This window comes from Flavobacterium gilvum (genome assembly GCF_001761465.1).
Taxonomy (GTDB): domain Bacteria; phylum Bacteroidota; class Bacteroidia; order Flavobacteriales; family Flavobacteriaceae; genus Flavobacterium; species Flavobacterium gilvum.
This window is the reverse complement of the sequence record NZ_CP017479.1, coordinates 2,190,354-2,248,024: the sequence shown is the minus strand read 5'-3', so window position 1 is coordinate 2,248,024 and position 57,671 is coordinate 2,190,354. Positions and strand designations below refer to the sequence as shown.

The following is a 57,671-nucleotide window of genomic DNA, read 5'->3' as shown; positions in this document are numbered from 1 at the left end:
CCCAATTTGGCGTTTTATCAACATATTCTTTTGCCAATTCGGTTTCGTTCAAAACTGTCTTTCTAAACAAATCTTTGGCAAACTCCCTATCCTCAACATCCTTGTATAATTTTGGAACTCTAAAATTGTCTTCCGCACCTTTCTTTAATGCTTTCAACTGTTTAATAATATGAGTATTAACCAACGGAATATCATCAATCCAAGTCAATTTATCATCTTCCAAATAGTCGTATAACTTATCATTTGGAACAATTACATCTGTAAAAATATCGACGATGAATTCTCTGTCTTCCTCAAAAGTGTTCACTTTATTACTCATGTATTTGGCATACAAATCACTTTCTTTTATGGCATTTAAAAGAAGAATAATGTAATCATCATTTAAAGTCCAATTGTTAATTTTGCGATTTTCGAGTGCTATACTAAGGGAATTATTTTCGTCAAGAATCTGAAAAATGGAGTTATTGACGAATTTCTTGTTTGGATTGCGTTCTTCTTTGGTTGCTAGATGTTTTTGACTTGCCAACTCCAAATAAACAGTTTCTTTTTTGCAAATTTCAATCAATGAAGAAAGCATGATAAGGTATAAATCCTGGATAGCGTCTATACTATGAAAAAGAAATTTTTCCTCTTTTTCAAGATTATCAGAACCATTTTGATGCATCGCATAAATGGATTGCATGACTTTAACGCGGATATGTCTTCTATTTACCACCTTGTAAGAACTTTTAAAAATTAGTTTGCAAAAGTACATATTTCATCGCGTAAATGAAAATATAAAATTGCTTTATTTTTTCGGTTTTCGGTTGTCCGTTTTCTGTTTTCAGTTTTCTGCTATGTCTTATTTCAACTTCTGGCTGGTTTATCGACAAAACACCTTTCGATATAAAACACAAAGTAAAAGTCTCAGTTTTCAGCTTAAAACTAAGACTGATAACTGAGACTCATAACTGATAACCCATAACTGATAACCGATAACTGAAAACTATTTTTTACTGTTCTCTATTTTCCTTAAATCGATACGGTTTTGAGCAATCGTCAGAGCGGCTTGATGTGTCGTTATTCCCTTTGCAACAGCGTAATCAAAAATTTCTAATGTTGTGTTGTAGATATTTTCAGTTTTACGCATAATCTCTGCTTTGTCATAATGAGCCAACTCGGCATAAACATTGATAATTCCGCCAGCATTGATTAAGAAATCGGGAGCATAAAGAATTCCTCTTTCCTGCAAAATCAATCCGTGTGTATTTTCATTTGCCAATTGATTATTGGCAGCACCAGCAATCACTTTGGCTTTGATTTTATTCACAGTAGCATCATTAACTGTCGCTCCCATTGCACATGGCGCATAAATATCAACATCGGCAGTATACAAATCGTCTCCAGTAAATATTTGGGCATTATATTTTGCAGCTACCTGATATAATTTTTCTTCATTAATATCGGTAATAAAAACCTGAGCTCCTTCTTTGGTCAAATACTCCACCAAAGTTTCGCCCACATGCCCAATTCCCTGAACCAACACCTTTTTTCCTTCTAATTTTTCTGAACCAAACTGTTGTTTTGCAGCAGCTTTCATTCCCATATAAACTCCAAAAGCTGTAACTGGCGAAGGATTTCCTGACCCACCTCTTTCTTCCGAAATTCCGGTAACATAAGGAGTAACATCTCTTACTAAATCCATATCAGAAGTTTCCATCCCAACATCTTCGGCGGTAATATATCTTCCGCTAAGTGAATGAACAAATTCTCCAAATTTGCGCATCAATTCGGGTGTTTTCTGTGTCTTGGCATCACCAATGATAACCGCTTTTCCACCACCGATATTCAATCCCGTAATAGCAGCTTTGTAAGTCATCCCTCTGGACAAGCGCAAAACATCGTTCAAAGCTTCCCATTCATTAGCATAATTAAACATCCTTGTTCCACCCAATGCTGGCCCCATAACCGAATTATGAATACCAATTATTGCTTTTAATCCTGTATCTTTGTCATTGCAAAAAACAACTTGTTCGTGGTCATTAAATGACAATTGCCCAAAAACAGGATCCATTTTTTGAAGTTCTTTTGTTGTGGTAACACTAGTACTCATAGGTAGTTTTTTTAGTTATTAATTATTAATTTATCAAAAAGATACTCCAAACGTACATAAAAAATAAATATATCTCAATAAAGTAGTTTAAAATTAAATATTTATTAAAAACACAACGAAAACGTTTTCTTTAATTCAATTGTTAAAATTTTAGCATTAAATAAAAAACAAAATCAATTCTATACCGAATCACTTAAAACATGAAAGAATTACAATATTTAAATAAATATTTCATTAAGTACAAATACAGCTTTTCACTCGGCATAATTATAACCATAATCGCACAAATATTTTCATTATTCACACCAAAACTAATCAGTAAATCATTTAATGAAATTGAAGCTTATGCCAAAAACAAATCTGTAGATCCCAGTGTCATAAGCCAGGAATTGATTAGTAACATCCTGTTAATCATTGCAACAACGATTATTGCCGGCTTTCTAACGTTCCTGATGCGTCAGACTTTGATTGTAATGTCACGCCATATCGAATTTGATTTGAAAAATGAAGTTTTTCGTCAATACGAAAATCTCTCCCTGAATTTCTACAAACAAAATCGTACAGGCGATTTAATGAATCGTATAAGCGAAGATGTTTCCAAAGTAAGAATGTATGTGGGCCCCGCAGTTATGTATTCTATAAATACCTTTATCCGCTTCGCTATCGTGATAGGTTATATGTACAACGTATCTCCAAAACTGACATTATATACTATATTACCTTTGCCGATATTATCCTATTGCATCTTCAAATTGAGTTCTGAAATCAACAAAAGATCAACAACATTCCAACAATATTTATCCAAAGTTTCTAGTTACACCCAAGAAGTTTTTTCGGGAATACGTGTTATAAAAGCTTATTCGCTGGAAGACCAGCACCAATCCAATATTAATAATTTGGCCAATGAAAGCAAAAGCAAAAGTTTGAGTTTAGCCAAAGTTCAAGCGCTTTTTGGCCCTTTGATGATTGCCCTTATCGGTGTGAGTAACTTGGTGGTAATTTATTTTGGTGGTTTAATGTACATTCATGGCTCGATAAAAAGTATAGGAACCATTGCCGAATTTATACTGTATGTCAATATGCTGACCTGGCCGGTAGCTTCTTTAGGATGGGTTTCATCAATGGTTCAGGAAGCTGAAGCTTCGCAAAAAAGGCTGAATGAATTTTTGAAAATACAACCAGAAATACAAAACAAAAACACTCAAAAAACCAAAATAGAAGGCAGCATCACATTTGAAAATGTAAGCTTTACTTACGAAGATACCCAGATAAAAGCTTTGCAAAATATTTCCTTTACTGTAAACAAAGGGGAAACATTGGCTATTTTGGGAAAAACAGGTTCGGGAAAATCAACGGTTTTAGCCTTATTATCCCGACTGTATGATGTTACTGGTGGTAAAATTTTGATAGACAACAAAGAAATCGATCAACTCAACTTATTTGATTTGCGTAACAGCATCGGGGTCGTTCCCCAAGACGCTTTTTTGTTTTCGGATACTATCAAGAATAACATCAAATTTGGAAAAGAAAATGCCACCGATCAGGAAGTTGAGGCTGTCGCCAAAAGTGCAGTTGTGCATGATAATATCATCGGTTTCAACAAGGGATATGATACGATTTTGGGCGAAAGAGGAATCACACTTTCGGGAGGACAAAAGCAGCGGGTTTCCATTGCGAGAGCCATTATAAAAAATCCTGAAATTTTACTTTTTGACGATTGTCTCTCAGCTGTTGATACTGAAACAGAAGAGGCAATTTTGAACAATCTCTTTCAAATCTGTAGAAATAAAACTACAATCATAGTCAGTCACAGAGTATCATCGGCAAAGAATGCAGACAAGATTATCATACTCGACGATGGAAAGATAATTGAACAAGGTTCTCATAATCAATTAATAAACCAAAACGGATATTATTCGGCACTGTATTTGAAACAACTTTCGGAAAAAGAATTGCTTTAATTGTTGTATAATACATATATTTTTAAGATTTTTGATTGCTATTAAATAAAAAATGACGTTACGATTATGAGAGAAAATGATATATTAGAAAAAGACGAAATCTTTTCAAAAGTTTTAAGAGCTGGTAGAAGAACGTATTTCTTTGACGTAAGAGCTACCAAAGCTGACGATTATTATATTACGATTACCGAAAGCAAAAAATTCACAGAAGAAGACGGATCTTTTCACTTTAAAAAACATAAAATTTATTTATACAAAGAAGATTTCACCGCATTTTCAGAAATTTTAGAAGACATGACTTCTTATGTTTTGAACCACAAAGGGGAAGAAGTGATCTCTGAAAGACACCAAAAAGATTTCAAAAAAGAATATTCTTCAGACAAAACAAGCGAAGATAATATTCCAAATACTTCCAGTTTTACAGATATCGAATTTGACGATATTTAATAGAAACTTAAAAAAATAAAAAGTCCAAAGACCTATGGTTTTTTGGACTTTTTTAGTTTAGAAATAAGAATAAATACCTTTAAAAATAATTATACAAATTAGAAATATAAAATAGTCTTTTTTGTTTAACCTCACCTCAACCCTCTCCAAAGGAGAGGGGGTAAAGATTGGATTATTTTATATTTCTAAATGTTATTATGTGACACTAGGGTAAGAATCTCTAGAAAAAACCAACTCTTATTAATACGCCATAAAACGATATTACTTTCTTCGACTTCACTTCATTTCACTTCAATTAAGATAGCCCGTTTCTCATTTTTAACTTTAAAAAAGTAGTAAAAATCCTTGTCGTCTACATTTTTTTTATTTACTTTAGTATCTGATATCCAACTACATTAAATTATAAAGCCTCACCAAATTGAAAATCCACAGGTTTAATAAAAAGACTTAATCCCTGTAAAACAACAGTACTTATTAAAAGTAACCTATTTGCTATTTTTTAATTAAAAAGAAGGCTATAGAAAATTAATTAGTCGATTCTTATTAAATGGATTCTCATGAAAAAGAAACTACTTTTAATTCTCCTTTGTGTCTCTTTATATTCATTTGGACAAACAATTGGCGATTATCGATCTGTAACTTCTGGTAATTGGGATACGCTTAGCAGTTGGGAATATTATAATGGTTTCAAATGGATTGCAGCATCGGCATTGGTAGGATACCCTGGGCAATTTAACAACACTCATGTAACCACAATTCAGCAAGGGCACACCATTACAATCGGGAGCACCGGAATCTCCACTCAACCCTTTGAAGAATTAACAATCAATGGTTCTTTATTATTGACCGGATTAAATAGTGATGCTGTTTTTTTTACAATAAAATCGAATCTCATTATTGTTACCCCAAATTTGAATCCCGCCGCAAATATTGAATTTAACAACAAAGGTATTTTGCAACTACCAGCAGATGGAAGTTTGCAGGTAACAACTGGGGGGTTAATAGGAGATTGCTCCAACAATCAATCAATATACATAGGTGATTACGAATATTCGGTTTGCAAAGGGAGTGGCTCTGGAGCAACTTTTGACGAAGTGATGGAAGCCGGAGGAACCCTCAATACACTTCCCTCAAGCAATTCACCTGTATTTGTTGGAGAAACCATCTACTTGACTGGAGATTATATTGGTCCACCTGGCGAGAGTCTCAGTTTTGAGTGGACGATTACAGACCCGCAAAACAACATCACAACAACAACCGACCAAAACACTTCAATTCCAAATGCAATAGAAGGTGTTTACACGGCAAAACTCGCCTGCTTTACTACTTATAGTGGCATTCCCTATTCTAATTTTGAAACCATCAATGTAGTTGTCAATCGCAGTGAATCCATAAGCGGACCAATCGCTACTCCCGGAACTGGTGCCACTTGTGATGAAATAGTTGCCAATTGGGAAGCCTCCCAAGGGGCATTAAAATACTATTTGGATGTTGCCACTGATATTGATTTCACTCACTTTGTTTCTGACTATGAGAATCTGGATGTTGGAAATGTATTGTCAAAAAAAGTAACAGGACTCACAAACGCCACGACCTATTACTACCGTGTTTATGCTTCCAATGGAACTATTTTAAGTCCAAGGTCAAACACTATAAGCTATGCCACATTAACAACTCCCAATGGGTTAACCGCAACAGTCACAGCACAACCAAATTGTACCACCTCCACTGGCGAGGTTACTTTAGACTCTCCTTACTTAGAAGACAATAGATATGAATACAATGTCGACAACGGTCCTTATCAAAGTCGCAATGTATTTATAGGATTACAACCTGGAAATCATAAATTTACTATTCGGTTTTTAAATGAGAATTCGTGCATCTCAGATCCGGCATTTGCCACAATAAATGAATCTCCAAAAACACCAATAGCCAATGCAGGTGTTGATTTTACCAAAACATGTAATTCTAATCCATCTGGAAAACAAATTGGAACTGAACCAGTAGATGGAGTGACTTATAACTGGAATCCAGCATTGGGACTTTCGGATGCAACTATTTCCAACCCAATTGCCAACCCCACCATTACAACCACATACACCCTGACAGCCACCCAAATAGCAGGAGGGTGTACCGCTACAGATACAGTTACCGTCACTGTCGTTATCGACACACCAAACGCTTCTGCCGGAGACGATTTCACAAAGACCTGCACATCATTTCCCCAAGGAAAAACCATTGGATCCCCTTCGGAAACAGGAGTAAGTTACAATTGGAGTCCAAGCAATGGCTTATCAAATAATACTATTTCAAATCCAACTGCTAATCCTGACACAACAACAACATACACTTTAACAGCAATAAACACTGCAACGGGATGTTCTGTAATTGATACTATTCTGGTTACAGTAAATACAACACCCCCTGTCGCAGATGCAGGAATTGGTTTTACCAAAACCTGTATAAAAAACCCAAACGGAAATATCATTGGCGGACTGGAAATACCTAATACTCTTTATTCATGGAGTCCAGAAAGCGGACTTTCAGCTGCTACTATTGCAAACCCAATAGCTAATCCAACAGTTACTACTTTTTACACATTAGTAACTACAAATATCATAAATGGCTGTACCGCTACTGACAACGTTTTGGTAGTTGTTGATTCTACAACCCCCATTGCAAATGCCGGAAATCCATTTACAAAAACCTGTACTCAATTTCCCAGTGGCAAAGAGATTGGTGCCCAGTCAGAAGCTGAAACAACTTATAGCTGGAGTCCATCCACCGGTCTATCCAGTGCAACAATTTCGAACCCAATAGCCAACCCGACGTCCACAACAATTTATACCGTAACAGCAACAAACAATAATACAGGCTGTACTGCTAGTGATTCTGTAGAAATAACCGTTCGTACGAGCTCTCCAGTTGCAGACGCAGGAGCTGATTTCACAAAATCCTGCTTTTTCACCATTTCCGGAAAAACTATAGGAACCGGTTCATTACCCGGGACAGCTTACAGTTGGAATCCATCCATTGGCTTATCAAATGCCACAATTTCAAATCCAATATCCAATCCATCAACCACCACCACTTACACTCTTACCGCAACAAACTTGGTTAGCAATTGTACGACTACAGACCAGGTTACCGTATTTGTTAACACAACAATACCAAAAGCAATTGCTGGATCCGATTTTACAAAAACCTGTATATTAAATCCAACAGGTGCTTCAATAGGAGATTCAGCAATAGCTGGATTAACCTATAAGTGGAATCCAGAAATAGGTTTGTCGGATCCTACAGCTTCCAATCCAATTGCAAATCCAGCTTCATCAACCACATACACACTGACAACAAAAGATACTGCTAATGGTTGTACCAATTCAGATACTGTTGTGGCAACAGTAGATACAACTAGTCCTATTGCAAACGCCGGAGCCGATTTTACCAAAACCTGTACCTTGAATCCGTCTGGAAAAAGCATAGGAATTGCACCTGTGACAGGAAACACTTATCGATGGAGTCCTGCAACAGGATTGTCGAGTGCCGCTGTTTCCAATCCCATAGCCAATCCAACTGCCACAACAACCTATACGCTGACGGTTACCGGAACAAATGGATGCTCGTCAACTGACGAAGTTATCGTAACGGTCAATATAACCACTCCAAAACCTGATGCTGCCGGAGTTGACAAAAACGTAAACTGCAGCACACCTGCAACGAGTATAGGTTCGATTCCCGAAGCTGACACCTCTTATAGCTGGAGTCCAACTACAGGTTTATCCAGTTCAACAATATCCAACCCGATTGCTTCTCCAGCAGCAACAACTACATACACTCTCACCGGAACCAATGGCGTTAGTGGCTGTAAATCGACCGACAATGTTACGGTTACCTCCTTTAAAACACTACCTGCTGCTCCAATACCTTCTGCCCCAACCCAACCCACCTGCGACACACCTACTGGTGGTGTGGTTCTGAGTAGTTTACCTATTGAAAACTGGACAATAAGCATTTACAAAAACAGTGTATTAAATTCAACTGTACCCGGCTTTGGCAGCACTATTTCCATAAATGGTCTCACAGCGGGAACGTACTATTTCACAGTGACCACTACCGCTTCAGGTTGTGTTTCTCCCGCTTCCGCAAATGTAATAATCAATCCTCAGCCACCTATTCCATCGGCACCCGCAATTGGCACTATCACCGACCCAACATGTGCTGACGGTGGATCTGTAGTTTTGAATAATTTGCCTGCAACAGGAACTTGGACATTACATCAAATTGGAACAAATAATAACCAGATTCAGGGATCGGGAACTAGCACAACTGTTTCTGGATTATTTCCCGGAACCTATAAATATTCAGTGGTTTCGGATATGGGCTGTGTTTCTTCCTTTTCTGATAATGTTGCTATGAGCAATATATCCTCTGGTGCAACATTAGAACAAATTATTCATCCTACTTGTACCACATCAACCGGAAGTATTTCTTTTGCTAATTTGCCAACAACAGGCTGGACGATAACCCAGACAGGACCTATCAACAATACAATAACAGAACCTTCTCCAAGTCCAACTACCTATGTGGCAACCGCATTACCATCTGGTCTTTACAATTTTATGCTCGATAGCGGCTCGATATGCCTTGCTGTTGGAGGAAACGTAACTATTAATCCGCAACCACCAACTCCCTCGGCGCCAACTGTCACTATTACAGCCAATCCTTCTTGTGGAGTTAGTGAAACATCGATAACAGTCAGTGATTTACCTTCAGGAAACTGGACAATTCAGGTATTCGACAGTTCTTCTGCATTAATAAGAACAATCAATGGAACAGGAACAACTTATAGCGTGACGGGAATATTTACTGCTGGAAATTATACAGTATCCGTTATTAATGAACAAGAATGTACTTCAGCACCAAGTACCGTCTTTAAAGTAAATGAACAACCATTACCACTTGCCAAGCCAACCATTGGCACCATAACCCAACCCATTTGTGAAACGCCAACTGGAAGCGTTGTCATAAACGGATTGCCTTCTTCGGGAACTTGGACATTGAATCAGAGCGGTACTTCCAGTTCGACTTATACTGGTACGGGAACTTCCTTCATCGTTTCGCTACTAACCGAAGGAAATTATAGTTTTACTGTCTCAGGAATAGCCGGAACCTGTCCTTCAGAGCCTTCTGAAACAGTCGTTATTGACCGCGCCAAAATAGTTCCAACAGCCCCAACGATTGTAAGCATCATACAGCCTACCTGTGAGTCTAGCTCCGGAAGCATTGAAATAAGTGGTTTACCAACAGATTCATGGATTCTCTATTCGTCTCCACCTGTCGGGGACGGAACGGGATTAAGCGGTTCTGGAACGACAGCTTTTTTAACAGGAGCTGTTGTGGGAACTTATACGATTAGTGTTCAAAATTCAGATGGCTGTTACTCTCCATCTACATTACCATTTACATTAAATGCGCAACCCACAACTCCTCCAACTCCATTACTGAGTAATCCTGTTCAGCCAACCTGTACTGTCTCAACAGGAAGTTTTACTATCCTAAATTATGACTCCAACAACATCTATACTGTAAGTCCTAATGTTGGAGTAACAATATCGGGGAATACCGTAACCGCGCCGGAGGGGAATTATACGGTAACTGCCAATTTAGGTAATTGCACTTCAAATGCATCGGCTGTCGTCACAATAGTACAACAACCCCAAACTCCAACTCCGCCAATAATTGTGAATGTAACACAACCAACTTGCGATTCCAGTGCCGGAAGTGTTGAACTAAGCGCGCTGCCAGTTGACTCGTGGACACTTTTCTCCTCGCCTGCAATTGGTAACGGAACGGGATTATCAGGATCTGGAACTACTGCAATTTTTACCGGTACCGTAACGGGGACTTATACGATTACCGTTAAAAATTCTGATAATTGCACCTCCTCGCCTTCTTTGCCTTTTACAATAAATGAACAACCACCTACACCTGCAATACCGACGTTAAGCACTCCTATTCAGCCCAGCTGCACAGTATCAACGGGAAGTTTTGTCATTACAAATTATAACTCAAACTATGTTTACAATGTTACTCCAAACACTGGAGTCATTATTTCAGGAAACACAATAACAGCACCAAAAGGCAGTTATACAGTAACAACTACACTAGGAAACTGTACTTCGGGAATATCATCTGTAGTTGAAATTAATGAACAACCGGTAACTCCATCTCCGCCCATCATAGGAAACATAACACAACCAAGTTGTAATTCAGAAAAAGGAAGTGTAGAAGTAAGCGGTTTGCCCACAGGCTCATGGATATTATATTCTTCTCCTCAAATAATAGCAGGAGGATCAGGATTGCAAGGCATTGGTACAACTGCTTTTTTCAACAGTATGCCTTCTGGAACTTACACCCTGACGGTGCAAAACACTGCAGGATGTATCTCTTTAAATTCTGCGGCTTTTACAATAAACACTCAACCCATAACACCAGCGACACCTATATTAGGTTCGGTTACTCACCCAACTTGCCTCGTTGTCACAGGAAGTTTTAAAATCCAAAATTATGATCCAAACAATATCTACACAGTTAATCCAAACATTGGCGTTATAATTTCGGGAAACCTTATTACGGCTCCGGCGGGAAATTATACTGTATTTGCAACATTAGGAAACTGTACCTCAACTGCATCTGAAACAGTTACCATAAATCCACAGCCGATTTCTCCAACTCCTCCAATAATAGATTTTGTAACTCAAGCAACTTGTGAATCCAGTATGGGCAGTATTGGCCTAAGCGGATTGCCTGAAGGCAGTTGGATTCTAACTTCTTCAGGAGGAAGAACATTGGCAGGCGTTGGAGCAACAGCCATTTTGAACGGAAACACAGTACCAGGAACTTATCATGTAACCGTAACCAACATCCAAGGCTGTACTTCGGTTCCCTCTGCAGATGTCACTTTATACGCCCAACCAATCACCCCAAATCCACCCACTGTTGGAACCATAACTCAACCGGGGTGCATCTTGGAAACTGGAACTATCGTAATAAGTAATCCTGCAGAAGGAACTGGTTTTGAATACAATATTGACGGAGGTGCTTACCAGGCTTCAGCAACTTTTTCCAACGTACACGCGGGAATCCACAAACTAGGCTACCGTTCTCTTATTCCCGATTCCTGCATCTCTAAGACCACAACTGTTGCCATTGAAGAACCTTTATTTGTAAATGCTCCAACCATAAAATCAACCATTCCGCCCGATTGTACTTCAAATGGAAGTATTATTTTAGAAGGACTCCCTACTGGCAATTGGACATTGTTCCAAAGCGGAACCACTGACCTGACAATTGAAGGTTCTGGCACTACAACCACTGTATCAAATCTTGAACCAGGGACTTATAGTTATAGGGTTTCTGACGGATTCTGCTTGTCAAAAACAACCCCAAATGTGCTTTTAAAACCACTAGAATCCACAGCTTGGACGGGCACAAATTGGACAAACGGTTTACCCACTATCTACAAATATGTTTACATGAATGGAAATTATTCATTTGATAATGATACTGAAATGTGTAGATGTCAAATCATTACCGGATTCATCCATACGTCAGAAGACATTACAATATCTGTAGTTAATAAACTTGAAATATTAAATGGAGCCAACTTTAGTTTTGACAATAATTCCAGTTTGATTCAGAAAAATGAAGTAACTAACATCGGAAAAATCAATTACAACCGTTTTTCGGCACCTGTATATAAATCCGACTATACGCTTTGGTCATCACCTGTAGCATCGCAACAATTGGGGAATGCTTCTCCAAATACACCTTCCAATGAGTTCTTTTCTTTTGATGCTGACGCTAATAATTGGAAACAAGAAAAGCCATTGAACCACATGAAAATTGGCAAAGGATACAGCATTGGTAGTCCAAACGGTTTTAACGAACAAAATAGTTACAGGTATCCAATTAACTTTATAGGCGTACCTAATAACGGGACAATTACAACTGAATCTATATATGCAGGCAAATCATACCTCATCGGAAATCCCTATCCATCTGCAGTTGATGCCAATCATTTTTTGGATAGTAACAAATCGGCACTAAACGGAACAATTTATTTTTGGTCACATAATATGCAGAGCTCGATTTTGACGAATGCCTCCAATGATTATGCATCTTATAATGCGACTGGAGGAGTTGGCATTACCCCAAAAAACCCGACGACCAATAGTAACCCAACCATTCCGCTTGGATTTATTGCAGCGGGTCAATCGTTTTTTATACAAGGAAAAGAAGGAGTCTCCGGGATTACTGCAAAGTTTGACAATTCAATGCGAATAGGCGGTAACAACTCTCAATTTTTTAAATTTAATGTTACCAAAAAAGAGACTAGTACTATTGAAAAAGACAGGGTTTGGCTTAATCTTTACAACAATCAAGGCGCTTTCAAACAAACGCTGGTAGGCTATATTACTGGTGCCACAAATAATTTTGATAGTACTTATGACGGCGCAGTTTTCAACGGAAATAAATTCATAGATTTTTACAGCATCAACCAAAATAAAAACTTAGTCATACAAGGACGGGCTTTGCCTTTTGATGAAAACGATACAGTACCACTGGGTTTCAGCACTACTATTGATGGCATTTTTGAGATAAACATTGATAATTCAGAAGGCTTGCTTGCTAATCATGATATCTATTTGGAAGATAAGGAAACGGCTGTTTTTTCTAATTTAAAAAATGCCCCTTATCGTTTTAATACTTCAAAAGGAACTTTTGACAACCGGTTTGTGCTCCATTATAAAAACGAAATTCCTAGCCAGGAAAAACTAGATCAACCAGTGATCGTTTCTGTAAAAGATGGCATTATTAAAGTCAACTCTTTCTTTGAATTAATCGATAAACTGGAAATTTATGATATGTCCGGAAAATTTATATACAAGAAAGAAGATGTAAATATCAATGAATATTATATTCGGGATTTCCGCTGCAACAATCAGCCTTTGATTGTAAAAACTATCTTAAAAAACAAAGATGCGGTAGCTACTAAAATTGTCTACACGACTTTTGGCAATTAAACACAAATTTTCAAAAAACACAATTCACTCTTGAATCAAAACTTATTAACTATCAATGATTTACAAAATTTTTCGATGTGATTATTTTGTATCTTTAAGAGTTTTAACTTTAAATTCTATCACAATGAAAATGTTAGTTAATGTTATCCTACCTATTGAGCCTTTCAACTCAATGGTTAGAAATGGTACCGCAGGCGAAATTATCGGTCGTGTTCTTGAAGACATCAAACCGGAAAGTATTTATTTTTCTGAACAAGAAGGAAACAGAGGCGCTGTTATGATTGTTGATATTCCGGATTCCTCAGCCATTCCTGCAATTTGCGAGCCTTGGTTTTTAAATTTTGAAGCACATTGCGAAATCAGAATTGCAATGACACCCGATGATTTGATGAAAGCTAACCTCAACAAACTAGCTGAAAAATGGAGTGATGTTCACGTCAACTAAAAATGGCACAATCTAAAACTTAAAAACCTCTTCATAAATTGAATGAAGAGGTTTCTTTTTTTTCTCAAAAACGAACTGCCTTATAGCGATCGTCTAAATGTTTTTCTTCGGCAATGCACCACCGGATTAAAATTTTTCCAAATCAATTGAATAGCAAGATTATCTGATAATTCGGGAGTTCTATAACAGTATTGAATACCTTTTTCGGTAAAGGTTTTGTAATATTCATTAAAAATTACAGCAGTTACACCTTTATTCTGATAATCGGGACGAACACCAATAAGGTAAAAAACCACATCTTTACTGTTGCGTCTGGCATTTAATAGATGTAAAAATCCGAAAGGGAATAATTTTCCGTTTGCTTTTTGAAGTGCTTTCGAGAAACTAGGCATGACAATCCCAAAAGCCACTAGATTCCCTTCCTTGTCCTCTACATATTTTATGTATTCCGGATTAATGAAACTGATGTATTTTTTCTTGAAATATTCTTTTTGAATATCGGAAATCGCAACAAACGAAGACAGCTTAGAATAACTTTCGTTAAATAAATCAAACATTTTATCAACGTAAGGCATCACGTCTTTAGTCGATTTAAAGTTGATTGGTTTCAGTTCGTATCGCTTTTTAACCAATTCATTTATTTTTTCAAAAAACTCCGGTTTCGCATTCGCAAAAGGGAATTTGTTCTCCATATATTCTTTTTCGGTCACGTAGTCCAATTGCTCAAAATGTTTTGCATAATACGGATGGTTGTACCAAGTAATCATCGTTCCCAATTCATCAAAACCTTCAGTTAAAACCCCAACTTTATCAAGATTCGAGAATCCCATTGGCCCTTCCACATACTCGAGATTGAATTTTTGTCCCATCTCATAAACTTTTTCAAGCAAAGCCTTGGTTACTTCAATATCATCAATAACATCAAACCATCCAAAACGGACTTTCTTTTTCTGTTGATGATTCACCTCATCCCAATTGACAATTGTGGCAATTCTACCTACTGGCTGATTGTTTTTATATGCTAAATAAAAATTGGCTTCGGCGTTTTCAAAAGCAGGATTTTTGGTTTTGTCAAACGACTCCAGCTCATCGGCTATTATTGGTGGAACCCAATACGGATTTCCTTTGTATAAAGAAAAAGGAAATTTTACAAATTCAGTTAACTCACTTTTAGTTTTGGTTTCTTTTATGGTAATCATTTCTTTTTTATGGAATGTTGCTGTTATTTCTTTTTAAATAATCTAAACCCTTTTTTAGGTTTGCTTTGTTTTGCCATTTTTTCGGCTTGTTTTTCTTGTTTGGTCAAAAGAGGAACCTCCTTGTATCGACCGTCATAGCGCCATGACATCCCAACCCCTCCATAAAGAATAGAAGGAGTGTCTTTGAAACTGGCACTTATGGAAGCATCTACCTGCAAATTTCTATGAATCAAATAAGCTGCACCGCCACGAATTAAGGCATCACTGTAAAAGTCACTTTTTATTCCTTGATTTTCAGCAAAAGCAGACCATTTTTCATTAATCCCCTTTGTAAGGGTTACAATGTAACTCAAACTCGGATAATCGGTCGTGATATAATTATAAGTAACATTGGTCACAAAAACCCAAGAACCATCACCCAAGTGGTTTTGCAAAATCAAAGAGGCTTTTGGAGATATTTCGGATTGGGGTGAGAAATAAAATGGATTGTCTTTCCCCGTAAAATTGGCTCCTCCAAAAACAGCAACAGCAGGAATCAACTGATGCCAATTAAATTTATGGTTGGCTTTCCAACTATAAAGGTTTACTTCTTTTTTATAGCCTTTATTTGGGTCATAGATTAAATATTTGGCTCCCAAAACAGATTGTTTAAAATCGGCTCTATCGTCAACCTGCATAGGATAATTAAAGGTTTCATACAGATATTGAACATCAGCAATGAATTCAAGATTCTCCAGAAATGCACCATAACGCAATTCCAAATCGACTCCAAATCCATTGGCAGTATATCTCAGCAAATCATGTTTTTCCTTAATTCCAAACACACCTGTTTCTACTTGAAAAACAGTTTTCCCAACTGCAAAAGCCGACATGGATTCGCCAGGTCTATTCGAATTGATTTCGTCTGTATGCTGGCCATAATGAAGTGTTGGGATTAAAAAAAGTGAGGCAAAAAATAGGTTTTTAATCTTGAACATACTGTTTTATTTGAGTGAAAAGTAATAACGCATTTCAAATGTACTATATTTTTTTTTGAGTTGCTAAGTTTCTAAGAAACTAAGATTCTAAGTTTTTTTTTAAAAGTTGCTGAGTTTCTGAGAAGCTAAGATTCTAATTTTTTTTTCTTAGTTTCTTAGAATCTTAGAAACTTATAAGAAACTCAATTAATTCTCGGGTGGCTTTTCCTCGGTGACTTATTGCGTTTTTGGTTTCTAAGGACAATTGGGCAAAGGTTTCCTGATAACCTTCTGGTCTAAAAATAGGATCGTAACCAAAACCTTGACTTCCGCTTCTTTCCAAAGTGATTTCTCCTTTTGCAATTCCGGTAAAAAGGTGTTGTTTTCCTTTTAAATTTAAAGCTATTATGGTTTTAAATTGTGCATTTCTATTGGCTTTGTTTTCCAAATTGGCAAGCAGTTTATCCATATTATCTTCCGCCGATTTTTGTTCACCAGCATATCGTGCAGAATAAACTCCAGGTTCACCATTCAATGCCTCTACTTCGAGACCGGTATCATCAGCAAAACAATCGTAGCCGTACTTCTCTGTCACATAATTGGCTTTCATAATCGCATTCCCCTCAATAGTATCGGCGGTTTCAGGAATTTCTTCGTGACAACCTATAGTTTCCAGACTAATAATTTCGATGCTTTGAGGAAGCATACTCTGGATTTCCTTTATTTTATTCTCATTATTGGTAGCAAATACGATTTTCATTTATTGGAGTTTATTATTCTTTAGGTTGCAAATATATTAGGATGTTTTTTATAGACATAAATTTCTTTATAAAATCTAATGAAATAGACGATGGATTACACGGATGGAACGGATTTTTAACAGATACTATTGATTTGCAAAAAAATCCGTATAATCCGTTACAAAAAACGACGTTAAATTACAGTTAAAATCTTGTTTTTCAGTATTTTAAAATAAATAAAATTGTAAATTTGATTGTGGTTTTGATTAATTACTTGAGCATATAATATCACAAATATTTCAATATTAGAAAAAGTATCTCAATAGTCAGCTATACAGGATTTAGGGTATACGTTAGATAATGATAAATCAGAACGACACAGGGAAGGCTGTCTGAATAAGACAGCCTTCTTTATTGTTTTCAAGCAGATTCTTTAGTTCTATTCTTTGTTGTTTTCTCGCAAAGGCGCAGAGACGCAAAGTAATCGGTTTCAAACTTTGCGTCTCTGAGCCTTTGCGAGATTTATATTAAGAAATCAACTTGAAAGGAATTCTTAATTTAATGACGTAAGAGTATCTTCAGCCCCTGATTTAAGTAAAACGCAATCGAACATAAACGTGCTTGATTCCTTTTTTATCAGAATCCCTTTCGTCTATTTCTAGAATATCGGTTAAGGATTTGAGCAAAGGAGTGAGTTTGTTAAAGCCGTAGCTTCTGGGGTCAAATTCGGGTTTTTTCTTTACGATCAGATTTCCCACATCGCCGAGGAAAGCCCAACCGTCATCATCACAAATGGCATCGATGGTGCTTTCTATCAATTCGATTGTTTTAGTATCGATTTTTACAGCAGGTTCTTTTTCAACGATTTTCTTAGTTTCTTTTGCATCAGTTGCTGGAGTAGAAGCCGCTGGTTTAGTCTTTTTCTTTTTGATGGCGCCTTCCAGTACTTCTATAAAAATGAATCGGTCGCAGGACACAATAAAAGGATTGGGCGTTTTTTTCTCACCCATCCCAATAACTTTCATTCCCGATTCCCGCAATCGAATGGCTAGTCTTGTAAAATCGCTATCGCTGGATACTATGCAAAAACCATCTACTTTACCGGAATAGAGTAAATCCATTGCGTCTATTATCAGGGCCGAATCGGAGGAGTTTTTCCCGACGGTATAACTGTATTGCTGAATTGGAGTTATGGCGTGTTCTAGCAGTACTGATTTCCAACCGCTAGCATTGGGTTTAGTCCAATCGGCATAAATACGTTTGGTGGTTGGTGTCCCGAACTTGGCAATTTCTTCCATCATTCCTTTTACGTTACTGTAGGGAACATTGTCGGCATCGATAAGCACGGCGAGTTTTAGTTCTTTTGTATTTTGGGACATTACTTTTATTTTAGATTGCAGATTTTAGATTACAGATTGCAGAACTTAAATTTTAGATTTTTATTTTGTAATCGACATAATCAATGCCTTTTTTTTCAATATCAAATATACGCTTTTTATTGCAAAAAGTTCTTGTTTCTGGCATTAGCCCTGATGGAAATGGAAAGCCTCGAGGAAATAAACCTATTTTTTCCTGGGCTGCAAGAGCGACCGGAGGAAGCTCCTTGCAGCACAATGGAAAAAAAGGTTTATGACCGAGAGCTTGTAATGGACAGCAGGAATCAGCTCCTTAAACAGATATTACTCAAAATGATAACTTTAGAAACGATTATCATTGGGATTTGGAAAAATAAATAGGGTTTCGAGAGGCTAATACATTATAAATAATTATTTTTGCATTTTCTTAAAAAATAATACTACTACAGAAAATATTATGGTAAAAGATTTATTCGAAAGAATTCAAAACAATAAAGGACCTCTAGGAAAATGGGCTTCGCAAGCTGAAGGTTATTTTGTATTCCCGAAATTGGAGGGAGAATTGGGGCCAAGAATGAAATTTCAAGGAAAAGATATTTTGAACTGGAGTTTGAACGACTATTTAGGATTGGCGAATCATCCTGAAGTTCGTAAAGCCGATACTGAGGCAGCGATTGCCTATGGTGCGGCTGCGCCAATGGGTGCCAGAATGATGAGTGGTCACACTAGTTATCACGAACAACTGGAACAAGAATTGGCTGCTTTTGTAATGAAAGAGTCGGCTTATTTGTTGAATTTTGGTTACCAAGGAATGGTTTCTATCATTGATGCTTTGGTTACAAAAAATGATATTATTGTGTACGATGTAGATTCTCACGCTTGTATCATTGACGGGGTTCGCCTTCATATGGGAAAACGTTTTACTTACAAGCACAACGACTTGGAAAGTATGGAGAAAAACCTGCAACGTGCCACCAAAATGGCTACCGAAACCGGTGGGGGAATCTTGTTTATTACCGAAGGTGTTTTTGGAATGCGTGGACAACAAGGGAAACTGAAAGAGATTGTTGCCCTGAAAGAGAAATACAATTTCCGTCTTTTGGTTGACGATGCACATGGTTTTGGTACACTAGGAAAAACTGGTGCCGGAGCCGGTGAAGAACAAGGTTGTCAAGACGGAATCGATGTTTACTTCTCTACGTTTGCAAAATCTATGGCAAATATCGGAGCTTTTGTAGCTGCAGATAAAGATATAATTGATTACCTAAAATATAATTTACGTTCGCAAATGTTTGCTAAAGCGTTGCCAATGATTCAAACTATCGGTTCGTTGAAACGTTTGGAATTGTTGCGTCAATCGTCTGAAATAAAAGACAAATTGTGGGTAAATGTAAATGCGTTGCAAAACGGTTTGAGAGAAAGAGGTTTCAATATTGGTGATACCAACACGTGTATCACTCCTGTTTACCTTGAAGGAAGCATTCCGGAAGCGATGGTTATGGTGAACGATTTAAGAGAAAATTACGGTATTTTCTTGTCTATTGTTGTGTATCCGGTTATCCCGAAAGGAATCATTTTATTACGTATGATCCCAACGGCTTCCCACACTTTGCAAGATATTGAGGAGACATTGTCTGCTTTTGAAGCTATCCGTGAGAAATTAGTAAACGGAACTTATAAAGAAATAGCAGCCAAAACTACTGTTGATATGGAGGCGTAATATAGTTGCTAAGTTTCTAAGATTCTAAGTTTCTAAGATTCTAAATAATTTACAATATTTAGACACCTGAGCGGTTTAGCAAAACTTCTCAGGTGTTTTTTTTGTTATTAACTTAATTCCAAAAACTTAGAATCTTAGAATCTTTAAAAAAAAACTTAGTAACTTAGCCACTCAGAAACTTAAAAAAAATGATCCCGCACTTATTAATCATTCCCGGTCTTGGTGATTCGGGCGAGAAACACTGGCAGAACTTTTGGCTTAAAAAATTCAGCAATTCTACCAAAGTCATTCAGGACAATTGGGACGAACCCCAACTACACGAATGGCTTTACAGACTTGAAGAAACGATTAAGAAAACAGAAGAACCAACCATTTTGGTGGCACACAGCTTGGCAGTTTCCTTGGTAATGCATTGGGCTTCGCAAAACAACAATCCAAACATTGTAGGCGCTATGCTTGTTGCTCCCGCCGATGTGGATTCGCCGGAACATACCCCTGATTTTTTAAGACACTTCTCACCTATTCCGACCCAAGTTGTTCCTTTTCCAACATTGGTAGTAGGCACCGAAAACGACTCTTATATGTCCCTAGAAAGAGCCAAAAAATTGGCAAATTATTGGGGCAGTGATTTTATAAACGTCGGCAAAAAAGGACACATCAACTCTGATTCCAATCTGGAATATTGGGAAGAAGGACAAGATTATTTACAACAATTAATTGCAAAAATTAAATCTTAAAACATCATATCCATTTTTTCTTTCTTTAAAACACAAAATTATAAAAATCAATTATTTACAAATAAAAATCATAAAAAAACGAGTTAAAATCACTAACTTTGGCATGTGTTTTTATGTTATTTTATTCCTTAATAATTAAAGTAAGAAAATCATGAAAAGATATCTATCCTTTGTCTTGGCAAGAATATTTTCACTCTTCATATTGCCATTTTTTTCAGTTGAGGAAAATTGGAAAAGCCTAAACTGCAATAGTCTTTTTTGACCATTAAATGAAAACAATCGCATACATAGGAACCAGCCTTGACGGTTTTATTGCCCGAAAGAATGGAGAAATAGATTGGCTTATCCAATTTGACAGCGAAGAAATTAATCAAAGTTATACCGAATTCAGTAGTGAAATTGACGCCATAATAATGGGAAGTGGTACTTATGAAAAAGTACTTACTTTTCCAACTTGGTTTTATCAGCAGAAAGTTTTTGTATTAAGTTCTCAAATTAAACAGGTCCCTGACGCCTTAAAAGAAAAAGTGACTATTCTGCCTTTTCAGCCCAAAGCGGCACTCGATTATCTTTCTGACAAAGGATATTCAAACATTTATGTTGATGGCGGAAAAGTGATTCAAAGTTTTCTGAAAGAAAATTTACTCGATGAACTAATAATCACAAGGGTTCCCGTACTCATCGGAAACGGAATTCCTTTGTTTGGCGAACTCAATCAGGATATTGCTTTTGAACACATAAAAACCAACCTCTTTTCGAATGGGCTTGTAAAAAGTCATTATAAAAGGATTCAGAAATAATAAGCATACAAGCATTAAATTATAACGACCCCAAAATTACCTCTTCTAAAAATAATCAGTAAAAAAACAAAAATCATGGAAACTATCAAATGGGAAATAGACCCTTCACATTCGGAATTACTTTTCAAAGTTAAACACTTGGAAATTGCCACATTGACCGGGCGCTTTGATGGAATAGCTGGAACTGCTGAAGCTGAAGACAATTTTGAAAATGCGACATTTTCGTTTACCGCAAATGTAAATTCCATCAATACCAATGATAAAAATAGAGATATTCACCTAAAAAGTGCTGATTTTTTTGACTCAGAAAAGTTTCCAAAAATCACTTTCAATTCCACAAAATTCAAAAGAATTGGTGACACTTCATTTGAAATAATCGGCAAATTGACCATAAAAGAAACCACAAAACCAACCATTCTACATATTGAATACGGCGGGACTAATATCGATCATTGGGGAAATACAAAGGCGGGACTAAAACTAAAAGGTGTAATCAATCGTAAAGATTATGGTTTGACATGGAATGCAGCAATAGAAGCCGGTGGTGTTTTAGTGAGTGAAGAAGTCCGAATAAATGCTAATATCGAATTAATTAAGAAGTAGCAATAACCAACTTAGAATCCGTGATAGGATTTTATAATTTTTATGACTTAGAAGCTTTTTAACCACAAAGTTTACAAAGACTTACGTGAAATTCGCAAAGCTATTTGTTCGTTTTTGATTTCTTTTCTTTCATTTAGAAGATAAAAAAAATCCCAAAACGACTAAACGTTTTGGGATTGTGAATTTATTATGGTACGGACGTTGATTATTATTTAACGTCCATCAATTCTACATCGAAAATCAAGATTGCGTTTGGTGGAATTACACCTCCGGCACCTGATGGTCCGTATCCTAAATCCGATGGGATTACAAAGCGAGCTTTATCACCAACTTGCAACAAAGCAATACCTTCGTCCCAACCTTCGATTACCTGACCTTGACCCAATCTGAATTCGATTGGTTTTTTTCTTGGATAAGAAGAATCAAATACTTTTCCGTTTTCCAATGAACCTTCGTAGTGAACAGAAACCATTTTTCCACTTTCCGCTTTTTTACCAGCTCCTTTTTGGATGAATTGGTAACGCAAACCGCTTTCTGTTTTTTCAAAACCAGCCGCCAATGCATCCATTTTTGCTTCTGATTCTGCTTTCAAAGCCGCTTCTCTTTTCAAACGAGCTCCTTTTAAACCAATGAAAGCTTCAATAGCATTCCATTTTTGCGCTTCTTCACCAACTCTGATAATTTCAAGCGTTTCCAACACATCTCCTTGTGCCACGGCATCAACCACTTCCTGACCTTCGATTACGTGACCAAAAACCGTGTGTTTGTTATCCAACCAGCTTGTAGGTACGTGCGTAATAAAAAACTGAGAACCATTTGATCCAGGACCAGAATTTGCCATAGACAACACCCCCGGACGGTCGTGTTTCAAAGAAGGATGAAATTCATCGTCAAATTTATATCCAGGATCACCAGTACCGGTTCCTTTTGGACAACCTCCCTGAATCATGAAGTCAGGAATTACTCTGTGAAAATTCAAACCATCATAGAATTTTTGTCCTTGAGGTTTTACTTTATTTTCCATGTTCCCTTCGGCAAGAGCAACGAAGTTCCCAACAGTTCCTGGTGTTAAATCGTGTGTTAATTTTACTAAAATCGCCCCTTTTGCAGTGTTGAATTTAGCATATATTCCGTTTTCCATTTTATTTATTTTTTGTTGAGGCGCAAATTTACGAATAAAATTAGAAAATCTGAGGATTTGAACAATTAACAAACGAAACCAATTCAAAAATTAAATGAATATTCAACAGTAATTGCACAAATTTTCACGAATCAATTTGTGAAAATTTGTGCAATTACTGTAAAAACAAAACATTTTCCCAACTTAAAGACTTTCAACTTACTATTACAAACTACGGACTTCAAATCCATAGTACTTTATTTTTATAATTTTAGAAAATTACAAACTCAATTGCTCATCAATTAAATTAATCAGGTCTTGTTCTGATGCACTATCTGAAATTATAGTTCCTTTTTTGTCAATTAGAATTTTAGCTGGAATTCCTTCTACTTTATATTTTGTTGTTATGGCACCATCAAAGTCGAATATTACATTAAAACTATATTTTTTATCAGTAATAAATGTCTTAACTTTTGTTACTGTTGCACTATTTTCTTTATCTCTTTCCCAAGTATTTACAAACAAAAATTCAACATCTTTACCTTTGTATTTAGTCACTAATTCCTGCATACCCGGAAATGAAGCCTTACAAGGTCCACACCAAGTAGCCCAAAAATCTAGAACAACCACTTTACCTTTGTAATCTGAAAGTTTTACTTCTTTTCCATTTATGTTTTTTAAATTAAAACCGATTGCATCTGTACTACCATATTTTTCTACAAGTGCTGCATTCTTTTTAGCAGTGGCTGCTCCAACCGCTTTTTCTTTAATTTTCTCATACTCAGCAAGAGACAAATTTGATTTTTTATATATTTCTTTTAATTGAGCCAACATCACTCTGGAATCTAACCCATTGGCCAATTCGGATTCGATGTACTTTCTGGTAAATTCCAAACCTTTTACCTTTTCCATCATACCTGCATAACGCTCTTTTGCATCTGTAGACATACCAACTCCTGATTGATTAATCTTGTCTTGGTATTGAAAAGCTTCGTCAAACCTATTTAATTTATACAATATTAAGGCATAAGTATCTGCAACCATATTATAACTATTTTGCAATTCTTCTGGAGAAGAAGATTCCTTTTGCATATTTGCAATAATATCTAATGATCTTTTAGAAATTTTTTCAGCATACTCAATATCTTTTGGAGGAGTTACCAAATCCTCTCCTGATGAACTCCATGCCAAAGAATTATAGAGTGAAGCAGCCATTCCTTTATCAGTCAATAACCGCTCATATTGATCTAGTTTTTGAATATCTTTTTTTTCTAAATATATTCTCAATAGAGAGTAATAAAATATATCTTTTGATTTTTCAGAAATATCTTTGAATTTAGTTGTGTATAATTCTAAACTCTCCAGGATATACTGTTCTGTTTTATCCGGATGTTGTGAAAATTCTCTAATAAATTTATACTTTTCAAATTCTCCATTGGGATATTTTGTTGAGATTTGACTTTCAATTTGTTTCACTTTATCATCCATTTTGAGCATTCCATAAAGTCTAGACGCAAGGATCAAGTATTCTTCCGAAGTCTTTTTTTCACATTTTTGAGCAAAATCCAAAATCTCTGGTTTTGCTTGTTCTGCATTAATACTCCCTTTTATACTCAAATAATTCCCATAACTTACATCCTCTTTTAGTATAGGATATTTTGCATACAAATTATTGTATTCCAACAAAATAGATTCTGCTTTCAAATCCTGTTTTAAGCCCAAATAATAATTAGCATAACCAAAAGTTTGTATCCTATTAAGCATACATTTTCCTAATTCAGCTTGGTTGGTGGCTCTTAAAAAAATATCATATGCTTTGCCTTGATTATTATCTACTGTGTTTTTTCCATCATAAACAGCTAAAATCAATGTTCTAGTTGAATCTGGCACTTTACAGCTGAACTCATAAACATTAGATTTTTTTATCAGTGATGTAGTAAGATTAGCATAGTCAGATTTGTTGTGGTATACTATTTTGACTTTAGCGTCTGTTGGAATTGTTATGCCTGTTTGTGGTTCATAGACATAGGTATTTTCTTTTCCAATTTTGAATTTTGAATCTTTCAAATATACTTTTCCCATTTGCGAAAAAGTGATATTACAACAAACCAAAAAAAACAATACAACTGATTTTTTCATATCTATATTTTTTTAAGGGGTTATTTACCTGTTAACCAAAAACCACAACTAACTGATTATATTTTAATTAAATACCAAATATAATCAATTTATACTACAAATAAGGCACACTTATAAAAGCAACTAATCTATAATTTCAATAAAAAAAACCTCGCTTAAACGAATTTAAATGCACTGCCCCCAAAAAGTTAGACACTATTTGGGGGTATTTTTATGGAAAGAAAATCAAAATATGATTATGCATTTAAGAAAGAATGTGTTGAGTTAGTTTTAAATAATGGCTATTCAAGTAGACATGTTTCTAAATTGAAAGGTCCAGATGAATCTAATATTCGTAAATGGGTTAGTTTTTATAAGATCTATGGTGAATCTGGGTTGATTAGTTATAAGAACAAAAAATACGCTTTAGATATTAAGTTAAAAGTATTGCAATCTATTTATAAAGAATCACTTTCATTGAAAGAAACTGCTTTAAGATTTAATATTTCCGATTCATCTATAATAATCAAATGGCAAAAAGATTTTAGTAATTTTGGATTGAAAGGATTATATACTAAACCCAGAGGCAGACCAAAATCTATGAGCAATAATAAACCTAAAAAGCATACATCAGATAAACCATTAACTAGAGAAGAAGAACTACTTTTAGAAAACGAAGCATTACGTTGTGAACTTGATTATTTAAAAAAGTTACAAGCCTTAATTCAAGCAGAAGAGAAAGCCAAAAAGCGCAAGTCATAATGGAATTAAGGCATAAATATGATTTAAAACCACTTTTAAATCATGCTAATATGGCACGAAGTACTTTTTATTATCATCAAAAACAACCTGAAATACCAGATAAATACAAAGTAATTAAAGAGTTAATAAAATCTATTTATCACAGACATAAAGGGCGTTATGGGTATAGACGAATAACAGATGAACTTCAAAACAAAGGAATCGTTATTAATCACAAAACCGTTTTACGATTAATGAATTTGTTAGGGTTAAAAAGTATTATCAGGGTAAAGAAATACAAATCCTATAAAGGAGAAAATGGTAAAATTGCACCGAATCTGTTAAATCGTAATTTTAAAGCTACAGCTCCCAATCAAAAATGGGCAACCGATATAACAGAGTTCAATGTCTTTGGAAAAAAATTGTATTTATCACCGATTATAGATTTATTTAATCAAGAAATAATTAGTTATGAACTAACAGAACGACCAGTGTTTAATCAAGTGGTAACTATGCTTAAAAAAGCATTTAAGAAAATACCAAATAACGCTAATTTAACTCTTCATTCTGATCAAGGTTGGCAATATCAAATGAAACAATATCAACACTTATTAAAAGAAAAAGGAATTATACAGAGCATGTCAAGAAAAGGAAATTGTTTAGATAATGCCATTATTGAAAACTTCTTTGGAACATTAAAATCTGAACTTTTTTATATAACAAAGTTTAGAACAATAGAAGAATTAAAAACTGAAATTAAACAGTATATTAACTATTACAATAACGATAGAATCAAATCAAATTTAAACAAAATGAGCCCGATAAAATATCGAGCTCACTATTATAAAAATTAATTATAAATTTGTCCAAACTTTTGGGTGCAGTCTAAAACGAGGTTGTATTTTGTTCATTTTATAATTTTTCCATTCTGAAAAAAAATATTATCTTATTTTAAAATAAGATTTAAACCCTTAACGAGCCACGAAATCCCCTAACTGCGTAGTAAGAAGAAGCACCATTGTGGTATATAAAAACATTGGCATATCGAAAATCAGCAAAAATGGCACCGCCCAGTTTCCTTATATCCGAAGGAGTTTTTACCCAACTTGATGTTTTTGTATCAAATTTACCAAGTTGCTGCAACTCTCGATATTCTGATTCTGTCAAAATTTCGACACCCATTTCGGTCGCCAAATCAATAGCACTATTTTCAGGTTTGAATTCTTTACGAGAATCAAGGGCTTCTCGATCGTAACAAAGGCTTCTTCTTCCTTTTGGGCTTTCTGCCGAACAGTCATAAAACAAATATTCATCGGTTTTTTCGTCATGACCTACAACATCGGGTTCACCGCCAGTTTTTTCCATTTCATGAAGCGACCATAACTTACTGGGATTAGCTTTCAGTTTAGCATGTATTTTTTCCCAATCAAGACCTAAATGACGGTTTTTGTTCTTCTCAAAACGTGTTTTTAATATATTGATTTGCTGTTCTTTTTCTTCTAAAGACAACTCTTTTTTGGATTTTGCCATACTATTTTCAATCGGTTAAAATTTTACTGTCTGTCGAATTTTGTTTCGACGGAAACTCCTTTTATCAACGTTTGATAAACAACGCAATATCTTTCCGTTAATTTTGCCAATGTTTGTATTTGTTCGTCTGTTGCATCGCAATCTAGAATGAACGAAAGGCGAATTGTTTGAAATCCAACCGGCACTTCTTTGGAAACTCCCAAAGTGCCACGAAAATCCAAATCTCCTTCGGCTTTGACAATTGCATCTTTAATTTCGATACCCAGAGCCGTAGAAACAGCACTTAGCGTCACGCCTGCGCAAGCAACCAATGCCTCCAGAAGCATATCTCCCGAACAAGCCAGCATTCCGTTGCCACCAGTTGCCGGATGAAGTCCTGCCTCGGCCAAGACCCTTCCGGTTTCGACCCTGCATGAAATTCCGTCAGCAATTTTGCCCTGTGCTTTGAGAGTTATCATAGCCGTCTCTGGCTGTTCTCTATATTTCTCTTTAATTGGCGACTGTACATTTTTTAGTTCTTCTGCATCCATCGGTCAAACATTTAAAGATTGTTATTTCATTCTTATTCCGCAGGCTCCCAAAGTTCTATTTTGTTTCCTTCGGGATCCATTATATGGACAAATTTACCGTAATCGAATGACTGAATTTCATCAACGACTACTACACCATTTTCTTTTAACTTTTCGACCAATCCTTCAATATTCTGAACCCTATAATTAATCATAAATTCTTTCTTGGAAGGAGAAAAATAGGTACTGTCTTTCTGAAAAGGACTCCACTCAAGGATGTTTATTTTTTCCGGTTTATTAATATCTCTGGATTCAAAAGTCGAACCATAGTCATTGATTTCAAGACCCAAATTTTCCCCATACCATTTTCTGGTTTGCTTGGGATCGTCTGAAAAGAAAAATACACCTCCAATTCCGGTCACTTTTGGGGTTTTGTAATCAACATTGTCATCCTGATTTTCCATAACGTTTGTCTTTTAATGATGAAATTTCAATTATTTTGATTGCGCTTAATCTTTTGAATTTTATTACCATTCAACTACATTGCAGTTTGAATCAGACGAAATCAATATGTTTTTTTCTGCATAAAATCTTCCCGAATAGGATTAAAAACATCTATCAGTAAGCCATCTTCCAAACAAACCACACCATGTACGACATGAGGAGGAATATAAAAACAATCCCCTTCTTTCATCACTTTAGACAATCCGTCGATGGTTACCTCAAATGATCCTCTGGCAACATTTGTCACTTGGGAATGATAATGTTCGTGCGGTGTCCCGATGGCTCCTTTTTCAAAAAGAACATTCACCATCATAATTTGATCATCGTAGCCCATTATTTTGCGTTTGATTCCTTCGCCAACTACTTCCCACTCGAAATCTTCATCTTTTAAAAACGCTGCACTTGCTCCAAAACTTTGCATCTTATTAAATTACTTTAGAATGTACTTTAGCGCACATTTTGTTTATAAATTATTTTAAACAAAAATAACTCATAAACTACAATTCAAACAATTTTAAAATCATTTAATTGAAGTCTATGAGCTATTCTGTGTCTTTTCACATAATCTGATAAAACCTAGATTAATTACATAATCTAAATTATATTATTTACCTGATAATCCAGCATTTTTTAGATACGGTTCGATTTGCATATCGTGTCCGATGAAGTCTTTGAAAGCTTTATTCAAATCCACACTGTTACCTACTGATAAAATATATTTTTTGAAACGATCACAGTTGGCTCTCGTCATACCGCCGTTGGCCATCATCCAGTCGTAAGCATTATAATCTAAAGTTTTGGACCAAGTATAGGCATAATAACCTGCAGAATAACCGCCTTCAAAAATATGTGAAAAATAAGGAGAATGGTAGCGAGGAGGCACTTCATTGACCAACAATCCGTATTTTTTCAACACCTCTTTTTCAAAAATCAAAGTTGGTTTAAAATCTGATTCTTTTTCAACACCATGCCAAGCCATATCAATTGTTGAAGCAGCCAAAATTTCGGTTACATCATAACCTTTATTAAATGTTTCGGCTTTCTTGATTTTGTCAATTAAGTCTTGTGGAATTGGCTGTTTGGTTTGATAATGAATGGCATAATTCTTTAAAACAGAAGGATCTAAAGCGGCATGCTCATTAATTTGAGAAGGGAATTCCACAAAATCCCTTGGCACCGATGTCCCAGACAGCGATTGGTATTGCTGATTGGCAAATAAGCCATGCAAGGTATGCCCAAATTCATGAAACATTGTGGTCACATCGTCAAAACTGATTAAAGAAGGATTTCCTCCCGTTGGTTTGGCAAAATTGTAAACATTAACGATTACTGGTTTTTGTTTTAAATAATGTGATTGACTAACAAAATTACTCATCCAAGCACCACCTCTTTTATTATCACGCGTATAAAAATCCAAATAATATATTGCGATTGAAGCTCCTTTATCGTCAAAAACTTCATAGACTTTTACATCTGGATGATACACCGGTAAATCTTTTCTTTCCTTGAACGTGATTCCGTACATTTGCTTGGCTGCAAAGAAAACCCCTTTTTCCAACACGGTTGTCAACTCAAAATAAGGTTTTGTTTGGTTTTCATCCAAATCATATTTGGCTTTGCGCACTTGCTCTGAATAAAAATTCCAGTCCCATGGTTCCATTTTGAAACCTCCATTTTGAGCGTCTATCAAAGCTTGGATTTCACTTGCTTCAACTTTGGCTTTGGCTACTGCTGGCGCCGCAATTTTAGCTAACAAATCCATTGCCGGAGCTGGTGTTTTGGCCATTTGATCCTGCAATTTCCATTCGGCAAAACTTTTCTTACCCATCAAATTAGCTTTTTGCAAACGCAATCTTACCGTTTTTTCCAACGTTTCTCTAGTATCACCATCATCATTTTTTTCGGATCGAAACCAGGAAGCTTTGAATATTTTTTCTCTTGTGGCTCTGTTTTTCAAACTGGACAACAAAGGCTGTTGTGTTGTATTTAACAATCCTATCAGATATTTATTTTCGTAACCCGCTTCTTTTGCTTTTAATTTAGCAGCGTCTATTTCAGCAGGACTCAATCCATCTAAGTCTGAAACATTATCAAATAAAACAGCTCCCTTTTTTCGGGCTAATAATAATTTGTTACCAAAAACAGTACTTAAACTCGCCAGTTCTTCATTGATTTTTTTCATTTTTACCTTATCTGCTTCAGACAGATTGGCTCCTGCCAATTCAAACTTCTGCAAATAATCTTCGGTTAGTTTTTTGTCCTCTCCTTTCAATTTATTCAAATCAACAGCTTTGATACGATTATACAATTTACTGTTCAAATAAATTTTATCATTATGACCTGAAAATATAGGGGCATATTCTTCGTCTAAAGCCTGCAAAACCGGATTGGTATTTGAACTTGTCAAATTACTAAAGACGTTCAATACCCTAGTCAAATCTTCCCCACTTACCTCTAATGCCAAAACAGTGTTCTGAAAAGTAGGTTTTGCCGGATTGTTAGCAATTGATTCTACCTCCTTATCATGCATTTTTAAAGCGTACTCAAAAGCAGGCTTAAAATGTTCGTCTTTGATCAAAGTAAAGTTGGGCGACTGATACTGTAAAGTACTTTTTTGTAATAATGGATTTGTCATTTTTACATCCTTGTTTTGAGCGTTCATTGTTAATGTTTGCATAGACAAAGCCAGACAAACCGAACCGGTAATGAATAATTTTGGAAAATTCCTCATGAATAATTTGTTTATATTTTTTTGATATAAAAATAACAAAATTTCACAAATCATTTACAAAAACAACAAAACAAACACTAAATAAACGTACGATTTTTTAAAATGACCGCAAATTCGCAAATTTATTTCTTGCAAACTTGAGTTTTGTAATTTTACAAAATCTAATTTGCATAAATTCCGCAAAAACGGCTAATTTATTATAGCTCTTTTTATTGAAATTTGCGAATTTGCGGTAAAAATAATTCATGCATTTGCCCTGAAATCACTTCTGAATTAACTTCAAAAAAAAAATGCTTTTTTACAGTATATTTGTTTGTCACTTTAAATCAAAAAAAATATGGGTTCAATATATAATACTGCAGATAATGAGGCTATAATCGCCAGAATCAATTCCCTTTCACCTGATAGCAAATCGCTTTGGGGTAAGATGACAGTAGACCAAATGTGTCAGCATTGCAACGCTGCTATGCAAGTTGCCTTTGGACAAAAAGAACTTAAGATAAACTTTCTGTTGCGTCTTTTGGGCAGAATGATAAAAAACAAAGCTTTCAACAGTGATTTTGGAAAAAACAGTCCAACTGCCAAAGAATTAAAATGTGAAGGTTCTTATGATTTTGAAACCAGCCGAAAAGAATTTGCCGAAAATTTCAGCCAATTTGCAAAAGGCACACAAACGATCAAGGTATTGTATCATCCTTTTTGGGGAAAAATGACTTATGAAGATTGGGATAAATTGATGTGGAGACATACAGACCACCATCTGAGACAGTTTGGAGTTTAGCTAGAAAATATTCAAAAAAATAAAGTTATTTTTCTTTTTAAACCATTAAGATATTAAGGTTCATTAAGGCTAAAAACTTAATTTTCTTAATATCTTAATGGTAAAAAAAACAATACTTTTTTTGGTCCGATTAGCGGATAGTCATAAAAAACAATGGCTTTATGAGCATCATCAAACACAAACATTTCTTTTTATCATATTCTGAAGAACATGAGCAGGCGGAATGGGCGGCCTATTATCTGACGGCGGATTCCCAGTTTCAACATCATTTTGAAAGACCTTATTTCAAACAAGATCCTTTGGTAGATACCGAATCGGCGCACTGGAAAAACTACAAAGACACTGGCTACGACAAAGGTCATTTGGTTCCTGCCGCCGACATGAAATTTTCTGAAGAAGCTTATAACGAAACGTTTCTCACTTCGAATGTGGCTCCGCAAAACAGAGCTTTCAATGCAGGAGTATGGAATCGGCTGGAACAAAAAATTCGCTATTGGGCAGATAAATACAAAGCTATTTTTATAGTAACTGGAAGCATTTTGCATGACAATCTGGTTACCATTGGTGACGAAGAAGTTTCTGTTCCCGATTATTTTTATAAAATTATAGTTCGGGTTCAGCACGATAAATTGGTCATGATTCCTTTTTTGGTTCCCAATGAAAAGTCGGATGCGCCTCTTTACACTTTTGCCACAACCATTGATGACATTGAACAAATTACAGGTATCAATTTCAACGAAAAACTCTCGGAGAAAATTGAAGAAAAAATCGAAAAAGAACTGAGTTACAAGGAATGGAGTTTTAGTTAGTCAACACTTTTTATTGATAAAAATTAACCGCAAAGTTCACAAAGAATTACGCAAAGTTCGCTAGGCTTTGCGAACATAGCTAAGACTTTGCGAACTTTTCGGTTAAAAAAATTGTACCTTTGCCGTTCCTAAAAATGCACAATGAGAATCGATATTATTACCGTATTACCCGAATTATTAAGAAGTCCCTTTGAAGCTTCGATTATGAAACGCGCCATAGACAAAGGCCTTGTGGAGGTACACATTCATAATTTAAGAGATTATACGACCAACAAACAAAAAAGCGTTGACGATTACCCTTTTGGCGGTGGCGCCGGAATGGTTATGACCGTGCAACCAATAGATGCCTGTATCACACATTTGAAAAGTGAAAGAGAATATGACGAAATCATATATATGTCCCCCGATGGCGAAACATTAGACCAAAAAATGGCCAACAAAATGTCAATGTATCAAAACATTATCATTTTGTGCGGACATTATAAAGGTGTTGACCAACGAGTACGCGACCATTTTATTACCAAAGAAATTTCCATAGGCGATTATGTGCTTTCTGGAGGAGAATTGGGTGCTTTGGTTTTATCTGATGCCTTAATCCGATTGATTCCGGGCGTTTTGAGTGATGAGACTTCGGCATTGACAGACAGTTTTCAGGATGGTTTGCTCTCAGGTCCTATCTACACACGCCCTGCCGATTACAAAGGATGGAAAGTTCCCGATGTTTTATTGAGCGGTCACGCTGCAAAAATTGACAAATGGCGAGAAGACACCGCCTACGAGCATACCAAAAACAGAAGACCCGACCTTTTAACCGATTAATTTTCATATATTTACACTTCAAAACCAAAATTAAAACCACTATATCTCAATTTGGGATAAAATCCGCATTAGTTCACTCAAGTAATAATCTTATAAAGTATTAAATCATGAAAGAATTAATCATCAAAGTGTTTTTAATTGTAATACTATTAATTTCGCCCCTTTCATTTGCACAAGGATTAAATAAAATTTCCTTATTGAATGAACTTAACAAAACGTATGGAATTGTATTAAACGAAGAGGAAAAAAGCTATTTCGAAAGTACCAATAACGAATTAGTAACAAACTTATTCAGTTTGGATGAAAAGAAATTATCAAAAGAAGAACGAGACAAAGCAGTCGACAAATTATTTGATAAAAGAGAAAAAAGTTTGACTTCGTCATTAGGAATAAACAAATACAGTGATCTCAAAATAACAACAGACGAAAAAATCAAACAAACTATTCAAAAAGTAAAATCGTCTAAAATGGAACCCTGATTTATTCTATTGTCACAAATCACAATTTTAAAATTCCAAATTCCAATCAATTGACTTATTAAAAAAATGGAATTTGAAATTTGTATATTGAAAATTTTAGCTACATTTGCACCCGAATTTAGACCAACCTCTGGCGAGATCCGTGAATGTTGCTCTTTTTAACCATAAAATAAAAATAAAATGGCAGATTTATTGAAATTCGTTCAAGACGAATTCGTAGCAAAAAAAGATTTCCCTGTTTTCGGAGCTGGAGATACAATCACAGTTTACTACGAAATTAAAGAGGGTGAAAAAACAAGAACACAGTTTTTTAAAGGTGTTGTTATTCAAAGAAGAGGTACTGGTAACACAGAAACTTTTACAATCCGTAAAATGTCAGGTGCAGTTGGTGTAGAGCGTATCTTCCCAGTTAACTTACCAGCTTTGCAAAAAATTGAAATCAACAAGAAAGGTCACGTACGTAGAGCTAGAATTTTCTACTTCAGAGAACTTACTGGTAAAAAAGCTAAGATTAAAGACAAAAGAAGATAGTTTAACGTCTTTCTTTAACAATAAAAGAAGTCCCATTTCGAATCAATCGAATTTGGGACTTTTTTTTTGATAATTTCAAAGGCTTAAAATGAGAATTTAAAAATCAAAAGGGGGTAAAAATATCAAATTCAAAAAATCACAGAAAAAACCTCTAAAATTATTTTTTTATACTAAAATTAAAGCACAATTACGAGTTCATTTCATATATTTGCCCGCCTTATTTCAATCGTTATAATTGACAATAAGACAACCAAAAACTATGATTTAGATTAAAAAAAATAAAAAATGACACCAAAAGCTAAAATTTTCTACACCCTGACAGATGAGGCTCCTTTATTGGCAACCTACTCTTTTTTACCAATTGTACAAGCATTTACTGCTACTTCTAATATCGAAATAGAAACAAGAGACATCTCACTTGCGGGAAGAATCTTAGCTAACTTTTCAGAGTTTTTGAAAGAAGACCAAAAAACAGGAGATGCATTAACAGAACTTGGCAAATTGGCAACTACTCCTGAAGCCAACATCATAAAACTACCAAACGTTTCAGCTTCAGTTCCGCAATTGAAAGCCGCTATCGCAGAATTGCAATCACACGGTTATGCGGTACCAAATTTCCCCGAAGATCCGCAAAACGATGCCGAGGCAGCAATTAAAGCAAAGTATGCCAAAGTTTTGGGTTCTGCCGTAAATCCGGTTTTACGTGAAGGAAACTCTGACCGTAGAGCACCAAAATCGGTTAAGAATTTTGCAAAAGCAAATCCACACTCCATGGGAGCCTGGTCTGCTGATTCTAAAACAAAAGTTGCTTCGATGGAATCTGGCGATTTTTACGGAAGTGAACAATCAGTTACCGTAGCAGAAGCTAACGATGCAAAAATTGAATTTGTTGCCAAAGATGGTACAACTACAGTCTTGAAAGCAAGTACTCCTTTGAAAGCTGGTGAAATAATTGACAGCTCAGTGATGAACATTGCTGCATTGAAAAGCTTTGTTACCGAAGCAATCGCCGAAGCAAAAAAAGAAGGCGTTTTACTTTCTGTACACTTGAAAGCAACAATGATGAAGGTTTCGGATCCAATTATTTTTGGTGCCATCGTTGAAGTTTATTTCAAAGACCTATTTGCAAAATATGCTGATTTATTCAAAAAATTAAATATTGATACCCGTAATGGTTTAGGCGATGTGTATGCAAAAATCGCAGGACAGCCTGAACAAGCGGAAGTTGAAGCTGCTATTGCACAAGCTATCGAAAACGGACCTGCTTTGGCAATGGTTAATTCTGAAAAAGGAATTACCAATTTACACGTACCATCAGATGTGATTGTAGACGCTTCTATGCCTGCGATGATTCGTACTTCTGGTCAAATGTGGGACAAAAACGGAAAACAACAAGATACAATTGCTATTATTCCAGACCGTTGTTATGCCGGAATTTATACTGCAACAATTGATTTTTGTAAAAAACACGGCGCTTTTGACCCAAAAACTATGGGAAGTGTTCCAAACGTAGGTTTGATGGCTCAAAAAGCAGAAGAATATGGTTCACACGACAAAACATTCCAAATAAAAGAAGACGGAGTGGTTCGTGTTGTGGATCAAAACGGAGTTGTCTTAATGGAACAAACTGTTGAGGCCAGCGACATTTTCAGAATGTGTCAAGCCAAAGACGCTCCAATCCAAGACTGGGTAAAATTGGCCGTAAACAGAGCACGCTTATCAAATACTCCTGCTGTATTCTGGCTGGATGAAAACAGAGCTCACGACAGAGAATTGATCGTTAAGGTTCAAAAATATCTAAAAGATTACGACACAACAAACCTAGATATCCGTATTCTAAATCCGGTTGCTGCTACTGAATTTACTTTAGACAGAATCATCAAAGGTTTAGATACTATTTCGGTTACAGGAAACGTATTGCGTGATTATTTAACTGATTTATTCCCAATCTTAGAATTAGGAACTTCGGCCAAAATGTTATCTATAGTTCCATTAATGAATGGTGGTGGCTTGTTTGAAACCGGTGCAGGCGGATCGGCTCCAAAACACGTAGAGCAATTTACAACAGAAGGTTATTTACGTTGGGATTCATTGGGAGAATTTTTAGCTCTAGGCGCTTCTTTGGAACACTTAGGACAAACTTTAAACAATCAAAAAGCAATTATTTTATCTGAAACTTTGGATCAGGCAAATGATGCTTTCCTGAAAAATGATAAATCTCCAGCTAGAAAAGTAGGTCAAATTGACAACCGCGGTTCTCACTTTTACTTGGCTTTATACTGGGCCCAAGCTTTGGCAACTCAAACTAAAGATGCCGAATTACAAGCTATTTTTGCTCCAATTGCAAAAGAGCTTACTGAAAACGAAGCTAAAATTGATGCCGAATTAATCGGTTCTCAAGGAAAAGCACAGGAAATTGGCGGTTACTACCAACCAAATCCTGAGTTAACAAGCAAGGCAATGAGACCAAGCGCTACTTTCAATACTATTTTAGATAAAATTACAGCATTGAAAACTGCTTAATTTATTTCAATTATTATATCCAAAAGACAACTCCGAAAGGGGTTGTCTTTTTTTTTGATCTAATTGGAGCAGAACATTTGATAATTTTATCAACATTGCTCCCGCTATCCGTTACAATCTCCCTGGCCGAACCCCGGCCATGGAGGATTTCCACTTTTATCGGGGCTAAAAATCAACATTTTGCCTTTTATCAAAAGCTGTTGCAAAAAAAATTAGTAAAAATTTATTCATAACTAAGCGAACATTCATTTATATTTAATATTTTTGCTCCTTCAAAATCAAAAAAATGCGAACAAGAGACACAAACAAAGAAGAGTTGGTCAAACAAAAAGCCATTGAAATGCTGGTAAAACAAGGCATTGAAGGATTTGGAATGAACCGATTGGCAAAAGAATGTGGCGTATCAGTGGCAACTCTATATATTTACTACACTGACAAAGAAGATTTAATCAAAAAAATCGGTGTCGAAATTGGACAAAATTTCTTCAATGAAATGATTAAAGATTTCTCTCCAGATATGACTTTCAGGGAAGGCTTACATAAACAATGGGAAAACAGAGCTCGATTTGTTATTCATCACCCATTAAAAGTCGCCTGTTGGGAACTTTTGTGTCATTCCACTCATCGGGAATATATTATGGAAAAAAGCATGTCTGACTTTAAATTCATAATGGGAGATTTTGCAAAAAACGCCATTGAAAGAAAAGAATTAATTTCCACATCAAAAGAAGTTTTCTGGAGTATTGCATACGGCCCTTTATACACACTACTTCGTTTCCATAATGAAGGAAAAAGTTTGGGAGGAACACCTTTCAAACTGACTAAAAAGGCTACTGAAGATGCATTTGAATTAGTAATAAAAGCGTTAACACCGTAAAAAAACATGGAAGCCCAAATAGATCACATACTGGTATTTGCGACCAATATTAAAACCGGAACCGACAAACAAATGATAAGTGAAGTTTTAGACAAAAACCAACAAATACTTCAATGGTCACTTGACCAAGAAGATGTTGACTGCGTTTTACGAATCGTGAGCGAAACTTTATCCGAAGAAGAAATTATAAAACTTTTAGACAAACAAAACTTCGAATGCACAGCATTGGAATAAAAAATTAAGATGAAAGAACAAAAACCACAAACACCCCCATTTACAGCTTATCAAAAATTTGCTGTTTTCATACTTGCCATAACGCAATTTACCGTAATACTCGATTTTATGGTTATGTCTCCATTGGGAGATATTCTAATGAAATCACTCAGCCTCAAACCATCTCATTTTGGCTTGGTGGTTTCGGCTTATGCGTTTAGTGCTGGTATTTCTGGACTGCTTACAGCAGGTTTTGCCGACAAATTTGACCGCAAAAAACTGCTATTGTTTTTTTATGGAGGATTTATAGCTGGAACTATCATGTGCGGAATCGTAAATTCTTACTATTGGCTTGTGGCGGCTAGAATCATCACTGGATTGTTTGGTGGTGTTATTGGTTCAATTTCAATGGCTATTGTAGCCGATTTATTCAGTATTCAGCAACGCGGGCGCGTTATGGGATTTATCCAGATGGGATTTGGAGCTAGTCAAATTCTGGGAATCCCAATTGGTTTATATCTTGCCAATGCATGGGGTTGGCATGCTCCATTTTTGTGGGTAGCCGGAATGGCCGGAATAGTAGCTTTTTGTATTGCTGTGAAATTAAATCCTATCACACAACATTTATCTGTTCAGCTTGACAAATCACCATTTGAACATTTAAAACATACTATCGCCAAAAAAGATTACCGAATTGGTTTCACCGCCACTGCATTACTCTCCGTAGGAGGATTCATGATGATGCCTTTCGGAAGCGCTTTTGCCATAAACAATCTGCACATTACACAAGAACAATTGCCTATGTTGTTCATGATAGCCGGTATATCTACACTTTTGGTCATGCCTTTGATAGGAAAACTGAGTGATAGGATAGACAAATACAAAATATTTGTATACGCCTCGATATGGACAATGATAATGATAGGCATTTATACTAATCTTGGCGTTACTGTTTTTGGGTTGGTTGCTGTTGCCAACGTATTGATGATGATTGGCGTAATGGGGCGCATGGTTCCATCTACAGCTCTTGTGACTTCTATTCCCGAAATGCAGGACAGAGGTGCCTTTATGAGCATAAACTCATCCTTACAACAAATTGCAGGAGGTATTGCTGCCGCGTTTGCAGGTACAATTGTAGTGCAAAAAGACAAATGGAGCCCGCTGGAACATTATGATACCTTAGGAATTATAATTATCTGTATTTCAATCCTTACTGTTGTACTGATGTATCGTGTCAATAAAATGGTGAAAAGAAAAAACAGTGAGAAAAAGGATCACAGTCTAACTATTCATGAAGTATAGTCAAAAAATACGTTAATTAAAAAAAGAAAAAAAACAAAACACAAACAACAGATTATCAATACAATAAATACAAAAAGCAGTAATTTCTTAAGTCCAAAAGTCGTTTATCGGATATAATTGTTAATTGTCCGATTAATCCAAATATTCCCATTAATTACCAAAGATATTAACTACTTTTAACCTCCCTAAATAATTGAATTTAAGTTTGTTATGTAAAATTTTTTTACTGGTAAAAAAGAATTTAATTATTGCTCCCCACAATAAAACATCCTTTTGACGATTGTGCTCTACATGGATTTATCTATGAAGATGGTATTGTTTATTGCTCATTTTTCAACCCATTAACTTTTTACTTTTTTTGACTCTAATTAGACACATTTTAGAATTAATTCCTCAAGCTGTTCAAAACAGTTTACCGGCTTAAAAAGAATTTAGTAATTGCTCCCCACAATAGAACATCCTTTTGATGATTGTATTTCCCATAAATTTATTTATGAAGGTTATGCAACAGTAGCTATTTATTGCCCAAACCGAAAAACTACTGTTTATCCGATTTGTATTCATTTTATTAATCCAAAATTGATTCTCTTTTTTTAAACCCTTTCGGTTAATAAAAGATTCTTTCTCCTCAAAAAAACATCTTTTGATGATGGAGTTCTTCATGAATCTATTTATGAAGGTGACTCGTTTTATCTACAGTTTTTTTTCCCAAGTCTACATGTTTCCTGCTTTTAATAATTATGGTTCTAAAACTTTATTATTATGGAAGAGAATACTACACTTCAAAAGTTTTTCGAAGTTATAATGAGCAAAATAATCGGTTGCTTTTTATCGAAAAACAGAATTTTTAGATTACAAAAATTAAATTTAGAGAATCTATTTTCTTTTGATTTTCAAACAGAATTAAGCAAAAAGAAAAATAGGGATCTAGAGTTAGCTTCAATTTTAACTTTACCCAATAAAATTTCATCCCGTTTTTGTTTATTTATGATTGCATTTTTATTGATGGCAATGTTGCCATTTTCGGCATTTGGCCAAATAAATTGCCCCGATGACCCTGTGCCTGCGACCCAACCGGATTTAAGACTTAAAACGACAGGATGTACTGCGAACGATGTCCAAATACTTAGCGCAAGACTTGATGGTCCGGGTTGTGTAACATGTACTCCCGGCCAAGTGTTAGAACTTGATTTGTTAATAACGGTATATCATAACACGAATAGTGACAGACCTGCCTTATCCGTATTTGGTGATTTGACTACAACTTTATCCGATGGAACTTCATCCACCTGCAGTCTTGTTAGATGTAGTGGACCTCTTGCTCCTAAAAATAAAATTTTAGATGGAGTTCCTGTGGCAAGCGGAGGAAATGGAATACAGACCATTAATTTTGGCAAAGTTAAGTTTAGTTGTGGAAGCTCTTTAGTGGTAAATAATATTTTGGTAGCATGGACTGTACCTAATGAAGTAGCCGTGGGAGGCCCAATGTTAACAGCTATTTCGAGCAAATGTGATTTCCCAGGAGGAACCCTGATTATTGCCCCTCCTTTACGGGCTTCGGCTACGGCAGTTTGTGATGGGCAAGTAATTGATGTGAATCTCACTGTAGAGGGAGGCATTGCGCCCTTTACATACTTGTGGTCAAACGGTGAAACTACCGAAGACTTGAATAATGTAGATCCTGGTTCTTATAGTGTAACCGTTACGGATGCAGAAGGGTGTACTGCTACGGCAAGCGCAGAACAGTTAGTTTGTTGTACCCCACCCGAAATAAATCTTCAGGCTTCCAATCAAATAAAATGTGTTGACGAGGAGGCAATATTTTCAGTATCATATTCTGGAGGTTCACCGACCCCAACAGAAGAATGGCAAGAAAAAACAAGTACTACTGATTGGACCGCAATAACAAATAGCCTCCTGTATTCAATTTCTTCAAATACTGATAATGGTACCACGACATCAACTTTGACAATTTCCCCAGTTCCAATAGCTCTGAATGGAAATCAATATAGATTGGTATTAACTAGTGGTAGTTGTGCTCCTGTAGAAAGTGAAGGAGCTAATCTTAATGTAGGTACTAATCCAGCGGCACTTTCTTTAACAGGAAGTTCAATATGCACTTCTGTTACAGGAACCGGTACAATCACATCATCTACATCAGTAATTGGTGTAAAATATCAGTTGTACAACAGTTCAGATGGTACAGTTCAGGGTGTCAAAGATGGAACAGGCTCCGGATTAACATGGAATAATGTAGCCGCGGGAACTGGATATTATGCAATAGCAACAGGTGCAGCTCCTACCAATTGTACATCCGCTCACAGCAATGCTGTTAGTGTAGTAGAGGTAGCTAATCCAGCGGCACTTTCTTTAACAGGAAGTTCAATATGTACTTCTGTTACAGGAACCGGTACAATCACATCATCTACATCAGTAATTGGTGTAAAATATCAGTTGTACAACAGTTCAGATGGTACAGTTCAGGGTGTCAAAGATGGAACAGGCTCCGGATTAACATGGGCTAATGTAGCCGCGGGAACTGGATATTATGCAATAGCAACAGGTGCAGCTCCTACCAATTGTACATCCGCTCACAGCAATGCTGTTAGTGTAGTAGAGGTAGCTAATCCAGCGGCACTTTCTTTAACAGGAAGTTCAATATGTACTTCTGTTACAGGAACCGGTACAATCACATCATCTACATCAGTAATTGGTGTAAAATATCAATTGTACAACAGTTCAGATGGTACAGTTCAGGGTGTCAAAGATGGAACAGGCTCCGGATTAACATGGAATAATGTAGCCGCGGGAACCGGATATTATGCAATAGCAACAGGTGCAGCTCCTACCAATTGTACATCCGCTCACAGCAATGCTGTTAGTGTAGTAGAGGTAGCTAATCCAGCGGCACTTTCTTTAACAGGAAGTTCAATATGTACTTCTGTTACAGGAACCGGTACAATCACATCATCTACATCAGTAATTGGTGTAAAATATCAATTGTACAACAGTTCAGATGGTACAGTTCAGGGTGTCAAAGATGGAACAGGCTCCGGATTAACATGGAATAATGTAGCAGCAGGAACCGGATATTATGCAATAGCAACAGGTGCAGCTCCTACCAATTGTACATCCGCTCACAGCAATGCTGTTAGTGTAGTAGAGGTAGCTAATCCAGCGGCACTTTCTTTAACAGGAAGTTCAATATGTACTTCTGTTACAGGAACCGGTACAATCACATCATCTACATCAGTAATTGGTGTAAAATATCAGTTGTACAACAGTTCAGATGGTACAGTTCAGGGTGTCAAAGATGGAACAGGCTCCGGATTAACATGGAATAATGTAGCCGCGGGAACCGGATATTATGCAATAGCAACAGGTGCAGCTCCTACCAATTGTACATCCGCTCACAGCAATGCTGTTAGTGTAGTAGAGGTAGCTAATCCAGCGGCACTTTCTTTAACAGGAAGTTCAATATGCACTTCTGTTACAGGAACCGGTACAATCACATCATCTACATCAGTAATTGGTGTAAAATATCAATTGTATGACAGTTCAGATGGTACAGTTCAGGGTGTCAAAGATGGAACAGGCTCCGGATTAACATGGGCTAATGTAGCCGCGGGAACTGGATATTATGCAATAGCAACAGGTGCAGCTCCTACCAATTGTACATCCGCTCACAGCAATGCTGTTAGTGTAGTAGAGGTAGCTAATCCAGCGGCACTTTCTTTAACAGGAAGTTCAATATGCACTTCTGTTACAGGAACCGGTACAATCACATCATCTACATCAGTAATTGGTGTAAAATATCAGTTGTACAACAGTTCAGATGGTACAGTTCAGGGTGTCAAAGATGGAACAGGCTCCGGATTAACATGGGCTAATGTAGCCGCGGGAACTGGATATTATGCAATAGCAACAGGTGCAGCTCCTACCAATTGTACATCCGCTCACAGCAATGCTGTTAGTGTAGTAGAGGTAGCTAATCCAGCGGCACTTTCTTTAACAGGAAGTTCAATATGTACTTCTGTTACAGGAACCGGTACAATCACATCATCTACATCAGTAATTGGTGTAAAATATCAGTTGTACAACAGTTCAGATGGTACAGTTCAGGGTGTCAAAGATGGAACAGGCTCCGGATTAACATGGGCTAATGTAGCCGCGGGAACTGGATATTATGCAATAGCAACAGGTGCAGCTCCTACCAATTGTACATCCGCTCACAGCAATGCTGTTAGTGTAGTAGAGGTAGCTAATCCAGCGGCACTTTCTTTAACAGGAAGTTCAATATGTACTTCTGTTACAGGAACCGGTACAATCACATCATCTACATCAGTAATTGGTGTAAAATATCAATTGTACAACAGTTCAGATGGTACAGTTCAGGGTGTCAAAGATGGAACAGGCTCCGGATTAACATGGAATAATGTAGCAGCAGGAACCGGATATTATGCAATAGCAACAGGTGCAGCTCCTACCAATTGTACATCCGCTCACAGCAATGCTGTTAGTGTAGTAGAGGTAGCTAATCCAGCGGCACTTTCTTTAACAGGAAGTTCAATATGCACTTCTGTTACAGGAACCGGTACAATCACATCATCTACATCAGTAATTGGTGTAAAATATCAGTTGTACAACAGTTCAGATGGTACAGTTCAGGGTGTCAAAGATGGAACAGGCTCCGGATTAACATGGGCTAATGTAGCCGCGGGAACTGGATATTATGCAATAGCAACAGGTGCAGCTCCTACCAATTGTACATCCGCTCACAGCAATGCTGTTAGTGTAGTAGAGGTAGCTAATCCAGCGGCACTTTCTTTAACAGGAAGTTCAATATGTACTTCTGTTACAGGAACCGGTACAATCACATCATCTACATCAGTAATTGGTGTAAAATATCAGTTGTACAACAGTTCAGATGGTACAGTTCAGGGTGTCAAAGATGGAACAGGCTCCGGATTAACATGGGCTAATGTAGCCGCGGGAACTGGATATTATGCAATAGCAACAGGTGCAGCTCCTACCAATTGTACATCCGCTCACAGCAATGCTGTTAGTGTAGTAGAGGTAGCTAATCCAGCGGCACTTTCTTTAACAGGAAGTTCAATATGTACTTCTGTTACAGGAACCGGTACAATCACATCATCTACATCAGTAATTGGTGTAAAATATCAGTTGTACAACAGTTCAGATGGTACAGTTCAGGGTGTCAAAGATGGAACAGGCTCCGGATTAACATGGGCTAATGTAGCCGCGGGAACTGGATATTATGCAATAGCAACAGGTGCAGCTCCTACCAATTGTACATCCGCTCACAGCAATGCTGTTAGTGTAGTAGAGGTAGCTAATCCAGCGGCACTTTCTTTAACAGGAAGTTCAATATGTACTTCTGTTACAGGAACCGGTACAATCACATCATCTACATCAGTAATTGGTGTAAAATATCAATTGTACAACAGTTCAGATGGTACAGTTCAGGGTGTCAAAGATGGAACAGGCTCCGGATTAACATGGAATAATGTAGCAGCAGGAACCGGATATTATGCAATAGCAACAGGTGCAGCTCCTACCAATTGTACATCCGCTCACAGCAATGCTGTTAGTGTAGTAGAGGTAGCTAATCCAGCGGCACTTTCTTTAACAGGAAGTTCAATATGCACTTCTGTTACAGGAACCGGTACAATCACATCATCTACATCAGTAATTGGTGTAAAATATCAGTTGTACAACAGTTCAGATGGTACAGTTCAGGGTGTCAAAGATGGAACAGGCTCCGGATTAACATGGGCTAATGTAGCCGCGGGAACTGGATATTATGCAATAGCAACAGGTGCAGCTCCTACCAATTGTACATCCGCTCACAGCAATGCTGTTAGTGTAGTAGAGGTAGCTAATCCAGCGGCACTTTCTTTAACAGGAAGTTCAATATGTACTTCTGTTACAGGAACCGGTACAATCACATCATCTACATCAGTAATTGGTGTAAAATATCAGTTGTATGACAGTTCAGATGGTACAGTTCAGGGTGTCAAAGATGGAACAGGCTCCGGATTAACATGGGCTAATGTAGCCGCGGGAACTGGATATTATGCAATAGCAACAGGTGCAGCTCCTACCAATTGTACATCCGCTCACAGCAATGCTGTTAGTGTAGTAGAGGTAGCTAATCCAGCGGCACTTTCTTTAACAGGAAGTTCAATATGCACTTCTGTTACAGGAACCGGTACAATCACATCATCTACATCAGTAATTGGTGTAAAATATCAGTTGTACAACAGTTCAGATGGTACAGTTCAGGGTGTCAAAGATGGAACAGGCTCCGGATTAACATGGGCTAATGTAGCCGCGGGAACTGGATATTATGCAATAGCAACAGGTGCAGCTCCTACCAATTGTACATCCGCTCACAGCAATGCTGTTAGTGTAGTAGAGGTAGCTAATCCAGCGGCACTTTCTTTAACAGGAAGTTCAATATGTACTTCTGTTACAGGAACCGGTACAATCACATCATCTACATCAGTAATTGGTGTAAAATATCAGTTGTATGACAGTTCAGATGGTACAGTTCAGGGTGTCAAAGATGGAACAGGCTCCGGATTAACATGGGCTAATGTAGCCGCGGGAACCGGATATTATGCAATAGCAACAGGTGCAGCTCCTACCAATTGTACATCCGCTCACAGCAATGCTGTTAGTGTAGTAGAGGTAGCTAATCCAGCGGCACTTTCTTTAACAGGAAGTTCAATATGTACTTCTGTTACAGGAACCGGTACAATCACATCATCTACATCAGTAATTGGTGTAAAATATCAGTTGTACAACAGTTCAGATGGTACAGTTCAGGGTGTCAAAGATGGAACAGGCTCCGGATTAACATGGAATAATGTAGCAGCAGGAACCGGATATTATGCAATAGCAACAGGTGCAGCTCCTACCAATTGTACATCCGCTCACAGCAATGCTGTTAGTGTAGTAGAGGTAGCTAATCCAGCGGCACTTTCTTTAACAGGAAGTTCAATATGCACTTCTGTTACAGGAACCGGTACAATCACATCATCTACATCAGTAATTGGTGTAAAATATCAATTGTACAACAGTTCAGATGGTACAGTTCAGGGTGTCAAAGATGGAACAGGCTCCGGATTAACATGGAATAATGTAGCCGCGGGAACTGGATATTATGTGGTTGCTACGAACACTACTCCAATTACCTGTACTTCACAAAGTAATGCGGTTAATGTTATCGAAACACCAAATCCTGCAGCCTTGGTGCTAACCGGGCATGACTTCTGTTCGTCTACCCCAAATAGCGGAAGTATTACTTCTTCTACTTCGGGAAATAATACGATAAGCTACCAGTTGTATAATTCTTTAAACACAATTGTGCAGGAAGCTAAACCTGGTATAAGTGCTGCTTTAACCTGGAGTGGGCTTAGTGCAGGCACAGGTTATTATGTAATTGCTACAGGTGCTACTCCAACCAGTTGTACTGCTACAAGCAATACAGCGAATGTCGTGCAGAACCCAAATCCTATTCTGCATATCACTACTCCAGAAGATTTATGCGCACCAGGTGTATTAGATTTTACAGTAGTCGCAACAGCAAATGCAATAACAGCTGGTAGCGAATTGCCTGAAGGTACTATTTTGAGTTATCATAAGAATAATAATGGATCAATAGGTAATCAAATGACAAAAGAGGAATTAAAGGCTGTTAGCGCAGGAACTTATTGGGTTAAAGCGACAACACCTGAGGGGTGTACAGATACTGAGTCAATAACAATTACAGTGAAAAATTGCGGTGGCCTGATTTATCCAACTGCAACCACTTGCACCAGTTTCTTAAATAATCAGCCTCCGTTGGATAAAATTTGCTATACTGTTACTAAAAAGGGTGCTAAAACAACAATTTCAAATGCAACACCGGGGGTATTCTTTTATTATGCTAAAATTGTTGCACCATCAACTGGACCTCTAACTATTGAAGTGCTTCAATTTAATAACTCTCGCCCTCATGTTAAGGACTTCGCAATCCAGCTAGACCAAGTATTTGTTTTTGACAACAATTGCACAAAAATTGCTACGGGTAAAGAAGTCACCCCTCCAAAAGGGTCCGGACAGGCGAAAGTCACAATACCTAATGCAATAGCAGGACGTACCTATGTTATTTCGGTAAAATATGACACGAAGACTATTATTGGTCAAACTACACCATCAGTAGATTATCATGAATACTTCATATCTAGAATCACATCAGGTGTCAATACATACATAGATAACACCACCGCTGGTGATATACTTGTTAGTAATTGCTCCGCCCCAACTCCTTTAACAACTGTTGCCAAAACAGTAGAAACAGGCACAGTGGAAACAATTACTCCAACAGATACAACGACAACCAGTAAAATCAAAGCAGACGATTTTACCGCATATCCTGTTCCTTTCAAAGATCAATTGACCATCAGATACAATTTTGATTATCCTACTGATGTAAAAATTGAGGTATTCAATGCAAAAGGGAACCTAGTAATTACGAAATACGACACCAATGGCTATTTGAACAAAGAAATATCTTTAAACCTTACAAGCACAGGTCAAGAAGAAGTTTATATTGTTAAAGTAACTACCAATAAAGGAAGCAGTGTACAAAAAGTGATTTCTTCAAGATAACTTTAATTAATTTTTAACCAAAAGCATCCGCCGAAAGCGGGTGCTTTTTTGTTTTATAGTTTTAAGTATTGATTCCAAAAACAAAACCATCTCTCCTCTTTAGCCCTGATCGAAGCGGCATCCCCGATTTAGGAAGACAAGGCTTTTTTGCCTTGTTTTCCTAAATCGGGGATATAGCGGAGAGCAGGAATCCATAATAGCAGAAAAAGCCTAATCTTTCGCTCCTTAACTTTTTTTTCTTACTTTTATATTATCTACAAATCAAAAGTAATAAGCTTATCAAAGATATATTAGCATATTATTTCTGATTACCCTTTTTTTAAGGGCATTTGTAATTCAAAACCAAAAAAGATGATTTCGAAGAAAACCATACCCCTACTCCTGCTATTCCTAAGTTCGTTTTCAGCCTTTTCACAGCAAAAATTCACTATTAGCGGTGTTATCTCAGATGCCAGCACCAATGAAACCATGATTGGGGTAAACATCTACATTCCAGAGCTAAAAACTGGCACTACTACCAATGAATACGGCTTCTATTCGTTAACACTTCCTCAAGGAAATTACACCTTGCATATTGAATACATAGGTTTTCAAAACTTAGAAGAAAAAATCGAATTGAGACAAAACATCAAAAAAAATTATAAGCTCAGCGGCAGCGAACAGCAATTAAAAGAAATTGTTGTGACGGCCAACAAAAAAAGCACCGACATAAAGTCCACAGAAATGAGTGTTAACAAACTCTCGATGGCTACTATAAAAAAAATGCCAGTAGTTATGGGTGAACCCGATGTGTTGAAATCTATTTTGCTGCTTCCTGGTGTTACCAATGCAGGCGAAGGACAAGGAGGTTTTAACGTTCGTGGTGGCGGAGCCGACCAAAATTTAATTTTACTCGATGAAGCAATAATATTCAATTCTTCGCATGTATTTGGGTTTTTCTCGGTTTTCAACCCGGATGCTATCAAAGATTTGAAATTATACAAAGGTGGTATTCCTGCGCGATATGGGGGAAGAGCTTCTTCGGTTTTGGACATTTACCAAAAAGAAGGAAACAGTAATTCCTTCCACATGAATGGCGGAATTGGATTGATATCGAGCCGATTGCTCGCCGAAGGACCTATTGTAAAAGATAAAGGTTCGTTCTTGATTGGCGGGAGAGCTTCGTATGCTCATTTATTCCTAAAATTGATAGACAATGCAAACTCGGCTTTCTTTTATGATCTAAATACCAAATTAAATTACAAGTTTAACGACAACAACAGCCTCTATGCTTCGGGTTATTTTGGAAGAGATTTTTTCAATATCAGCAAACAATTCACAAATAATTACGGAAACAGCACCTTCAATTTAAGATGGAACCATTTGTTTTCAGATCGGCATTTTTCCAATTTATCGGCCATTTTTAGTGATTATTATTATGGGTTAACTTTTTCACAGGTAGGTTTTGACTGGCGGTCGGGCATAAAAAACTTCAATTTAAAATATGATTTCAAATATTATTTGAATGACAAAATCAAACTGAACTACGGCGCAAATTCCCTCTACTATAAATTTAATCCTGGGACTATCAACCCGATGGACGAAAACTCGACCATTAATTACAAACAACTAGACAAAAAAAATGCCTGGGAGCCTTCCGTCTATCTTGAAGCAGAGCACCAAGCCAGCCAAAAAATATCTTTTTTATATGGTGTGCGTTTTAGCATGTTTTACAGACTGGGTGCCTCTACAGTGAATTTATACGAAAACAATCAGACCGTCACTTTTAACGACCAACTCAAAATTTACGAAAAGGGAATTCCCATCGGCACCAAAACTTATGGTTACAATGATGTCATCACTTCTTTTTCAAATTGGGAACCCCGTTTTGCAACGACCTATGTTTTGAACGACGACAGTTCCATAAAGGCCAGCTATAACCGCATGGTACAATACTTGCAGTTGGTTTCCAATACCTCATCGCCTACTCCATTGGATATTTGGACACCTAGTGACCAATACATTAAGCCCCAAATTGCAGACCAAACTGCTGTAGGTTACTTTAAAAATTTTAAAAACGACATGTATTCCTTGGAGGTTGAAAGTTTTTATAAAACCGTAAAAAACAGACTCGACTACATAGATGGTGCCGATTTAGTTGCCAACAATGCTATCGAGCAAGTTATTCTAAACGGGCAATTAAGAGCTTATGGACTAGAATTAATGCTTCGCAAAAACAGTGGAAAACTGAACGGCTGGATTGCTTATACGTTGTCCAAATCAGAACAGCGAACACCAGGCAGAACGACAAATGAACCCGGTATCAACAATGGTGACTGGTACAAATCAGGATACCATAAACTACACAATCTAGCGGTGACTTCAAATTATTCTTTCAATCAGAAATGGACAGTCAGCGGCAATTTCATTTTCCAAACCGGACAACCGGTAACTTATCCAAACGGTCAGTATGTGTATCAAGGAATCTCTGTTCCAAGTTTTGATTCCAGAAACAAAAACACCCTCCCTTTATATCATCATTTGGACTTGTCTGCCACTTATGTTCCAAGACCAGAAAAAAGAAAAGACTGGCAAAGTGAATGGGTTTTTGGTATTTACAACGTCTATAACCGACAAAATGCAGCTTCAATCCGTTTCCAAGAAAACGAGCAAACTGGAGCAAACGAGGCAGTCAGACTATCAATTTTTGGAATAGTACCTTCGGTTAGTTATAATTTCAAATTTTAAAATTATGAACATAATAAAACATATCTCGATAGCAATAGCCTTATTTTTCTTTGCAGGATGCGAAGACGTTGTCAATGTGGACTTGAATACCGCCCCTCCACGATTGGTAGTCGATGCCAGTATCAATTGGCAAAAAGGAACCGACGGATCGAAACAAAAAATAATTTTGTCCACCACCACAGACTATTACAGCAATGTCGTGCCAAAAGTTTCCGGTGCCACGGTTTCCATTAAAAACAGCCAAAACATTAGTTACATCTTTGCTGAAACACCCAATACAGGAGAATATACCTGCACAAATTTCAAACCTGTTATAGGTGAAACCTACACTTTGACCGTTAACTACAATGGTGCAACCTATACCGCTACCGAAACCATGCAATCTGTCACTCCAATTGACACAATTGTACAAAACAACAACGCCGGTTTTTCTGGAAAAGATTATGAAATCGTAGTTTATTACAAAGACCCAATGGCTAAAAATTTCTATATGGTACGATTTTTTCCCGATATAAATAAAGCACCAACCTATCATGTCCTTGGCGATCAATTCTCCAACGGGAACCAAAAAAAATGGAACTTTTCCGATGAAAATTTAAAACAAGGCTCTTCCATTGATGTAACCCACTATGGTATTTCCGAAGACTATTATAATTATATGAGCAAAATCATTGCTACCGCTGGCAGTCAAAACCCATTCCAGACAACACCAGCCACGGTAAGGGGTAATATCGTCAACCAAACCAACATCGACAACTATGCCTTGGGCTATTTCTCTTTAAGTGAGACCGATTTCAGAAATTATATCATACAATAATTCTGGAGCTATTCCTGATTTCAGTAGGCAGATTTTAGACTGGAGATTTCAGAATCCAAATTTCAGATTTTTACATATATTTACAAAAAATATGAATTCTATATTCTATCCTATTTTCTTTGCTCTGAAATCTAAAATCTGTATTCTAAAATCTAAAATCAAATGTCTTCACATCATATCGTTCGCGACGACCAAGAACCTGCTTTAATCATTGCCAACGGAGCCGCTTGCAATCCCGAATTATTAGGGCAATTACTCGAATGGTCGCCATTGGTGATTGTTCTAGATTCAGCCATAGATCGTGTAATGGAATTGGATATAAAAGTCGATGTTTTGTTAGGAGATTTTGACCGAGAATTTGATCCTGAAAAATATAAAACATCTCAGTATCCATTGGAAATTGTACACGCACCAGCCCAAGACCAAACCGACCTGGAAAAAGCTTTTGATTTTTTAATCGAAAAAGGACACAAAGCCGTAAATGTTGTCTGGGCAACCGGAAGAAGAATGGATCACACACTACACAATCTCACCATTGCCGCTCTATATCAGGATTTGCTGAAAATTGTTTTTTTTGATGACCATTCCAAAGCCTTTTTACTTCCCAAAAAATTTCAAAAATGGTACTCCAAAGACACCATTCTTTCATTAATCCCTATTGGGACAGTTGAAAACATCGTGACTCAAAATCTTTTTTATCCTTTACAAAACGAAAAATTACAATTGGGCTACAGAACAGGAAGCAGCAATCATGTCGCCGAAGATGGAATCGTAACAATTGAATTTGATAAGGGTGATTTGATGCTAATGGAATGTTTTGATTGATGCTTTTTGATTGTTAAATCTTTTCCTGTTTATTATAAAAAAACAGGCTTTTATATCCTGAGAATAAGTTTTAACTTTACATCAAACCTCATTTCAATAGTGGATTTATCCTGAAATTATAAAACCATGCAAACAGACAATTTATCAAAACAAGTTGCTTTCATAAAAGAAATTGACAAACTAAAATACATTCAGCGCAGAACCAAATTATTCAACAGCGAACGTCATGAAAACGACGCAGAACACAGTTGGCATTTGGCAATGATGACTATTGTATTGGCAGAACATTCAGATAAACCAATAGACGTTCTTAAAGTTATAAAAATGGTTTTAATCCACGACATTGTAGAAATTGATGCGGGTGATATTTTTCTTTACGACACCCAAAACAATCACTCTAATACAGAACAGGAACTTATTGCTGCAAAAAGAATATTTGGGCTTTTGCCAAAAGAACAGGCTGACGAATTTATTGCCATTTGGCTGGAATTTGAAGAAGGTCTTACCAATGAAGCTAAATTTGCAAAATCAATGGATCGATTCGAACCTTTGCTTCAAAACACTTCAAATAACGGAGGAACTTGGAAGGAATACAATGTACCTTTCCAAAAAGTCTATGACAAGAAAAAAGCAATTAAAGAAGGGTCTACAGCAATCTGGAATTACGCCGAAAATCTGATTAATGAAAGTGTAGACAAAGGAATCCTAAAAAAATAAACTTCGTTAAAAAGAATCAAATGAAAACCGAAACAACAGACAGCCTTTCTTTTAAAAGTGGCTATTCCGAAGTGAATGGACTGAAAATGTATTACGAAATTTATGGACAGGGAAAACCATTAATTCTTGTTCATGGTGGCGGTTCGACCATTCAAACCAATTTTGAAAAAGTCATTCCGTTACTCGCCAAAAACAGACAACTAATTGCTGTCGAACTACAGGCACACGGACGAACCAGTGACCGGAATGCAGACCTTACTTTTGAACAAGATGCTGATGATCTTGCTGTCTTTCTTAAAAACATAAAAATTGACAAAGCCGACTTTTTGGGTTTTAGCAACGGCGGAACAACAGTCCTGCAAATCGCTATAAGACATCTTGAAATAGTAGACAAAATAATTTTAGCCTCGGCACTTGCCAAACGCAATGGTGTTCCTGATTGGTTTTGGGATTTTATGAAACAAGCTTCTTTGGATAATATGCCCGAGCAACTTCAATTGGGTTACAAAAAAGTAGCGACAAATCCTGATGATTTAAAAATCATGCATGACAGAGATGCAAAAAGGATGCTGAATTTCAAAGATATTCCAGACGAGCAAATCAAATCAGTTTCAGTACCAACTTTAATCATTAATGGAGACAAAGACGTCATCACACCGGAACATGCCATTGAACTTCACCGTCAAATTGCCAATTCCGAACTGGCCATAATTCCGGGCGGACACGGAGAATACATTGGAGAAATAACAACCCTCACACCCAACTTTAAAGAAAGTGAACTTGTGGTTCCCTTAATTGAAAAGTTTCTTAACAAGAACATAATAGACTAATCTGTTGGGTGAAATTCTATTCAAAAAAATAATGAAACACATAGGGACATAGATTTTATAAAAACTCTAAAAAGAAAGAATAGAAATAAACCTATTTTTCACATAGATTAACTATGTGATAAGTAAAACGACTATCAAATTCTCTCAAAAAAATATAGATTCTATGTCCCTATGTGTTAAAAAATAATTTCACTCAACGTGCTAGTCTATTCAAAAAACACAAATCATGAACGATTCTGATAAACATAATCAACGTATCGCAAAAATGATTTTTGCATCGGTATATCCTTTGTACATAGCAAAAGTGGAGAAAAAAGGCAGAACGAAAGAAGAATTAGATCAAATCATCGAGTGGTTAACCGGCTTCAACAATAATAGATTACAGGAACTGATAAAAGAAAATGCAACTTTTGAAACATTCTTCGATCATGCGGCACTAAACCCCAATTCCCATCTTATCACAGGCTTAATCTGTGGGTATCGAGTGGAAGAAATCGAAAACCCGTTGACGCAAAAGGTTCGGTATTTGGATAAATTAGTAGACGAGCTCGCCAAAGGCAGAAAAATGGAAAAGATTTTACGAAGCAGTTAAGTGTTGAAAGTTACTTAAACCGGAAAAAAAGCCTTTATTCTGATGTAATCCATTCCAGTGTAAGAATCACTATCTTTGCATTGAAATCAAATATAATGAAAACTACAAAGAACATCGAAAAATCAAATTTACATCCTCGAAATCTTCATCGATTTGGGTATGATTTTGAAAAATTAATCTCTGTTTATCCAGAACTTCAAAACTTTGTAGCCATCAATAAACACGAAATCGACTCGAGCGTTAGCGAACAGGCGAAGCAAACCATTGATTTCACCAATCCCGATGCTGTAAAAGCACTAAATAAAGCCTTGTTAATGGCTTATTACGATATTCAAAACTGGGATATTCCAACCAATTTTCTATGTCCGCCAATTCCGGGAAGAACCGATTATATTCACCACCTCGCAGACCTTTTGGCTAGCGTTAACAATGGCGAAATTCCTAACGGAGATGCGGTTACAGGGCTCGATATTGGAACTGGCGCCAATTGCATCTACCCTATTCTTGGAAATTCAATTTATGGTTGGTCATTCGTAGGAACGGATATCAATGAAAATGCACTTCAAAATTGCAGAAAAATCATCAGTCATAATCCAAAATTGACTGAAGCGGTAAGTCTGCAATTACAAGTAAATCCACGTTTTATTTTCAAAAACATTATCACTCCCGAAGACCGTTTTGCTTTTACCATCTGTAATCCACCTTTTCATTCTTCATCAGAAGAAGCAACGAAAAGTAACCTTCGAAAAGTAAATAATTTAGCTCCAAATGCCCCAAAAGCCGAAAAACCAAATCTTAATTTTGGCGGACATAATGCCGAATTGTGGTGCGAAGGCGGCGAATTGGGCTTCATCAAACAAATGATTTTCGAAAGTGCCAAATATCCAATGCAGTGCCTTTGGTTTACGACTTTGGTATCCAAACAATCCAATTTGCATACCATCTACAAAACCCTCAACCATGTAGGAGCCATTTACAAAACCATCGATATGGCCCAAGGCCAAAAAACAAGCCGCATTGTTGCCTGGACTTTTATGAGTGAAGCACAACAGAAATCTTGGAAATTTGAGTAATGAAAAAACACTATCAACTAGAACATTAATAACTTTAATCAAACTATTAATTTCATAAACATAAAGCCCTCCATTAAAATTACCAATGATTGACCAAGCAAGAAATATTAAAATATCACTCATTAAAAAAAGATCAAAGCCCAATTTTATAATTTGGATGTTATTTTCCACCTTTAGTGTGGTGTTTTATTTTATTCATCCAATATTTTGTTTAAACGAAAACCAGATTTTATATTTATTTTCCGCAGCTTCACAAGTCATAGCCGCAATATATGGTCTTATCATTACAGGATACATATTTCTTAGAAACGAACTTGACAGAAAGGCCGAAAAAGATGAGACTTTTGAAGAAATTATTCAATTACTCAGAGCCAATTATTTTGAGTCAATCGTAAATATCAGTACTATAACAATCTTATCCATTTTGCTTTGCTTTTTGGTAATCCTAATTGAAACGAGTAATCACTTTATATTAATAAACGTTTTAATTAATATTTCAACGGCAACAATTATCACCGAATTAATTCTTATAGTTTCTTTTGTCATAAAAATTTTGAACCCAAAAAGTTTTGAAATTGCCAGCGAAGAATTAAGAAAGCTTACCACCAAAAATAAAACAAATGAAAAAGGAAGTCTTGAAAATTTCTTAAAAAATTACAATCAAATTGAGCAGATTCTTGACCAATACAATACTGGCCTCAATTATTATGGAAACATCAGAAGAAAAAAGATTACCCAAACGAAACTGGCTAATATTTTATATGATGAAGACAAAATAAATTTATCATTAAGAAATAATTTAATCGAATTAATTTCTTTTAGAAATAATTTAATTCACGGAACAAACCTCTTTGTGTCAAAAGATGATGAGGAATTATCCGAACAAACTCTAAATAGCTTGAAAGCAAAGGTAAATGTTCCTTAAAAAATAAAAAGAATATCTTGTTTTGAATTTACACCCCATAAAGTTAGCTTAATGAATTTAAAATTTTCTAAACTCTTTTTTCTTAAATTCCTTTGTAACTTTGCTTTTCTGAAAAAAAACTAAATGAATTTCCAAGTCATATCTGATTACAGTCCAAAAGGCGACCAACCGCAAGCCATAAAGAAATTGGCTCAAGGTATTGAGGCGGGCGAACAATATCAAACCTTATTGGGTGTTACCGGTTCTGGAAAAACCTTTACGGTAGCCAATGTGATTCAGGAAGTGCAAAGGCCTACTTTGGTTTTGGCACACAACAAAACTTTAGCAGCACAATTGTATTCGGAGTTCAAACAATTTTTCCCGAATAATGCCGTCGAATATTTTGTTTCTTATTACGATTATTATCAGCCTGAAGCTTTTATGCCTGTTACTGGTGTTTTCATTGAGAAGGATTTATCCATCAATGAAGAATTGGAGAAAATGCGTTTGAGCACCACCTCTTCCCTGCTTTCGGGCAGAAGAGATATTTTGGTGGTAGCTTCTGTTTCCTGCTTGTATGGTATTGGAAATCCTGTAGAATTTCAAAAAAATGTTATTGCCATAGAACGGGATCAGGTTATTTCGAGAACTAAATTACTGCATAGTCTGGTCCAAAGTTTATATTCCAGAACAGAAGCCGATTTCACTCCAGGAAATTTCAGAATCAAAGGTGATACCGTTGAAGTATATCCAAGTTATGCTGATGACGCTTTCCG

The 57,671-nt window shown here is 36.5% G+C and carries 41 protein-coding genes (2 of these 41 cut by a window edge); 28 read left to right on the top strand and 13 right to left on the bottom strand.

Going from position 1 to position 57,671, the window contains the following annotated elements; genetic code table 11:
- Positions 1 to 682, bottom strand: the 5' portion of a protein-coding gene (nusB, locus tag EM308_RS09410) for a transcription antitermination factor NusB (RefSeq protein WP_035637711.1). Its footprint begins 230 nt before the window's first position; the window shows 682 of its 912 coding nt (coding positions 1-682); it begins with the start codon at positions 680 to 682; its stop codon lies off the left edge, out of view.
- A 303-nt stretch (positions 683 to 985) separates the two neighbouring features.
- On the bottom strand, positions 986 to 2,092 hold the full coding sequence (locus EM308_RS09405) for a Glu/Leu/Phe/Val family dehydrogenase (protein WP_035637693.1): 1,107 nt from the start codon (positions 2,090 to 2,092) through the stop codon (positions 986 to 988).
- A gap of 200 nt (positions 2,093 to 2,292) precedes the next feature.
- On the opposite strand from EM308_RS09405, the gene EM308_RS09400 reads away from it, so the two are divergent.
- The 4 genes from EM308_RS09400 to EM308_RS09385 all read left to right on the top strand — a co-directional run bounded on the left by EM308_RS09400 (position 2,293) and on the right by EM308_RS09385 (position 14,034).
- On the top strand, positions 2,293 to 4,053 hold the full coding sequence (locus EM308_RS09400) for an ABC transporter ATP-binding protein (RefSeq protein WP_035637691.1): 1,761 nt from the start codon (positions 2,293 to 2,295) through the stop codon (positions 4,051 to 4,053).
- Positions 4,054 to 4,119: 66 nt separating this feature from the next.
- Entirely contained in the window at positions 4,120 to 4,500 is a 381-nt protein-coding gene (locus EM308_RS09395) for a PUR family DNA/RNA-binding protein (RefSeq protein WP_035637689.1), read from the top strand.
- 557 nt (positions 4,501 to 5,057) lie between these two features.
- Positions 5,058 to 13,589 carry a hypothetical protein gene (locus tag EM308_RS09390; RefSeq protein WP_035637687.1) on the top strand — a complete coding sequence of 2,844 codons (8,532 nt, stop codon included), beginning with the start codon at positions 5,058 to 5,060 and terminating at the stop codon, positions 13,587 to 13,589.
- A 124-nt stretch (positions 13,590 to 13,713) separates the two neighbouring features.
- Positions 13,714 to 14,034 carry a hypothetical protein gene (locus EM308_RS09385; RefSeq protein ID WP_035637685.1) on the top strand — a complete coding sequence of 107 codons (321 nt, stop codon included), beginning with the start codon at positions 13,714 to 13,716 and terminating at the stop codon, positions 14,032 to 14,034.
- Between the two features lie 80 nt (positions 14,035 to 14,114).
- Here the strand turns inward: EM308_RS09385 and EM308_RS09380 are convergent, their stop codons facing one another.
- From EM308_RS09380 to EM308_RS09365, 4 genes are all read right to left on the bottom strand, one after another.
- On the bottom strand, positions 14,115 to 15,233 hold the full coding sequence (locus EM308_RS09380) for a hypothetical protein (RefSeq protein WP_035637683.1): 1,119 nt from the start codon (positions 15,231 to 15,233) through the stop codon (positions 14,115 to 14,117).
- Positions 15,234 to 15,256: 23 nt separating this feature from the next.
- Entirely contained in the window at positions 15,257 to 16,210 is a 954-nt protein-coding gene (locus EM308_RS09375; RefSeq protein ID WP_035637681.1) for a transporter, read from the bottom strand.
- A 163-nt stretch (positions 16,211 to 16,373) separates the two neighbouring features.
- Positions 16,374 to 16,949, bottom strand: a complete 576-nt coding sequence (locus EM308_RS09370) for a non-canonical purine NTP diphosphatase (RefSeq protein WP_035637678.1) — start codon at positions 16,947 to 16,949, stop codon at positions 16,374 to 16,376.
- Between the two features lie 570 nt (positions 16,950 to 17,519).
- Entirely contained in the window at positions 17,520 to 18,308 is a 789-nt protein-coding gene (locus tag EM308_RS09365) for an NYN domain-containing protein (protein ID WP_035637676.1), read from the bottom strand.
- Positions 18,309 to 18,741: 433 nt separating this feature from the next.
- On the opposite strand from EM308_RS09365, the gene EM308_RS09360 reads away from it, so the two are divergent.
- The 4 genes from EM308_RS09360 to EM308_RS09345 all read left to right on the top strand — a co-directional run bounded on the left by EM308_RS09360 (position 18,742) and on the right by EM308_RS09345 (position 22,144).
- Positions 18,742 to 20,004 carry an aminotransferase class I/II-fold pyridoxal phosphate-dependent enzyme gene (locus EM308_RS09360; protein ID WP_035637674.1) on the top strand — a complete coding sequence of 421 codons (1,263 nt, stop codon included), beginning with the start codon at positions 18,742 to 18,744 and terminating at the stop codon, positions 20,002 to 20,004.
- 188 nt (positions 20,005 to 20,192) lie between these two features.
- Complete coding sequence (locus EM308_RS09355) at positions 20,193 to 20,741, top strand: RBBP9/YdeN family alpha/beta hydrolase (protein WP_035637672.1); 549 nt, start codon at positions 20,193 to 20,195, stop codon at positions 20,739 to 20,741.
- Positions 20,742 to 21,010: 269 nt separating this feature from the next.
- Positions 21,011 to 21,541 carry a dihydrofolate reductase family protein gene (locus EM308_RS09350; RefSeq protein ID WP_035637669.1) on the top strand — a complete coding sequence of 177 codons (531 nt, stop codon included), beginning with the start codon at positions 21,011 to 21,013 and terminating at the stop codon, positions 21,539 to 21,541.
- 75 nt (positions 21,542 to 21,616) lie between these two features.
- Positions 21,617 to 22,144 (top strand): YceI family protein, encoded by a 528-nt coding sequence (locus EM308_RS09345; RefSeq protein WP_035637667.1) that lies wholly within the window; start codon positions 21,617 to 21,619, stop codon positions 22,142 to 22,144.
- 208 nt (positions 22,145 to 22,352) lie between these two features.
- Here EM308_RS09345 and EM308_RS09340 read toward each other — a convergent pair whose 3' ends face one another.
- Positions 22,353 to 23,285: a peptidylprolyl isomerase gene (locus EM308_RS09340; protein WP_035637666.1), complete on the bottom strand. Its 933-nt coding sequence runs from the start codon at positions 23,283 to 23,285 to the stop codon at positions 22,353 to 22,355.
- Between the two features lie 258 nt (positions 23,286 to 23,543).
- Positions 23,544 to 25,331 carry a TlpA disulfide reductase family protein gene (locus EM308_RS09335; RefSeq protein WP_197056157.1) on the bottom strand — a complete coding sequence of 596 codons (1,788 nt, stop codon included), beginning with the start codon at positions 25,329 to 25,331 and terminating at the stop codon, positions 23,544 to 23,546.
- 285 nt (positions 25,332 to 25,616) lie between these two features.
- On the opposite strand from EM308_RS09335, the gene EM308_RS18390 reads away from it, so the two are divergent.
- Positions 25,617 to 26,977 (top strand): IS3 family transposase gene (locus EM308_RS18390; protein ID WP_394332816.1). Its coding sequence is split into 2 segments (ribosomal slippage): positions 25,617 to 26,094 and positions 26,094 to 26,977, totalling 1,362 coding nucleotides; the frame shifts between segments, so codons are not numbered across the junction.
- A gap of 109 nt (positions 26,978 to 27,086) precedes the next feature.
- Here the strand turns inward: EM308_RS18390 and EM308_RS09320 are convergent.
- From EM308_RS09320 to EM308_RS09300, 5 genes are all read right to left on the bottom strand, one after another.
- Entirely contained in the window at positions 27,087 to 27,653 is a 567-nt protein-coding gene (locus EM308_RS09320) for a DUF4256 domain-containing protein (RefSeq protein ID WP_035640796.1), read from the bottom strand.
- 23 nt (positions 27,654 to 27,676) lie between these two features.
- A complete protein-coding gene (locus tag EM308_RS09315) occupies positions 27,677 to 28,183 on the bottom strand; it encodes an OsmC family protein (RefSeq protein WP_035640799.1) in 507 nt (168 codons plus the stop codon).
- A 32-nt stretch (positions 28,184 to 28,215) separates the two neighbouring features.
- Positions 28,216 to 28,626: a VOC family protein gene (locus EM308_RS09310; RefSeq protein ID WP_035640803.1), complete on the bottom strand. Its 411-nt coding sequence runs from the start codon at positions 28,624 to 28,626 to the stop codon at positions 28,216 to 28,218.
- A gap of 101 nt (positions 28,627 to 28,727) precedes the next feature.
- The gene (locus EM308_RS09305) at positions 28,728 to 29,087 is read right to left on the bottom strand and encodes a cupin domain-containing protein (protein ID WP_035640805.1); all 360 of its coding nucleotides are present in this window, start codon (positions 29,085 to 29,087) and stop codon (positions 28,728 to 28,730) included.
- Positions 29,088 to 29,270: 183 nt separating this feature from the next.
- On the bottom strand, positions 29,271 to 31,397 hold the full coding sequence (locus EM308_RS09300; RefSeq protein ID WP_035640808.1) for a M3 family metallopeptidase: 2,127 nt from the start codon (positions 31,395 to 31,397) through the stop codon (positions 29,271 to 29,273).
- A gap of 337 nt (positions 31,398 to 31,734) precedes the next feature.
- Between EM308_RS09300 and EM308_RS09295 the strand changes: the two genes are divergently transcribed.
- The 19 genes from EM308_RS09295 to uvrB all read left to right on the top strand — a co-directional run.
- Positions 31,735 to 32,178, top strand: a complete 444-nt coding sequence (locus EM308_RS09295) for a DUF1569 domain-containing protein (protein WP_035633782.1) — start codon at positions 31,735 to 31,737, stop codon at positions 32,176 to 32,178.
- A 161-nt stretch (positions 32,179 to 32,339) separates the two neighbouring features.
- Positions 32,340 to 32,987 (top strand): DNA/RNA non-specific endonuclease, encoded by a 648-nt coding sequence (locus EM308_RS09290; protein WP_051877630.1) that lies wholly within the window; start codon positions 32,340 to 32,342, stop codon positions 32,985 to 32,987.
- Between the two features lie 141 nt (positions 32,988 to 33,128).
- Positions 33,129 to 33,806, top strand: a complete 678-nt coding sequence (trmD, locus tag EM308_RS09285; RefSeq protein ID WP_035633784.1) for a tRNA (guanosine(37)-N1)-methyltransferase TrmD — start codon at positions 33,129 to 33,131, stop codon at positions 33,804 to 33,806.
- A gap of 107 nt (positions 33,807 to 33,913) precedes the next feature.
- Entirely contained in the window at positions 33,914 to 34,285 is a 372-nt protein-coding gene (locus EM308_RS09280) for a hypothetical protein (protein ID WP_035633786.1), read from the top strand.
- 180 nt (positions 34,286 to 34,465) lie between these two features.
- Positions 34,466 to 34,816, top strand: a complete 351-nt coding sequence (gene rplS, locus EM308_RS09275) for a 50S ribosomal protein L19 (protein WP_035633788.1) — start codon at positions 34,466 to 34,468, stop codon at positions 34,814 to 34,816.
- 285 nt (positions 34,817 to 35,101) lie between these two features.
- On the top strand, positions 35,102 to 37,339 hold the full coding sequence (locus tag EM308_RS09270) for an NADP-dependent isocitrate dehydrogenase (protein WP_035633790.1): 2,238 nt from the start codon (positions 35,102 to 35,104) through the stop codon (positions 37,337 to 37,339).
- Positions 37,340 to 37,625: 286 nt separating this feature from the next.
- Positions 37,626 to 38,216: a TetR/AcrR family transcriptional regulator gene (locus EM308_RS09265; RefSeq protein WP_035633791.1), complete on the top strand. Its 591-nt coding sequence runs from the start codon at positions 37,626 to 37,628 to the stop codon at positions 38,214 to 38,216.
- 6 nt (positions 38,217 to 38,222) lie between these two features.
- The gene (locus EM308_RS09260) at positions 38,223 to 38,450 is read left to right on the top strand and encodes a hypothetical protein (protein ID WP_035633792.1); all 228 of its coding nucleotides are present in this window, start codon (positions 38,223 to 38,225) and stop codon (positions 38,448 to 38,450) included.
- 9 nt (positions 38,451 to 38,459) lie between these two features.
- On the top strand, positions 38,460 to 39,731 hold the full coding sequence (locus EM308_RS09255) for an MFS transporter (RefSeq protein ID WP_035633793.1): 1,272 nt from the start codon (positions 38,460 to 38,462) through the stop codon (positions 39,729 to 39,731).
- 987 nt (positions 39,732 to 40,718) lie between these two features.
- Positions 40,719 to 48,410 carry a T9SS type A sorting domain-containing protein gene (locus EM308_RS09250; protein WP_157503399.1) on the top strand — a complete coding sequence of 2,564 codons (7,692 nt, stop codon included), beginning with the start codon at positions 40,719 to 40,721 and terminating at the stop codon, positions 48,408 to 48,410.
- Positions 48,411 to 48,761: 351 nt separating this feature from the next.
- A complete protein-coding gene (locus tag EM308_RS09245; RefSeq protein ID WP_035633735.1) occupies positions 48,762 to 51,137 on the top strand; it encodes a TonB-dependent receptor in 2,376 nt (791 codons plus the stop codon).
- Positions 51,138 to 51,141: 4 nt separating this feature from the next.
- Complete coding sequence (locus EM308_RS09240) at positions 51,142 to 51,954, top strand: DUF4249 domain-containing protein (RefSeq protein ID WP_035633738.1); 813 nt, start codon at positions 51,142 to 51,144, stop codon at positions 51,952 to 51,954.
- 162 nt (positions 51,955 to 52,116) lie between these two features.
- Positions 52,117 to 52,779 (top strand): thiamine diphosphokinase, encoded by a 663-nt coding sequence (locus tag EM308_RS09235; protein ID WP_035633740.1) that lies wholly within the window; start codon positions 52,117 to 52,119, stop codon positions 52,777 to 52,779.
- A 126-nt stretch (positions 52,780 to 52,905) separates the two neighbouring features.
- Complete coding sequence (locus EM308_RS09230) at positions 52,906 to 53,496, top strand: HD domain-containing protein (protein ID WP_035633743.1); 591 nt, start codon at positions 52,906 to 52,908, stop codon at positions 53,494 to 53,496.
- A 20-nt stretch (positions 53,497 to 53,516) separates the two neighbouring features.
- Entirely contained in the window at positions 53,517 to 54,326 is an 810-nt protein-coding gene (locus EM308_RS09225; protein WP_035633746.1) for an alpha/beta fold hydrolase, read from the top strand.
- 226 nt (positions 54,327 to 54,552) lie between these two features.
- On the top strand, positions 54,553 to 54,918 hold the full coding sequence (locus tag EM308_RS09220) for a DUF2200 domain-containing protein (protein ID WP_035633749.1): 366 nt from the start codon (positions 54,553 to 54,555) through the stop codon (positions 54,916 to 54,918).
- 95 nt (positions 54,919 to 55,013) lie between these two features.
- Positions 55,014 to 55,991: a 23S rRNA (adenine(1618)-N(6))-methyltransferase RlmF gene (gene rlmF, locus EM308_RS09215; RefSeq protein WP_035633751.1), complete on the top strand. Its 978-nt coding sequence runs from the start codon at positions 55,014 to 55,016 to the stop codon at positions 55,989 to 55,991.
- Between the two features lie 157 nt (positions 55,992 to 56,148).
- The gene (locus tag EM308_RS09210; RefSeq protein WP_156101292.1) at positions 56,149 to 56,916 is read left to right on the top strand and encodes a hypothetical protein; all 768 of its coding nucleotides are present in this window, start codon (positions 56,149 to 56,151) and stop codon (positions 56,914 to 56,916) included.
- Positions 56,917 to 57,039: 123 nt separating this feature from the next.
- A protein-coding gene (uvrB, locus tag EM308_RS09205) for an excinuclease ABC subunit UvrB (RefSeq protein WP_035633757.1) crosses the window boundary here: on the top strand, positions 57,040 to 57,671 show its beginning. It continues 1,357 nt past the right edge of the window; the window shows 632 of its 1,989 coding nt (coding positions 1-632); it begins with the start codon at positions 57,040 to 57,042; its stop codon lies off the right edge, out of view.

Bases quoted from the DNA above. Each gene is read 5' to 3' on its own strand.
- EM308_RS09270 (WP_035633790.1), top strand. From the start codon at position 35,102: ATGACACCAAAAGCTAAAATTTTCTACACCCTGACAGATGAGGCTCCT.
- EM308_RS09235 (WP_035633740.1), top strand. From the start codon at position 52,117: ATGTCTTCACATCATATCGTTCGCGACGACCAAGAACCTGCTTTAATC.
- EM308_RS09345 (WP_035637667.1), top strand. From the start codon at position 21,617: ATGGAAACTATCAAATGGGAAATAGACCCTTCACATTCGGAATTACTT.
- EM308_RS09405 (WP_035637693.1), bottom strand. From the start codon at position 2,092: ATGAGTACTAGTGTTACCACAACAAAAGAACTTCAAAAAATGGATCCT.
- EM308_RS09360 (WP_035637674.1), top strand. From the start codon at position 18,742: ATGGTAAAAGATTTATTCGAAAGAATTCAAAACAATAAAGGACCTCTA.
- EM308_RS09380 (WP_035637683.1), bottom strand. From the start codon at position 15,233: ATGATTACCATAAAAGAAACCAAAACTAAAAGTGAGTTAACTGAATTT.
- EM308_RS09280 (WP_035633786.1), top strand. From the start codon at position 33,914: ATGAAAGAATTAATCATCAAAGTGTTTTTAATTGTAATACTATTAATT.
- EM308_RS09390 (WP_035637687.1), top strand. From the start codon at position 5,058: ATGAAAAAGAAACTACTTTTAATTCTCCTTTGTGTCTCTTTATATTCA.
- EM308_RS09355 (WP_035637672.1), top strand. From the start codon at position 20,193: ATGATCCCGCACTTATTAATCATTCCCGGTCTTGGTGATTCGGGCGAG.
- EM308_RS09350 (WP_035637669.1), top strand. From the start codon at position 21,011: ATGAAAACAATCGCATACATAGGAACCAGCCTTGACGGTTTTATTGCC.
- EM308_RS09210 (WP_156101292.1), top strand. From the start codon at position 56,149: ATGTTATTTTCCACCTTTAGTGTGGTGTTTTATTTTATTCATCCAATA.
- EM308_RS09385 (WP_035637685.1), top strand. From the start codon at position 13,714: ATGAAAATGTTAGTTAATGTTATCCTACCTATTGAGCCTTTCAACTCA.
- EM308_RS09395 (WP_035637689.1), top strand. From the start codon at position 4,120: ATGAGAGAAAATGATATATTAGAAAAAGACGAAATCTTTTCAAAAGTT.
- EM308_RS09240 (WP_035633738.1), top strand. From the start codon at position 51,142: ATGAACATAATAAAACATATCTCGATAGCAATAGCCTTATTTTTCTTT.
- EM308_RS09245 (WP_035633735.1), top strand. From the start codon at position 48,762: ATGATTTCGAAGAAAACCATACCCCTACTCCTGCTATTCCTAAGTTCG.
- EM308_RS09220 (WP_035633749.1), top strand. From the start codon at position 54,553: ATGAACGATTCTGATAAACATAATCAACGTATCGCAAAAATGATTTTT.
- rlmF (WP_035633751.1), top strand. From the start codon at position 55,014: ATGAAAACTACAAAGAACATCGAAAAATCAAATTTACATCCTCGAAAT.
- EM308_RS09400 (WP_035637691.1), top strand. From the start codon at position 2,293: ATGAAAGAATTACAATATTTAAATAAATATTTCATTAAGTACAAATAC.
- EM308_RS09265 (WP_035633791.1), top strand. From the start codon at position 37,626: ATGCGAACAAGAGACACAAACAAAGAAGAGTTGGTCAAACAAAAAGCC.
- EM308_RS09315 (WP_035640799.1), bottom strand. From the start codon at position 28,183: ATGGATGCAGAAGAACTAAAAAATGTACAGTCGCCAATTAAAGAGAAA.
- EM308_RS09365 (WP_035637676.1), bottom strand. From the start codon at position 18,308: ATGTCCCAAAATACAAAAGAACTAAAACTCGCCGTGCTTATCGATGCC.
- EM308_RS09310 (WP_035640803.1), bottom strand. From the start codon at position 28,626: ATGGAAAATCAGGATGACAATGTTGATTACAAAACCCCAAAAGTGACC.
- EM308_RS09260 (WP_035633792.1), top strand. From the start codon at position 38,223: ATGGAAGCCCAAATAGATCACATACTGGTATTTGCGACCAATATTAAA.
- EM308_RS09225 (WP_035633746.1), top strand. From the start codon at position 53,517: ATGAAAACCGAAACAACAGACAGCCTTTCTTTTAAAAGTGGCTATTCC.
- EM308_RS09370 (WP_035637678.1), bottom strand. From the start codon at position 16,949: ATGAAAATCGTATTTGCTACCAATAATGAGAATAAAATAAAGGAAATC.
- EM308_RS09250 (WP_157503399.1), top strand. From the start codon at position 40,719: ATGATTGCATTTTTATTGATGGCAATGTTGCCATTTTCGGCATTTGGC.
- EM308_RS09340 (WP_035637666.1), bottom strand. From the start codon at position 23,285: ATGGAAAACGGAATATATGCTAAATTCAACACTGCAAAAGGGGCGATT.
- EM308_RS09320 (WP_035640796.1), bottom strand. From the start codon at position 27,653: ATGGCAAAATCCAAAAAAGAGTTGTCTTTAGAAGAAAAAGAACAGCAA.
- EM308_RS09255 (WP_035633793.1), top strand. From the start codon at position 38,460: ATGAAAGAACAAAAACCACAAACACCCCCATTTACAGCTTATCAAAAA.
- rplS (WP_035633788.1), top strand. From the start codon at position 34,466: ATGGCAGATTTATTGAAATTCGTTCAAGACGAATTCGTAGCAAAAAAA.
- EM308_RS09295 (WP_035633782.1), top strand. From the start codon at position 31,735: ATGGGTTCAATATATAATACTGCAGATAATGAGGCTATAATCGCCAGA.
- EM308_RS09375 (WP_035637681.1), bottom strand. From the start codon at position 16,210: ATGTTCAAGATTAAAAACCTATTTTTTGCCTCACTTTTTTTAATCCCA.
- EM308_RS09305 (WP_035640805.1), bottom strand. From the start codon at position 29,087: ATGCAAAGTTTTGGAGCAAGTGCAGCGTTTTTAAAAGATGAAGATTTC.
- trmD (WP_035633784.1), top strand. From the start codon at position 33,129: ATGAGAATCGATATTATTACCGTATTACCCGAATTATTAAGAAGTCCC.
- EM308_RS09300 (WP_035640808.1), bottom strand. From the start codon at position 31,397: ATGAGGAATTTTCCAAAATTATTCATTACCGGTTCGGTTTGTCTGGCT.
- EM308_RS09290 (WP_051877630.1), top strand. From the start codon at position 32,340: ATGAGCATCATCAAACACAAACATTTCTTTTTATCATATTCTGAAGAA.
- EM308_RS09230 (WP_035633743.1), top strand. From the start codon at position 52,906: ATGCAAACAGACAATTTATCAAAACAAGTTGCTTTCATAAAAGAAATT.